This is a genomic window from Pseudomonas sp. B16120 (assembly GCF_044218845.1).
Classification (GTDB): domain Bacteria; phylum Pseudomonadota; class Gammaproteobacteria; order Pseudomonadales; family Pseudomonadaceae; genus Aquipseudomonas; species Aquipseudomonas paracarnis.
Window position 1 is genome coordinate 3,418,194 of record NZ_CP162588.1, and the last position, 57,671, is coordinate 3,475,864.

At 61.0% G+C, this 57,671-nt stretch carries 48 protein-coding genes (2 of these 48 cut by a window edge); 29 read left to right on the plus strand and 19 right to left on the minus strand.

Features of this window, described 5'->3' with window-relative positions; all coding sequences use genetic code 11:
• Positions 1-311 carry the 3' portion of a nuclear transport factor 2 family protein gene (locus AB4P90_RS15920; RefSeq protein ID WP_014718653.1) on the plus strand. Its footprint begins 121 nt before the window's first position, so 311 of the gene's 432 nt are visible here — the last part of the coding sequence; its start codon lies beyond the left edge, outside the window; it ends in the stop codon at positions 309-311.
• A gap of 7 nt (positions 312-318) precedes the next feature.
• On the opposite strand, the gene AB4P90_RS15925 is transcribed toward AB4P90_RS15920, so the two are convergent.
• Positions 319-1,644 (minus strand): PLP-dependent aminotransferase family protein, encoded by a 1,326-nt coding sequence (locus tag AB4P90_RS15925; RefSeq protein WP_395605128.1) that lies wholly within the window; start codon positions 1,642-1,644, stop codon positions 319-321.
• Positions 1,645-1,733: 89 nt separating this feature from the next.
• On the opposite strand from AB4P90_RS15925, the gene AB4P90_RS15930 reads away from it, so the two are divergent.
• The 3 genes from AB4P90_RS15930 to yghX are packed head-to-tail and all read left to right on the plus strand — an operon-like array spanning position 1,734 to position 4,101.
• Positions 1,734-2,624 carry a DMT family transporter gene (locus AB4P90_RS15930; RefSeq protein ID WP_003190848.1) on the plus strand — a complete coding sequence of 297 codons (891 nt, stop codon included), beginning with the start codon at positions 1,734-1,736 and terminating at the stop codon, positions 2,622-2,624.
• A 50-nt stretch (positions 2,625-2,674) separates the two neighbouring features.
• A complete protein-coding gene (locus AB4P90_RS15935; protein ID WP_014718655.1) occupies positions 2,675-3,169 on the plus strand; it encodes a PaaI family thioesterase in 495 nt (164 codons plus the stop codon).
• Positions 3,170-3,213: 44 nt separating this feature from the next.
• Positions 3,214-4,101: a YghX family hydrolase gene (yghX, locus tag AB4P90_RS15940; protein ID WP_032902927.1), complete on the plus strand. Its 888-nt coding sequence runs from the start codon at positions 3,214-3,216 to the stop codon at positions 4,099-4,101.
• A 153-nt stretch (positions 4,102-4,254) separates the two neighbouring features.
• On the opposite strand, the gene AB4P90_RS15945 is transcribed toward yghX, so the two are convergent.
• Positions 4,255-5,127: a LysR family transcriptional regulator gene (locus AB4P90_RS15945; RefSeq protein WP_395605129.1), complete on the minus strand. Its 873-nt coding sequence runs from the start codon at positions 5,125-5,127 to the stop codon at positions 4,255-4,257.
• Between the two features lie 129 nt (positions 5,128-5,256).
• Here AB4P90_RS15945 and ampC point away from each other — a divergent pair, with 129 nt between their 5' ends.
• The 3 genes from ampC (at position 5,257) to AB4P90_RS15960 (ending at position 7,598) form a co-directional block, all read left to right on the plus strand.
• Positions 5,257-6,399: a class C beta-lactamase gene (ampC, locus tag AB4P90_RS15950; protein ID WP_395605130.1), complete on the plus strand. Its 1,143-nt coding sequence runs from the start codon at positions 5,257-5,259 to the stop codon at positions 6,397-6,399.
• Between the two features lie 114 nt (positions 6,400-6,513).
• Complete coding sequence (gene pnuC / locus AB4P90_RS15955; protein ID WP_395605131.1) at positions 6,514-7,077, plus strand: nicotinamide riboside transporter PnuC; 564 nt, start codon at positions 6,514-6,516, stop codon at positions 7,075-7,077.
• Positions 7,074-7,598 (plus strand): AAA family ATPase, encoded by a 525-nt coding sequence (locus AB4P90_RS15960; protein WP_014718660.1) that lies wholly within the window; start codon positions 7,074-7,076, stop codon positions 7,596-7,598. Before pnuC ends, AB4P90_RS15960 begins: the two co-directional genes overlap by 4 nt.
• A gap of 121 nt (positions 7,599-7,719) precedes the next feature.
• Here the strand turns inward: AB4P90_RS15960 and ggt are convergent, their stop codons facing one another.
• Positions 7,720-9,444 carry a gamma-glutamyltransferase gene (gene ggt, locus AB4P90_RS15965; RefSeq protein ID WP_073454660.1) on the minus strand — a complete coding sequence of 575 codons (1,725 nt, stop codon included), beginning with the start codon at positions 9,442-9,444 and terminating at the stop codon, positions 7,720-7,722.
• Positions 9,445-9,705: 261 nt separating this feature from the next.
• On the opposite strand from ggt, the gene AB4P90_RS15970 reads away from it, so the two are divergent.
• Together AB4P90_RS15970 and AB4P90_RS15975 are read left to right on the plus strand one after the other, a co-directional pair.
• On the plus strand, positions 9,706-11,793 hold the full coding sequence (locus tag AB4P90_RS15970; protein ID WP_395605132.1) for a M10 family metallopeptidase C-terminal domain-containing protein: 2,088 nt from the start codon (positions 9,706-9,708) through the stop codon (positions 11,791-11,793).
• A gap of 84 nt (positions 11,794-11,877) precedes the next feature.
• Positions 11,878-13,023 (plus strand): MalY/PatB family protein, encoded by a 1,146-nt coding sequence (locus tag AB4P90_RS15975; protein ID WP_137270441.1) that lies wholly within the window; start codon positions 11,878-11,880, stop codon positions 13,021-13,023.
• A 57-nt stretch (positions 13,024-13,080) separates the two neighbouring features.
• Here the strand turns inward: AB4P90_RS15975 and AB4P90_RS15980 are convergent, their stop codons facing one another.
• Positions 13,081-13,296 carry a molybdopterin-binding protein gene (locus AB4P90_RS15980; protein WP_003173733.1) on the minus strand — a complete coding sequence of 72 codons (216 nt, stop codon included), beginning with the start codon at positions 13,294-13,296 and terminating at the stop codon, positions 13,081-13,083.
• Between the two features lie 335 nt (positions 13,297-13,631).
• Here AB4P90_RS15980 and AB4P90_RS15985 point away from each other — a divergent pair, with 335 nt between their 5' ends.
• The 5 genes from AB4P90_RS15985 (at position 13,632) to AB4P90_RS16005 (ending at position 18,241) form a co-directional block, all read left to right on the plus strand.
• Positions 13,632-14,882, plus strand: a complete 1,251-nt coding sequence (locus AB4P90_RS15985; RefSeq protein WP_032892020.1) for a ribonucleotide-diphosphate reductase subunit beta — start codon at positions 13,632-13,634, stop codon at positions 14,880-14,882.
• A 146-nt stretch (positions 14,883-15,028) separates the two neighbouring features.
• A complete protein-coding gene (locus tag AB4P90_RS15990) occupies positions 15,029-15,517 on the plus strand; it encodes a DUF1289 domain-containing protein (RefSeq protein ID WP_395605133.1) in 489 nt (162 codons plus the stop codon).
• Between the two features lie 49 nt (positions 15,518-15,566).
• Positions 15,567-16,487 (plus strand): class I SAM-dependent methyltransferase, encoded by a 921-nt coding sequence (locus tag AB4P90_RS15995; protein ID WP_395605134.1) that lies wholly within the window; start codon positions 15,567-15,569, stop codon positions 16,485-16,487.
• Between the two features lie 148 nt (positions 16,488-16,635).
• Positions 16,636-17,352: a phosphatidylcholine synthase gene (gene pcsA, locus AB4P90_RS16000; RefSeq protein WP_014718666.1), complete on the plus strand. Its 717-nt coding sequence runs from the start codon at positions 16,636-16,638 to the stop codon at positions 17,350-17,352.
• A gap of 109 nt (positions 17,353-17,461) precedes the next feature.
• The gene (locus AB4P90_RS16005) at positions 17,462-18,241 is read left to right on the plus strand and encodes a TSUP family transporter (protein ID WP_003191011.1); all 780 of its coding nucleotides are present in this window, start codon (positions 17,462-17,464) and stop codon (positions 18,239-18,241) included.
• On the opposite strand, the gene nudC is transcribed toward AB4P90_RS16005, so the two are convergent.
• Positions 18,209-19,042 (minus strand): NAD(+) diphosphatase, encoded by an 834-nt coding sequence (nudC, locus tag AB4P90_RS16010; protein WP_032901605.1) that lies wholly within the window; start codon positions 19,040-19,042, stop codon positions 18,209-18,211. The genes AB4P90_RS16005 and nudC overlap by 33 nt on opposite strands.
• Positions 19,043-19,047: 5 nt before the next feature.
• Positions 19,048-19,860 carry a crotonase/enoyl-CoA hydratase family protein gene (locus AB4P90_RS16015; RefSeq protein WP_032901606.1) on the minus strand — a complete coding sequence of 271 codons (813 nt, stop codon included), beginning with the start codon at positions 19,858-19,860 and terminating at the stop codon, positions 19,048-19,050.
• Between the two features lie 184 nt (positions 19,861-20,044).
• Between AB4P90_RS16015 and AB4P90_RS16020 the strand changes: the two genes are divergently transcribed.
• The 3 genes from AB4P90_RS16020 to AB4P90_RS16030 all read left to right on the plus strand — a co-directional run bounded on the left by AB4P90_RS16020 (position 20,045) and on the right by AB4P90_RS16030 (position 22,440).
• The gene (locus AB4P90_RS16020) at positions 20,045-20,599 is read left to right on the plus strand and encodes a UPF0149 family protein (protein ID WP_395605135.1); all 555 of its coding nucleotides are present in this window, start codon (positions 20,045-20,047) and stop codon (positions 20,597-20,599) included.
• 133 nt (positions 20,600-20,732) lie between these two features.
• A complete protein-coding gene (gene aroA / locus AB4P90_RS16025; RefSeq protein ID WP_014718670.1) occupies positions 20,733-21,989 on the plus strand; it encodes a 3-phosphoshikimate 1-carboxyvinyltransferase in 1,257 nt (418 codons plus the stop codon).
• Between the two features lie 61 nt (positions 21,990-22,050).
• Positions 22,051-22,440, plus strand: coding sequence for a hypothetical protein (locus tag AB4P90_RS16030; protein ID WP_020301139.1), 390 nt, complete (start codon positions 22,051-22,053; stop codon positions 22,438-22,440).
• A 1-nt stretch (position 22,441) separates the two neighbouring features.
• Here AB4P90_RS16030 and AB4P90_RS16035 read toward each other — a convergent pair whose 3' ends face one another.
• The gene (locus tag AB4P90_RS16035) at positions 22,442-23,041 is read right to left on the minus strand and encodes an NAD(P)H-dependent oxidoreductase (RefSeq protein WP_014718672.1); all 600 of its coding nucleotides are present in this window, start codon (positions 23,039-23,041) and stop codon (positions 22,442-22,444) included.
• 72 nt (positions 23,042-23,113) lie between these two features.
• On the opposite strand from AB4P90_RS16035, the gene AB4P90_RS16040 reads away from it, so the two are divergent.
• Positions 23,114-23,716 carry a TetR/AcrR family transcriptional regulator gene (locus AB4P90_RS16040; RefSeq protein WP_014718673.1) on the plus strand — a complete coding sequence of 201 codons (603 nt, stop codon included), beginning with the start codon at positions 23,114-23,116 and terminating at the stop codon, positions 23,714-23,716.
• Here the strand turns inward: AB4P90_RS16040 and AB4P90_RS16045 are convergent.
• Positions 23,706-24,383 carry a GNAT family N-acetyltransferase gene (locus AB4P90_RS16045; RefSeq protein WP_014718674.1) on the minus strand — a complete coding sequence of 226 codons (678 nt, stop codon included), beginning with the start codon at positions 24,381-24,383 and terminating at the stop codon, positions 23,706-23,708. The two genes, AB4P90_RS16040 and AB4P90_RS16045, sit on opposite strands and share 11 nt — an antisense overlap.
• A gap of 56 nt (positions 24,384-24,439) precedes the next feature.
• The gene (locus AB4P90_RS16050) at positions 24,440-25,324 is read right to left on the minus strand and encodes a LysR family transcriptional regulator (RefSeq protein ID WP_395605136.1); all 885 of its coding nucleotides are present in this window, start codon (positions 25,322-25,324) and stop codon (positions 24,440-24,442) included.
• Positions 25,325-25,437: 113 nt separating this feature from the next.
• Here AB4P90_RS16050 and AB4P90_RS16055 point away from each other — a divergent pair, with 113 nt between their 5' ends.
• From AB4P90_RS16055 to AB4P90_RS16080, 6 genes are all read left to right on the plus strand, one after another.
• Positions 25,438-26,670, plus strand: coding sequence for an MFS transporter (locus AB4P90_RS16055; RefSeq protein WP_395605137.1), 1,233 nt, complete (start codon positions 25,438-25,440; stop codon positions 26,668-26,670).
• A gap of 38 nt (positions 26,671-26,708) precedes the next feature.
• On the plus strand, positions 26,709-27,419 hold the full coding sequence (locus AB4P90_RS16060; protein ID WP_019816878.1) for a FadR/GntR family transcriptional regulator: 711 nt from the start codon (positions 26,709-26,711) through the stop codon (positions 27,417-27,419).
• Between the two features lie 106 nt (positions 27,420-27,525).
• Positions 27,526-28,719: an L-2-hydroxyglutarate oxidase gene (lhgO, locus tag AB4P90_RS16065; RefSeq protein ID WP_060767711.1), complete on the plus strand. Its 1,194-nt coding sequence runs from the start codon at positions 27,526-27,528 to the stop codon at positions 28,717-28,719.
• Between the two features lie 56 nt (positions 28,720-28,775).
• Positions 28,776-30,101, plus strand: a complete 1,326-nt coding sequence (locus AB4P90_RS16070) for an MFS transporter (protein WP_038450343.1) — start codon at positions 28,776-28,778, stop codon at positions 30,099-30,101.
• 82 nt (positions 30,102-30,183) lie between these two features.
• Positions 30,184-31,035 (plus strand): CAP domain-containing protein, encoded by an 852-nt coding sequence (locus AB4P90_RS16075; protein ID WP_014718680.1) that lies wholly within the window; start codon positions 30,184-30,186, stop codon positions 31,033-31,035.
• A gap of 171 nt (positions 31,036-31,206) precedes the next feature.
• Positions 31,207-33,411 carry a GAF domain-containing protein gene (locus tag AB4P90_RS16080; RefSeq protein ID WP_395605138.1) on the plus strand — a complete coding sequence of 735 codons (2,205 nt, stop codon included), beginning with the start codon at positions 31,207-31,209 and terminating at the stop codon, positions 33,409-33,411.
• Here AB4P90_RS16080 and AB4P90_RS16085 read toward each other — a convergent pair.
• From AB4P90_RS16085 to AB4P90_RS16100, 4 genes are all read right to left on the minus strand, one after another.
• Positions 33,390-34,550 (minus strand): diguanylate cyclase, encoded by a 1,161-nt coding sequence (locus tag AB4P90_RS16085; RefSeq protein WP_395605139.1) that lies wholly within the window; start codon positions 34,548-34,550, stop codon positions 33,390-33,392. The genes AB4P90_RS16080 and AB4P90_RS16085 overlap by 22 nt on opposite strands.
• Positions 34,551-34,592: 42 nt before the next feature.
• Positions 34,593-36,839 carry a 1,4-alpha-glucan branching protein GlgB gene (gene glgB, locus AB4P90_RS16090; RefSeq protein ID WP_014718682.1) on the minus strand — a complete coding sequence of 749 codons (2,247 nt, stop codon included), beginning with the start codon at positions 36,837-36,839 and terminating at the stop codon, positions 34,593-34,595.
• Entirely contained in the window at positions 36,836-40,183 is a 3,348-nt protein-coding gene (treS, locus tag AB4P90_RS16095) for a maltose alpha-D-glucosyltransferase (protein WP_014718683.1), read from the minus strand. The genes glgB and treS overlap by 4 nt, the downstream gene beginning before the upstream one ends.
• 164 nt (positions 40,184-40,347) lie before the next feature.
• Positions 40,348-42,336, minus strand: coding sequence for an alpha-1,4-glucan--maltose-1-phosphate maltosyltransferase (locus AB4P90_RS16100; RefSeq protein ID WP_395605140.1), 1,989 nt, complete (start codon positions 42,334-42,336; stop codon positions 40,348-40,350).
• Positions 42,337-42,540: 204 nt separating this feature from the next.
• On the opposite strand from AB4P90_RS16100, the gene AB4P90_RS16105 reads away from it, so the two are divergent.
• Complete coding sequence (locus AB4P90_RS16105) at positions 42,541-42,705, plus strand: hypothetical protein (protein ID WP_165835081.1); 165 nt, start codon at positions 42,541-42,543, stop codon at positions 42,703-42,705.
• Between the two features lie 195 nt (positions 42,706-42,900).
• The gene (locus AB4P90_RS16110; RefSeq protein ID WP_232246219.1) at positions 42,901-43,914 is read left to right on the plus strand and encodes a M10 family metallopeptidase C-terminal domain-containing protein; all 1,014 of its coding nucleotides are present in this window, start codon (positions 42,901-42,903) and stop codon (positions 43,912-43,914) included.
• A 19-nt stretch (positions 43,915-43,933) separates the two neighbouring features.
• On the opposite strand, the gene AB4P90_RS16115 is transcribed toward AB4P90_RS16110, so the two are convergent.
• Positions 43,934-44,425, minus strand: a complete 492-nt coding sequence (locus AB4P90_RS16115) for an MgtC/SapB family protein (protein ID WP_014718686.1) — start codon at positions 44,423-44,425, stop codon at positions 43,934-43,936.
• A gap of 122 nt (positions 44,426-44,547) precedes the next feature.
• Here AB4P90_RS16115 and AB4P90_RS16120 point away from each other — a divergent pair, with 122 nt between their 5' ends.
• The 3 genes from AB4P90_RS16120 (at position 44,548) to mapR (ending at position 47,946) form a co-directional block, all read left to right on the plus strand.
• Positions 44,548-44,787, plus strand: a complete 240-nt coding sequence (locus tag AB4P90_RS16120; protein ID WP_032901622.1) for a DUF3203 family protein — start codon at positions 44,548-44,550, stop codon at positions 44,785-44,787.
• Positions 44,788-44,971: 184 nt separating this feature from the next.
• Positions 44,972-46,381 (plus strand): cytochrome c oxidase accessory protein CcoG, encoded by a 1,410-nt coding sequence (gene ccoG, locus AB4P90_RS16125; protein WP_395605141.1) that lies wholly within the window; start codon positions 44,972-44,974, stop codon positions 46,379-46,381.
• Between the two features lie 155 nt (positions 46,382-46,536).
• Positions 46,537-47,946: a GntR family transcriptional regulator MpaR gene (gene mapR, locus AB4P90_RS16130; protein WP_019816868.1), complete on the plus strand. Its 1,410-nt coding sequence runs from the start codon at positions 46,537-46,539 to the stop codon at positions 47,944-47,946.
• Here mapR and AB4P90_RS16135 read toward each other — a convergent pair.
• The 5 genes from AB4P90_RS16135 to AB4P90_RS16155 all read right to left on the minus strand — a co-directional run.
• On the minus strand, positions 47,943-48,689 hold the full coding sequence (locus tag AB4P90_RS16135; protein WP_014718690.1) for an SDR family oxidoreductase: 747 nt from the start codon (positions 48,687-48,689) through the stop codon (positions 47,943-47,945). The genes mapR and AB4P90_RS16135 overlap by 4 nt on opposite strands.
• A gap of 54 nt (positions 48,690-48,743) precedes the next feature.
• Complete coding sequence (locus tag AB4P90_RS16140) at positions 48,744-50,840, minus strand: bifunctional diguanylate cyclase/phosphodiesterase (RefSeq protein WP_038450352.1); 2,097 nt, start codon at positions 50,838-50,840, stop codon at positions 48,744-48,746.
• 364 nt (positions 50,841-51,204) lie between these two features.
• Positions 51,205-52,746 carry an efflux transporter outer membrane subunit gene (locus tag AB4P90_RS16145; RefSeq protein ID WP_081088325.1) on the minus strand — a complete coding sequence of 514 codons (1,542 nt, stop codon included), beginning with the start codon at positions 52,744-52,746 and terminating at the stop codon, positions 51,205-51,207.
• Entirely contained in the window at positions 52,743-55,850 is a 3,108-nt protein-coding gene (locus tag AB4P90_RS16150) for an efflux RND transporter permease subunit (protein ID WP_395605142.1), read from the minus strand. The genes AB4P90_RS16145 and AB4P90_RS16150 overlap by 4 nt, the downstream gene beginning before the upstream one ends.
• A protein-coding gene (locus tag AB4P90_RS16155; RefSeq protein WP_073453633.1) for an MdtB/MuxB family multidrug efflux RND transporter permease subunit crosses the window boundary here: on the minus strand, positions 55,847-57,671 show its 3' portion. The gene runs 1,277 nt beyond the window's last position; the window shows 1,825 of its 3,102 coding nt (coding positions 1,278-3,102); its start codon lies beyond the right edge, outside the window; it ends in the stop codon at positions 55,847-55,849. The genes AB4P90_RS16150 and AB4P90_RS16155 overlap by 4 nt, the downstream gene beginning before the upstream one ends.

The following is a 57,671-nucleotide window of genomic DNA, read 5'->3' on the forward strand; positions in this document are numbered from 1 at the left end:
TGCACCTGGACCTCAAGCAGCTTCATGCACTGACGTCCGACAAGCTCACCTACGGCCACTCCAGCGGCAAGGTGCAGAACAAGGCGCAATTCATTGCCGACCTGGAAACCCATACCAGCGCATTCAAAACCCTGGAGATGCAAAACCAGACCATCACCCTCAATGGCGATACCGCCCTGGTGCGCAACCACTTCCACGCCCTGGCAGTGAACAGCGGTGTGGACACACCAACCGATATCGATAACTTCCAGGTCTGGCAAAAACAGCATGGCAAATGGCTGCTGATTGGTCGCCAGGCTTACAAGTACTGAAGATCGCTCACCACGCCACCACCTTGCGCACCTTCACCAGCGCCTCACGCAACGCCGCCATCGGCACCGAACCCAGGGCCAGGCGCAGTGCGTGGGGCACCTGGGCCGAGACCGCGAACGGTTCGGCGGTTGAAACCGAGATGCCCGCCCGCTGCAAGGTCATGGCGACCTGATCGGCGCGGGCGTCTTCCGCCAACGGTAGCCACAGAAAGTAGGATGACGGGTGGCTGATGGTCTTCACGCCCCTCAGCACCTGTGCTGCCAACGCTTGACGAGCCTGGGCATCCGCACGCTTTTGCGCCTCCAGTTGCGCCACCGTGCCGTCCTCGAGCCAGCCCACCGCAATCGCGCTCATCACCCCCGGCACGTTCCAGGTAGTGGCCATGATCGTGCGTTCCAACCCGCTTACCCACGCCATAGGCGCAGCGATAAAGCCCACGCGTAAACCGGTGGCGACACTCTTGGACAGCCCGCCGATGTACACCGTGAGCTCGGGTGCGAGGGTCGCCAAGGGCGGCGGCGCTTCTTCGGCGAGAAACGCATAGGCGCCATCCTCGATGATCATCAGGTTGTGCTGCCGGGCGACTGCCACCAAACGCTCGCGCTGCGCCAGGCTCATCACCCAGCCCAGCGGGTTATGCAGGGTCGGTATGCTGTACACCGCTCGCACCGGGCGCTGGCGACACAGGCTGTGCAGGTGGTCCAGGTCCGGGCCGCTGGCGGTGACTGGGATGGCGACCAGTTCCAGGTGCAGGGTTTCGGCCAGTACCTTGAACCCCGAATAGGTCAATGCATCCACCGCGACCACATCCCCAGGCTTGAGCAAGGTCATCATGCTCACCGCCAGGCCATGCTGGGCGCCGCTGACGACAAGCACCTGCTCGGCTTGCACCGCCAACCCTCGGTTCAACAAGTGCCGGGCCACGGCGGCGCGCTCGTGCACACGCCCGGCATGGGGCTGGTAGCGCAGCAGCGCCTCCAGATCGCCAGACAGGGCGAGCTGGCGCAACGCCGTGCGCAACAGCTCGGCCTGGCCCGGCAAGGACGGGTAGTTGAAATTCAGATCGAGCACACCCGCCGTAACCGTCATCTGCCCGCTGCCCTGCCCTGGCGGCAACGCGATTTCACGCACGAAGGTGCCGCGCCCGGTTTCGCCGCTGACCAGGCCCATGGCTTCCAACTCGCTGTACACCCGGCTGGCGGTGACCAGTGCCAGGCCATGCTCGGCGGCCAATTGCCGATGGGTAGGCAACCGCGTGCCGGGCTGCAATTGGCCGCTGCGGATGGCCTCGGCGAAGGTATCGACCAGCGTCTTGTAGCGAGCACGGGGCATAGGGATGTATCCATGACAATTTTTTGATTGTCTTAATCTTCAATCCTAGGATGCCCAGCACGCAACTGCCATTTTCGGACAGGTCCCCCATGGAACGCACTTCTCCTCTCGGCACTCTGGACAGCAGCACCCAGGGTTGGATCAACGGTTTTATCGGCGTGGTGATTTTCAGCGGCTCGCTGCCAGCCACGCGCCTGGCGGTTATGGAATTCGATCCGGTGTTCCTGACCATGATCCGCGCCACCCTCGCGGCACTATTGGGGTTGTGCCTATTGGGGGTATTCAAGGAAAAACGCCCCACACGCCAGCAATGGGCACCGCTGGTTATCGTCGCGCTTGGCGTGGTGATCGGCTTTCCACTGCTGACGGCCCTGGCCCTGCAGTACGTGACCTCGGCCCACTCCATCGTCTTTATCGGCCTGCTGCCACTGGCTACGGCGGTGTTCGGTGTGCTGCGCGGCGGTGAACGGCCGAGGCCGGTGTTCTGGTTGTTTTCGGTCCTGGGCAGCCTGTTGGTGATGGGATATGCCATTGCTCAAGGCTTGAGCGCCGCACCCGCGGGCGATGTGTTGATGCTGTTGGCCGTGCTGGCATGCGGCCTGGGGTATGCCGAAGGCGCCAAGCTGTCGCGCAACCTGGGCGGCTGGCAGGTGATCTGCTGGGCGCTGGTGGTGTCGCTGCCGGTGGTGGCGCCCTTGAGCCTGTTGTTGGCGCCGTCCACCCTCAGCGGTATCAGCTTGCCGGCATGGCTGAGCCTGGGCTATGTGGCGTTGTTCAGCATGTTGATCGGCTTTGTATTCTGGTACCGCGGCCTGGCCCAAGGCGGGATTGCCGCGGTTGGCCAGTTGCAGTTGCTGCAACCGTTCTTCGGCCTGGCGCTGGCGGCGGGTTTGCTGCATGAACAGGTCAGCCTGGGCATGGTGCTGGTGACGGTGGCGGTGATCGGCTGCGTGGCCGGGGCGAAGAAGTTTGCTCGCTGACCCCTGGCCTGCTAAATAGAAGCGTCGCCAAACAACAACAAGGACTCTGCATGCACAGCGCTTCTCTCCAGGACACCACGGCGCCGGACGGCATCTGTTACGGCTGCGGCAGCAGCAACCCCCATGGCCTGCACATCAAGAGCCGCTGGGATGACGATGGCGTGCACGTCATTGCCGAGCACCAACCCGAGGCCAAATACAGCGGCTGGCCGGATCTGGTCTACGGTGGGCTGATCGCCATGCTGGTGGACTGCCATTCCAACTGGACCGCCATGGCCTACCACTACCGCGTCGAACAGCGTGAACCCGGCAGCCTGCCGCGCATCGACTGCGTCACCGGTAATCTGGGGATCAAATTCATCAAACCCACGCCCATGGGGGTGCCCCTGGTCCTGCGGGCTCGGGTCGAAGGCGAAATCGGCCGCAAAAGCCGTGTGGTCTGCGAAGTGTATGCAGGCAGCGTGCTCACCGCCGTCGGCGACTCGGTGTTCGTGCGCGTCGACACCGGGCAACTGGCCGCCGCTGCCCATGGCCGCGAGGTTTGATCCTGGTCTACAGTGACGGCAACCGCTAATCGAGGACTGCACCGATGACTCGTCTGACCGCGAAAGACTTTGCTCCCGAACTGCTGGAACTCTACGACGGCTATGCCCACGGCAAGATCAACCGCCGCGAATTTCTCGACCGCGCCGCGCTGTTCACCCTCGGTGGCCTCACCGCTTCGGCATTGCTCGCGGCCCTGAGCCCCAATTACGCCCTGGCCGAACAGGTGAAATTCACCGACCCGGATATCGTCGCCGACTACATCACCTACCCCTCGCCCAAAGGCAACGGCACCGTGCGCGGCTATCTGGTACGCCCAGCCAAGGCCGCAGGCAAACTGCCAGCCGTGGTGGTGGTGCATGAAAACCGGGGCCTGAACCCTTATATCGAAGACGTCGCCCGACGCCTGGCCAAGGCCGGCTTTATCGCCTTGGCCCCGGACGGCCTGACCTCGGTGGGCGGCTACCCTGGCAATGATGAAAAAGGCGTGGCACTGCAACAGACCGTCGACCCGACCAAACTGATGAACGACTTTTTCGCCGCCATCGAATGGCTGATGCACCACGACAGCAGCACGGGCAAAGTCGGCATCACCGGGTTCTGTTATGGCGGTGGCGTGACCAATGCAGCGGCGGTGGCCTACCCGGAACTGGGCGCGGCAGTGTCTTTCTACGGGCGCCAACCCGACGCCAAGGACGTGCCGCGCATCAAGGCGCCGATCCTGTTGCATTTCGGTGAACTGGATACGCGCATCAATGAAGGCTGGCCGGCGTATGAACAGGCATTGAAGGCCGCGGGGACGAGGTATGAGGCGTTTATCTACAAGGGCGCCAACCACGGATTCCATAATGATTCGACACCGCGCTATGACGAAGCAGCGGCGAACCTTGCCTGGGAACGCACCCTGGGATGGTTCCGCCAATACCTCGCCTAGCCAAGCGCTGACGGTGGGAGCGGGCTTGCCCGCGAAGGCAGTGTGTCAGTCGCTGCACCTGTGACTGCACAACCGCTTTCGCAGGCAAGCCAGCTCCCACCTTGGATCTTCATTGCTTTGGGCATTGCGTTCGCTAGACTGATCGGCGTCAGCTCAGGCAACACTCGCCTGCAACCACCCTTTGAACGCCACCATCGCGGGTGTCTCAGCCCGCGACTGCAAGCGCGTCAACCAATAGCTGCCGGTGGTGATCCCCACCTCGAACGGCTGGCGGATCACATCGTTCTCCAATTGCCGCGAAAACATACGAGCTGGCGCCAGTGCCACGCCGGCACCTTGCAGCGCGGCCTCCATCATTGCCAGCGAGGAGTCGAACACCACGCTGCGCGGCACCCGGGTATCGCTGGGCAAACCGGCGGCCTGGAACCACAGGCTCCACTCATCGGCACGGTAGGAACGCAGCAAGGTATGCTTCAACACGTCAGCCGGGCTGCGCAGTTGTTCGGCAATCTGCGGCACGCACAACACCGTCAACGGTGCCTCAAGCAAAGGGCACGCATCGGTGCCGTGCCACGCGCCGGCGCCAAAGCGGATGGCATAATCCAGGCCCTCGGCGGCGACATCCACGCGGTTGTTGTGGGTGGACAAGCGTAAGTCGATCAACGGGTAGCGGCTATGAAAATCCGCCAGGCGTGGCAACAACCAGCCCACCGCAAAGGTACCGACCGCCCCCACCGTCAGGACTTCACGGTAATGGCCGCCTTCAAACTGATCCAAGGTCAGGGCGATACGGTCGAAGGCGTCACGCAGCACGGGCAGCAGGGATTCGCCTTCGCTGGTGAGCATCAAGCCCCGAGGCAGGCGCTTGAACAGCGTGACGTTGAGTTGCGCTTCGAGACTTTTGACCTGATGACTGACTGCCGCTTGGGTCACGCACAGCTCAATGGCCGCACGGGTAAAGCTCAAATGGCGCGCCGACGCTTCGAAGGCGCGCAAGGCATTGAGCGGCAGGTGGGAACGCAGCATGACATGACCCAAATTTTTCTAATGGCTGGTGCGAGATATCATCGTTTGCCCACGTCGGGAAATCCACCTACATTTGCCACGCCTGCGCAGGCCACCATCGCCACTGCCTTATTTACATGGAAGCGAACCATGAAACACACCCTGAAAAAATATGCGGTTTCAGCCCTGTTGCTGGGCGCCGGCAGCTGCATGGCCGCCACCGACATGCGCCAGGTCGTGGACAGCCACGTCACCCCTCTGATGAAACAGCAAGGCATCCCGGGCCTGACGGTCGCGGTCGTCCAGCACGGCAAAGTGCAATACTTTAACTACGGCGTCGCCGCCAAAGACACCCAGGCACCCGTCACTGAAAACACCCTGTTCGAAATCGGCTCAGTGAGCAAAACCTTCAACGCCACCCTCGGCGGGTATGCCCAGGCCATCGGCAAGCTCAAGCTGTCGGACATGACCAGCCAACATCTGCCCGTTTTGGCTGGCAGCGCGTTCGATCGCATCAGCCTGCTGCAACTGGCCACCTATACCGCCGGCGGCCTGACGCTGCAGTTTCCGGATACCGCCGACAGTGCAACCACCATGATGGATTATTTCCGGCAGTGGAAACCCACTTACGCACCGGGGGAACAACGCCTGTATTCCAACCCCAGCATTGGCCTGTTCGGTTACGTGACCGCAAAAAGCCTGGGCCAGCCGTTCACCGTCGCCATGGAAAAAACCCTGCTGCCCAAGCTGGGCTTGACCAATACCTACACTCGCGTCCCCGCCGACAAGGCCGGCCAGTACGCCCAGGGCTATGACAGCCAGCAGAAGCCGGTACGTGTCAACCCCGGCGCCCTGGACTTCGAAGCCTATGGCCTCAAGAGCAGCAGCCAGGACCTGGCCCGCTACGTGATCGCGAACATGCACCCGCAAACCCTGGAGCAACCGGTGCAGCAGGCCCTTGCCACCACTCACGCCGGCTACTACACCGTCAACGGCATGACCCAGGGCCTGGGCTGGGAACGCTACCCCTACCCCATCGCCCTGCAAGCGTTGCTTGACGGCAACTCCACACCGATGGCGATGGAGCCGCACAAGGTTAACTGGCTCAAACCCGCCCAGCCGCAGCCCGCCAACGTGCTCTACAACAAAACCGGCTCCACCGGCGGCTTTGGCGCCTATGTGGCGTATGTACCCAGCAAGGACATGGGTGTGGTAATCCTCGCCAACAAGAACTACCCGAATGCCGAACGGGTGAAAGTGGCTTATGCGATCTTGAGTGCAATGGATAACTGAAGCCGGTATACCCCGATGGGCGGGGGCTTGCCTTAGTGTCGGTGGTGCACGTTTGAAGATCGCTGGGCTCTAGGTACAATCACCGCCCCTCTCCCACTCCCCCAAGGATCCGCCATGTCCGGGCTTGAACTGTTTGCCGCCGCCCTGGGGGTGATCGCCGTTTGGCTAACGGTCAAACAAAACCCCTGGTGCTGGCCCATCGGCCTGATGATGGTGCTGCTCTACACCTGGGTTTTCTTTGAGGTCAAGCTCTACTCCGACATGCTCCTGCAATTGGTCTATGCGGCCTTGCAGGTCTACGGCTGGTGGCAGTGGACCCGCGCCGGCGAGGTCAAGCAGGGCCGCCAGGTCACTAGCCTGGGCGTGCCGGCGATCATGGCCAGCCTGGCTGTTGGCGCCGTCGGCAGCCTGTTGCTGGGTGCCGCCATGGCCCACTGGACCGACGCCGCCCAGCCCTGGCTGGACGCCGCGCTCACCGGTTTCAGCCTGGTGGCGCAGATGTGGATGGCGCAAAAACGCGTGCAGTGCTGGGCATTATGGATCGTGGTCGATGTGATCTTCGTCGGCCTGTTCCTTTACAAAGGCCTCTACCTCACCGCCGCGCTCTACGCGCTGTTTACCGTGATTGCCGTGCAAGGTTGGCGCGAGTGGCGCGCCGACCCGGCGTTGCGCACATGAAAGTGGTGGTATTGGCGGGCCCCGAATCCAGCGGCAAGAGCTGGCTGGCGGCGCAGTTGCACGCGCACTTCGGCGGGTTGATGGTGGGGGAATATGTGCGGTACTTCATCGATCAGCATCAGCGCGACACCACCCTGGCGGATATCCCGGCCATCGCCGAAGGCCAGTTGGCCTGGGAGGATGCCGCCCGCGCCAAATGCCCCGCGTTGCTGATCCTCGACACCCACCTGCTGACCAACAAACTCTGGAGCCAGACCCTGTTCGGCGATTACCCCGGCTGGCTTGATGACGAACTCCTGGCGCGGCATTACGACCTGCACCTGCTGCTCTCCCCCGAAGACGTGGAATGGAGTGCCGACGGCCAGCGCTGCCAGCCGGAACTGGCGGATCGCCGGGCGTTTTTTCAGGCCAGCCTGGAGTGGATGCAGGAGCATCGACAGCCACGGGTGGTGATTGGTGGAGACTGGGAACAACGGCGCCAGGCGGCATTTGCCGCAGTAACCCAGCTGCTCAAGCCCTGACACACTGCCCCCTGTGGGAGCGGGCTTGCTCGCGAATGCTCTGTATCAGCTAGCACATGCATAGACTGACCCACCGCTTTCGCGGGCAAGCCCGCTCCCACATTTTTTACCGTACCAGGCTTCAGTAGCCCAACGACAACCCCGTATTGCGTCGCGGGTCATTGGCCCCATAGAAGCGGTTGTTACCCACCGGCTTGCCATCCAGAGAAGGCGCACCGACCAGGATCGCGGCCAAATGGTTGGCATCTTGGGGACCTGCAAACTTATGGCCCCAGCTCTCGAGAATCTTCTGGGTATCCGGGCTCACGGCAAACGTCTCAAGGTTGGTGGTCTCAGGCATCCACTGCTGGTGGAAACGCGGCGCGTCCACGGCTTCCTGGATATTCATCTTGTAGTCGATGACATTCAGGATGGTCAGCAAAGTCGCAGTGATGATGCGACTGCCCCCCGGTGTACCGACCACCATCACCGCCTTGCCGTCCTTGGTGACGATGGTCGGGCTCATCGATGACAGCGGCGCCTTGCCCGGTGCGATGGCGTTGGCTTCGCCCTGCACCAGCCCATACATATTCGGTACGCCGACCTTGACGGTGAAGTCGTCCATTTCATCGTTGAGGATCACCCCGGTCTTGCTCGCCATCACCCCGGCGCCAAACCAGTCGTTGAGGGTATAGGTCACCGAGACCGCGTTGCCCCATTGGTCGACGATGGAATAGTGGGTGGTGTTATTGCCTTCATGGGGCGATACACCTGGCTTGATCGCCTGGGAGTCACCGGCCTTCTGCGGTTCGATCGCCGCGCGCAGCTTGGCCGCGTAGTTTTTGTCCAGCAGGTGCTCAATGGGGTTCTTCACGAAGTCCGGGTCGCCGAGATAGCTGTTGCGGTCCACGTAGGCGTGGCGCATCGCTTCGATCTGGTAGTGCAGGCCCTGGGCCGAGTGATAGCCCAGATCGGCCATCGGGTAGCCTTCGAGGATATTCATGATCTGGCAGATCACCACACCGCCCGAGCTGGGTGGCGGCGCCGAGACCACATGGTAGCCACGGTAGTCGCACTCGATGGGGGCCAGTTCGCGGGTTTTGTAGGCGTCGAGGTCAGCCTGGGTGATGATGCCTTTGCCGGCCTGGCTGGAATCCACCACCGCCTTGGCGACCCAGCCTTTATAGAAACCGTCGGTGCCCTTGGCCGAGATTTCCTTGAGGGTCTTGGCCAGGTCCTTCTGCACCAGCTTCTGGCCTACCTGCATCGGCTCGCCGTTATGCAGGAAGATGCCACGCATATCCTGGTCTTTTTCGAACTCACCGGTGGCGGTGTGCAACAGGTCGATATCGCCCTGCTCCAGGTCAAAGCCGTTTTCCGCCAGCTTGATCGCCGGGGCAATCACTTGGGCGCGCTTGAGTGTGCCGTATTTGCTCAGGGCCAGTTCCATGCCGGACACCGTGCCCGGTACGCCGACCGCCAAATGGCCTTTGGCGCTGAGGCCTTCGACCACATTGCCGGCCTTGTCGAGGTACATGTCAGCCGTCGCCGCCAACGGGGCTTTTTCGCGGAAGTCGAGGAAGGTCTTGCGCCCGTCCGCCAGTTGCACGGTCATGAAGCCACCGCCGCCCAGATTGCCCGCCGCCGGGTACACCACCGCCAGCGCATAACCTACCGCCACCGCCGCATCGACCGCGTTGCCGCCGGCCTTGAGCACATCGACACCCACATGGGTTGCCAGGTGCTGGGCCGTCACCACCATGCCATTTTCACCCGCAACCGGGGCCTGGGAAGCTGCATGCACCCCGTTGATCGTTAATACCAGCGCGGTAGCAATCAAGGTGTGACTCAAGGGTTGGTATTTCATCCATGGCTACTCTGATTATTGAGATGCACCAAAATAGCCCTCGCCTGACTAAATCCCCAGCGCGATGGCGCTTTTGACACAGAACTTGTCGGTCATGGGACACACTCGCCCTATTGGCCGCTATTTCACAGGCATGCAGCTTGAACACGCCAACATACTGCAATACAGAGTCAGTTTTCATCTAGCCATTGAATTAGGTACTTTGCGTCTGCCACCCCTATGTAAACACTCCCACTATTAACATTACATTGAGAAACAATCATGTCAGCGATCCCGCGCGTTCGGCCTAACTTTCTTCGCGACCACTCTGAATATTCAGCGCCACCCGCGCAACTTCAGTCGACTGCAAACAACTCAGTTGCCTCTTCACTTTCAGATAAAGTCGCAAAAAACCTGACGCGAAATAATTACAAAATCAAAGACAAAAATAACGACGGCAAAATTGACGTTTCCTACAAATTCTTCAACTCGAATGACCCCGACACGAATTGGCGCAAGAATGGGGGGGCCCTCGAGCTCAGCGAGGCCAGAAAAAAAGCCTTCAGAAGTTCAATGCAGGCCTGGGAGGATGTGGTAAAAGTCAAGTTTACCGAGCATGCCAAGAATACGGATGCTTCCTTTGTGCTTCACGCCAACAGCGGTGTAGGGGGCTATGCGGTCTACCCAAATGATCAAGGGAGTCTTCAGAACATAGGCATTGGTACAGGAGATAGCAGATTCCCCTTGAACGCTTCAATGATTCACGAACTGGGCCATGGTTTGGGGCTTCAACATCCGGAAGGTAACTATCCGGAGAATAGCAAAACCCATACTGCCATGAGCTATAACACACCTTGGTACCGTCCGGCGACCAATGGCGTCAGCGTCTCTGACGCCACCTCAACGCCAATGATGCATGATATCGAAGCGATTCAGCGTCTCTACGAACCCAACTATGAAACTCGTAAAGGCGATACAACTTACGGATTCAACTCAAACTCAGAACGCGACTACTACAGTTTAAAGTCTTCCGATGACATGGTAGCTTTTTGTATCTGGGATGGCGGTGGCAATGACACACTGGATTTCTCCGGATATAAACAGAACCAGAGAATTAACCTTAATGCCCAGGCACTCTCGGACGTGGGCGGCCGGCGCGGTAATGTGTCCATTGCCAAAGGCGTCGTTATGGAAAATGCCATTGGCGGCTCAGGAAATGACGTACTGATCGGCAATCAGGCCAACAATCATATAACCGGGGGAGCCGGGGCCGACAACCTCACAGGAGGTGGTGGTGCAGATACATTTGTATACAGCAAAGCCAGCGACACCTCTGCCAGCAAACCGGACACCATCACTGACTTCACCAGCGGCGTCGATAAAATTGACCTAGTTAACGTCCTTAAAGAGGCCGGCATCCGCCAGCCAGACATAGTCAGCAAATTGACCGGCCGTAAAGGTGAACTGGTATTGGCGTACGATGACACTATCAAGATGTACACGTTAACGCTGGACGTGAGCGGAGGTACCACGTCTGCGTTTAAGATTTTGAGTAAACATCCCATAAAGTCCGAAGACCTTATTACGTCTGCCGATACAGCGCCAACGCCACAGCCCAAGCCTGACCCTACCCCAGCACCCGAGCCGCAGCCAACCCCGCGCCCGACACCTGAGCCAAAGCCCCAACCATGTCCCAAGCCTGCGCCTCAGCCTGAAAGCAGCCCTACCGATACCGTCTATGGATTCAACTCCAACAGCGGCAAAGCAGGTACGTCTCTTACGTCACCTTGCGATAAGCCGCACTTTACTGTCGCAGACAAAGCAGGCAACGACACGTTTGACTTCTCTGCCTTCTGCCAAAACCAGCGAATTGATCTCACGCCCGGCGCAAGCTCGGATATCGGGGGCCTGAAGGGCAATATCAGTATCGCAACTGACACCGTCATCGAGAATGCAATTGGCGGTAATGGCGCTGACCGTATTACCGGCAATAGCGCTGACAACGTACTGGTGGGTGCCGCCGGGGCCGACAAATTGATGGGCAACGGCGGTTTCAACACGTTCAAGTACCGCGCCGCCGCCGACTCGCTCCGTGATAGCGCCGACCTGCTAGTGGATTTCACTACAGGCAAAGACACAATCGACCTGAGCGAAATGAGCGCAAAAGAAGGTGTCACCCTTAACTATGTCAGCCAGTACAGCGGCCGGGCTGGCGACACTATCCTCGTGCGAAACCCTGCCACTAACAGGTACTTTCTGGGTATTGATCTGACCGGGGATCGCAAGACCGACTTCTTGATCAAAAGCACCCGGCCAATCAGCAGTGAGGATGTGATCGGCCTTAATTTGCCGGTAGGCACCTATCTCTGAAGGCGTGAGCAACATCGTGCATTAAAGCAAATGACGCTAGAATCGGCGCCATTCTTTTACCGCCGCCCTGATACGAGCCTGTCCATGAGCTTTGATTTCGAAACCATCCACTCACGCTTCGATACCGGCAGTACCAAGTGGAGCCGTTACCCGAAAGATGTTCTGCCGATGTGGATCGCCGATATGGACATCGCCGCGCCGCCCGCCATCTTGCAAGCCCTGCACGCGCGGCTCGACCAGCAGATTCTCGGCTACAGCGTGGCCGGCCCGGACGTGCGCGACGCCATCGTCGCTGACCTGTGGGCCAAGTACGCCTGGCGCGTACAGCCCGAAGAACTGCTGTTCCTGCCTGGCGTCGAGCCTGGCTTCAATATGGCCCTGCACGCCTTCGTCCAGCCTGGCCAGGCGGTGGTGCTGCAAACCCCCAACTATCGGCCGATTCGCCTGGCGCCCGGCAACTGGAACCTGCCACGCATCGAGGTGCCGTTCAAGCAAGTCAACGGCGAGTTCCTCACGCCCCTGCCCGCGATGCGCCAAGCCCTAAACGGGGCCGGAGCCCTGTTGCTGAGCAACCCGCACAACCCCATCGGCAAAGTGTTTCCCCGTGGAGAGCTGATGGCAGTGGCCAATGCCTGCCTGGAAACCGGCGCATTGATCATCAGCGACGAAATCCACGCCGAGCTGTGCTTTGACGGCCGTCGCCACATCCCCACCGCCAGCCTCAGCCCAGAGATTGCCCAGCGCACCATCACGCTGATGTCGGCGAGCAAGGCGTATAACGTGGCCGGCCTGAAGACCTGCTTCGCCGTGATCCAGAACGCCGAGGTGCGCGAGCGTTTCAATCAGGCGCGCTGTGGCATGGTCGACAGCGTCAGCCCTCTGGGCCTGGAAGCCACCCGCGCCGCCTACAGCGAATGCACCGACTGGCTCAGCGCGCTGGTGCAGTACCTGCAAGCCAACCGCGACTACCTGCTTGACGCGGTAAAAACCCGCCTGCCCGGCGTGGTGATGCATGCACCACAGGGCACCTTCCTGGCGTGGCTCGATTGCAGCGCTCTTGGCCTGGATGACCCACAGCAGTTTTTCCTTGAGCAAGCCAAGGTCGGCCTGAGCGCGGGGATCGAATTTGGTGATGACAGCCAACAGTTCGTGCGCCTGAACTTCGGGTGCCCACGATTGATGCTGGAGGAAGGCGTCGAACGCATGGAGATCTGCTTGCAAAACCGCTGACTTCGGTCGCAGTTGCACGGGAAGAGAACGCGCCTCTTCCCGGGCTGTTTTGTCCACTCACAACTTGGCGATGGACACTTCCGTCGATTTCACAAAGGCAATCACTTCGCTGCCCACCTTCAATTCCAGGTCACGCACCGAGCGCGTGGTGATCACCGACGTCACAATGCCCGATGCGGTCTGCACGTCGATTTCCGACACCACTTCCCCCAGCAGAATCTCCTTGATCACGCCTTTGAACTGGTTGCGCACGTTGATCGCTTTGATGGTCATGTCGGCTTTCCTTTTGGCTGTTGGGGTCAATCCGCACGAATGCGCAGGCCCTCAAAATGCGCTGCCGGATAAAATATTAAAAGGAATAAATACCTATTTATTTATTCGATAAGGGTATATCAAAAAATTATGTGTCGTGCCCAGCAGCGACCTATGACCGCACATCTTGTGCGTTGACCAACTTTGTTACACCCCATATAGTGTGCCTACAAACAGATCAGACCACTACATAGTGTGCAGCGCTGGTATTTTACCGATCACACTACGCGCAGTATTTCAATGCCTTGTAGCCTGCAAAAACATTTATTTTTCGAGTACCAGGAAGGAGTATTTCCATGCTGAGTTGGGATGAAGTCGACAACGAAGACACCGGTGCAGCGGTGATCAAAGGCGCCAACGCCGGCCACGCCACCGAAGCCAACATGGACCGCCTCGACGGTGCCGGCGCCGCTGCCGCCGTGGAAGCCCGCGCCGTCACCGCCAACGACTCCGCCGCCATCGTGCGCGCCAAGGCCGCCCTGGACAAACTCGACGTCGCCGAAGGCCTCGCCGAGCTGGAAGGTGCCTCCGCCCGCGTCGCCGTTGATGAAAAGCGCATGATCAACTGCCGCGCCGACCTCAACCAACTCGTGCCATTCAAGTACGACTGGGCCTGGCAGAAGTACCTCGACGGCTGCGCCAACCACTGGATGCCGCAAGAGGTCAACATGACCGCCGACATCGCCCTGTGGAAAAACCCCGAAGGCCTGACCGACGACGAGCGCCGCATCGTCATGCGCAACCTGGGCTTCTTCTCCACCGCCGACTCCCTGGTAGCCAACAACCTGGTGCTGGCCGTGTACCGCCTGATCACCAACCCGGAGTGCCGCCAGTACATCCTGCGCCAAGCCTTCGAAGAAGCGATCCACACCCACGCCTACCAGTACTGCATCGAATCGCTGGCCATGGATGAAGGCGAGATCTTCAACATGTACCACGAGATTCCATCGGTGGCCAAAAAGGCCGCCTGGGGCCTGAAGTACACCCGCTCGATCTCCGATCCGAAGTTCGAAACCGGCACCGTCGACACCGACAAGGAACTGCTGCGCAACCTGGTCGCCTACTACTGCGTACTGGAAGGCATCTTCTTCTACTGCGGCTTCACCCAGATCCTGTCCATGGGCCGCCGCAACAAGATGACCGGCGTGGCCGAGCAGTTCCAGTACATCCTGCGCGATGAGTCGATGCACCTGAACTTCGGTATCGACGTGATCAACCAGATCAAAATCGAAAACCCACACCTGTGGGATGCCGAGATGAAGGAAGAAGCGACCCAGATGATTCTGCAGGGTACGCAGCTGGAGATCGAATACGCGCGTGACACCATGCCGCGTGGGGTGCTGGGCATGAACGCGGCGATGATGGAGGATTACCTCAAGTTCATCGCGAACCGTCGCCTGTCGCAGATCGGCTTGAAGGAAGAGTACCCAGGCACCACCAACCCGTTCCCGTGGATGAGCGAGATCATGGACTTGAAGAAAGAGAAAAACTTCTTCGAGACCCGTGTGATCGAGTATCAGACTGGCGGCGCGTTGAGCTGGGACTAATCAACACGAACCAAAAAATGTGGGAGCGGGCTTGCCCGCGATAGCGGTGTATCAGTCACGGATGTACCCACTGACACACAGCTATCGCGGGCAAGCCAGCTCCCACATTGGCTATTGTGATCCATAGACTTTGCAAGTAAGCCTTTATGCCCAACCACACCATCAAAACCCCCTGCGTCGGGCTGTGTTCCACCGTCTACGGTGACCTGGTCTGTCGGGGCTGCAAGCGTTATCACCACGAGGTGATCCAGTGGAATGGCTATAACGCCGAGGAAAAACAGGCGGTGTGGCTGCGCCTGGAACAACTGCTGGTGCAGGTGATGGCCAGCAAGCTGGAAGTGTTCGACCCGCACTGCCTGCGACAGCAGCTGGAAGCGCGCAAGATTCGTTTTATGCCGCACCAGTCGCCGTATTGCTGGGCATACCAGTTGATTGCGCGCGGAGCGCGGGTGATTTCCAAGCTGCATGCCTATGGGTTGACGCTGTTACCGGAGTTTCGCGAACGCCACCTGGCGGATTTGCGCGATGCGATAGATCGAGAGTTTTTTCTGCTGTCCGAGGCACATTACGAGCGCTATATCGCCCCGGTTTTCTTGAAAGAGTCATTCGGCCCGGCGCTGATTGCCACGCGCTGACCCACAGTTGTGTTTAAAATGCCGCCCGCCCGATGACTGACCCTTAACGATGAACCCAGACGCACTCGCTACCCTGCATGCCCACTTGCTCACTGTCCTGGCTGACGCGCCCGCGGAAACCCGGCGCCTGTTCCATGGCCGTGGCCGCTGCTGGCCGGGCCTGGAACAACTGACGGTGGACTGGCTGCAAGGGGTGGTGCTGGTGGCGTTGTTCAAGGAAACCGAGCACCTGCAGGCCCTGAAGCAGACGCTACTGCACATCGACTGGGCCGCTTTCGGCGCGCACACCGTGGCCCTGCAACACCGCTACCTGCCGCAAAGCACCACCGAATGGCTGGTGGGCGACGCCATCGACGAGTTGACCATCACCGAGGGCGGCCTGCGCTACCTGATCGACCTGGGTAAAAAACAGAACAGCGGGCTGTTTCTCGACATGCGTTACGGGCGCAACTGGGTACGTGAGCAAGCACAGGGCCAGCGCGTGCTGAATTTGTTTGCCTATACCTGCGGTTTTTCCGTGGCCGCCATCGAAGGCGGCGCCGACCATGTGGTGAACCTGGATATGGCCCGTGGTGCCCTCAGCCGTGGCCGCGACAACCATCGTTTGAATGGGCACGACCTGAGCCGGGTGAGTTTCCTGGGCCACGACCTGTTCAAGTCCTGGGCCAAGGTGACGAACAACGGTCCTTATGACCTGGTGATCATCGACCCGCCCTCCTTCCAGAAAGGCAGTTTCCTGCTGACCAAGGATTACCAGCGCGTGCTGCGCCGCCTGCCGGACTTGCTCAGTGCCCACGGCACCGTACTGGCATGCATGAACGATCCGGCCTTCGGCGAAGATTTCCTGATCGACGGCGTGACCCGCGAAGCACCGGGCCTGCGGTTTGTACAGCGGCTGAAAAACCCACCGGAATTTCCTGACATTGATCCGCAGAGTGGACTAAAGGCACTGGTGTTCCGTCAGGGCTGATGCCGAAACATCCTACGCTTGCTACGCTAACGGATACGCCGGGCGGTGAACCTTATCCTCCCCTTCCCGGTCGATACCTGCATTCCCTGGCCAGACTCGACGGCGCTACGTCGTCGGCTGCCCCGTTTGACCTTTTGGAGAACCGCCCGTGATATCGACCCTGCATGTAGCCAGACTCAAAGCCTGGGGCGCCCACGGCTTTACCGCCACCGGTGTGGTACTGGCCTTTTTGGCCACCCTGGCGCTGCTGGAAAACTCCCCCAAGGCGTGCCTGCTGTGGCTGGGCCTGGCACTGGTGGTGGATGGCGTCGACGGCTCGCTGGCGCGACGGGTGAATGTCAGCACGGTGCTGCCCAGCTTTGACGGCTCGGTGCTGGACCTGGTGATCGACTACCTCACCTACGTGTTCATTCCTGCCCTGTTTATCTACCGCTACATCGACCTGCCCGAGTTCACCCACCTGTTTGCGGTGTCGGTGATCCTGGTGTCGTCGCTGTTCTGCTTTTGCAATGTGAACATGAAGAGCAAGGACAACTACTTCGTCGGCTTCCCTGCCGCCTGGAACGTCGTTGCCCTGTGCGTCTATATCATCCAGCCGGATGCCTGGGTCACCTTGCTGACCGTGATCGGCCTGGCGCTGTTGACCGTGACGCCGATGAAGTTCCTGCACCCGTTCCGGGTCAAGCGTTTCATGCCGATCAACATCGCGGTGACCACTATCTGGCTGCTGTGCAGCTTCCTGATGGTGGTGGATTACCCGAATACCAACCCTTGGACATTTGGCTTGTGGTCGCTGATGTCGGCGTACTTCCTGGGTATCTGCATCTGGCGCACGGCCGTGGAATGGCTGGGCGCGCACAAATAACCAGGCGGGCCCGGTAAAAGATGTGGGAGAGGCTTGCCACCTCCCACATTTGAGTCACATCGCAGTAAGATGCTGGCCTTCTGCGGCCCTCCAACAATAAGCCCTGCCCATGCCCTTCGAACTCAGCGTAGACCTCACCACCCTGGCCATCCTGGCCGTTGTCGCTTTTATCGCCGGTTTTATCGACGCCATCGCCGGCGGTGGCGGTTTGTTGACCACCCCGGCCCTGCTCACCGCCGGTATGCCGCCGCATCTGGTGCTGGGCACCAACAAGCTCAGCTCCACCTTCGGCTCGGCCACCGCCAGTTTTACCTTCTACCGCCGCAAGCTGTTCCACCCACGCCAATGGGTGCACGCCATTGTCGGTACCTTGATCGGTGCACTGACCGGCGCGGTCGTCGCTCATTACTTGCCTGCCGAAACCCTGAACAAGATGCTCCCGGTGATCGTCTTCGCCTGCGGTGTGTACCTGCTGTTCGGGGGCACGCCCAAGGCGCCACTGGATGCCGAGGCACCGATCAAAAAGAAATGGCAAGCCACCCAGGGCTTTGGCCTGGGCTTTTACGATGGCGTGGCCGGGCCCGGCACGGGGGCGTTCTGGACGGTCAGCACGATGCTGCTGCACCCCATCGATCTGGTGAAGGCCAGCGGCGTGGCGCGCAGCATGAACTTCGTCAGCAACGCCGCGGCGCTGACGGTGTTCATCATCAATGGGTCGGTGGACTGGATCGTCGGCCTGGCGATGGGTGTGTCGGTGATGTGTGGCGCGTTCTTTGGCGCACGCAGCGCGATCAGCGGCGGCGCCAAATTCATCCGCCCAGTGTTTATCACCGTGGTGCTGGGCCTGACCGTGCGCCTAGCCTGGCAGCACTGGTTCAGCGTGGCCTAGGCGGCGGGCCACGTAGAGGTCGATCAGGTAACGCGCAATCGAGCGTGACGCCGGCAACGGCGGCAGCTCGTGGATATTGAACCACTGCGCGTCCTCGATCTCGTCGGCCTGGGGAACGATATCGCCACCGGCGTATTCGGCGTGAAAGCCCAGCATCATCGAGTGAGGGAACGGCCAACATTGGCTGCCCATGTACTGGATGTTCTTGACCTCCAACTGCACCTCTTCGCGCACTTCACGGATCAGGCAGTCTTCGGCGGACTCACCCGGCTCGGCAAAACCGGCCAGGGTGCTGTAGACCCCCGTGACGAAACGCGGCGAGCGCGCCAGCAGGATGTCATCGCCACGGGTCACCAGCACGATCATGCTTGGCGAGATGCGTGGATAGCTGCGCAGGTCGCAGGCCTGGCAATACATCGCCCGCTCCCGCGGCACCTGTACCATCGCCTGGCCGCAACTGCCACAAAAACGGTGCTCCCGCGCCCAGGTGCCGATCTGCGCGGCGTAGCCCAGCACCTTGTACAGGGTGTGATCACCTTGCAGCATAAAGCCGCGCAAGCCTTGCCAACTGCACCCTGGCACCTCTGCCGACGCGTTGAGTTCCAACAGGTACACCGGCTCGCCATCGAGATGGCCGATGCCGTGTTCGGCAAACACCGACAGGTCCTGGCGCTTGAGCCATTCGCGCGGGAACAGCGGGCCGTTGGTATCGTGTAAAAAGCCTTCGCGGCTGCGGGCGACGGCCCAGCCGCCGGGGGCGTCGTTGTCCAGCAGCGTTGTGGTAATCCAGCCTGGGGTCATGTCAGTCAATCCACGAATTCGGGTTTCTGCTTACTCATATGGGCCGCGATGGCCACGCGCAGGTCGTTGGATTGCAACATAGCCGAGTTCCAGGTGGCAACGTATTCCAGGCCGTCATTGACTGTGTGGTCACGCATGTAGCTGATCATGGCCTTGGTGCCAGTCACGGCAATCGGCGACTTGGCGGCGATTTGCTGGGCCAGGTCCATGACACCCGCCAGCAGGCTTTGCTGATCGGCAAACACGCGATTGACCAGGCCGATGCTGCGCGCTTCTTCAGCGCCGAATTGACGACCGGTATAGGCCAGTTCACGCAGCATGCCATCGCCGATAATGCGCGGCAGGCGTTGCAAGGTGCCGACGTCGGCGGCCATGCCGATGTCGATTTCCTTGATCGAGAATTGCGCGTCTTCGGCCGCGTAGCGCATGTCGCACGCGCTGATCAGGTCGATGGCACCGCCAATGCAGTAGCCCTGGATCGCCGCCAGCACGGGCTTGCGGCAAGTGTCCACGGCGTTGAACGAAGCTTGCAGCTCGAGAATCTTGCGGCGCAGCAGGCGCGCATTGCGACCCACGTCCTTGCCAAAGTCATTGGCGATCGAGGCCAGCATCATCAGGTCGATGCCCGAGGAAAAGTGCTTGCCCGCCCCGCTGAGCACCACGGCACGCACGGCGTCGGTCTCGTCGACCCATTGGAAGATGTCGATGATTTCGGTCCAGAACGCCGCGTTCATGGCGTTGATCTTTTCCGGGCGATTGATCTGCACATGGGCAACGTTGCCACTGAGTTCGACAACGAAGGCTTGGTATTCGGACATGGCAGTGATCCCTGACTGGCGATTGAGAAAGGCCAGACTATATCAAGGGTGCGCCACGGCGCATCGGCCAAAAACGGGACTGGTCACGGTGAGGGAAAAGACGCTGGATAAAACCCGATGCACAGGCCATCCTTTGCGCTTTAAGCCGCGCTGTGCGCGGCGCTCGACGTTTTAAGGATATGCCATGCACGCCCAACCTCTCGCTCCCGCCGATTTCGAATTCATTGACGCCACCTTGCTCAAATACGGCGAAGACCACTCGGTGCTGAACATGGCCGAACTCGACGGTTATTTCACCGCCCTGGTTTCCAGCCCGGCCAAGGTGGATGTGTCCGAGTGGTTCCCGGCGATCTGGGGTGGGCAAAACCCTGAATGGGACAACATGGACGAGGCCCAGGCTTTTCTCGAGCTGTGTGTACGCCATATGAATACCCTGGCCGCGCAATTGGCCACTGACTCCCAGGCATTCAAAGCCCGTTTCGATGAAACCGAACATCAAGGCCAGGCGGTGACCCTTGCCGAGGAATGGTGCTTTGGTTATGTGCGCGGCGTGACAATCGCCAACTGGCCGCCATTGCCCGCTGTACAAGCCGGGCAACTGGAGCGGATTTCCTGGTGCGCCGAACAGGACAATTTCGAATTGCCGGCGGATCTGGATATAAACGCCCATCAACTGCAGGTCAGCGCAATCGAACCGGCTGCGCGGGCGCTGCATGACTACTGGTTGAGCCAGCGTTAAGGCAGTAGGAGCGCATGCCAATAAATCACGCAGATCACCCACTCACTCGACAAGCATGGCGTGTTTGCCTGATGATTCGGGTCCGCACGTCGGCCACTCCACGCCACCTTGCCTTGACCAGGAGCCTTGTACCTTGAGTTCGCAGAAAACCGTGACCGTTACACCGCCCAACTTCCCCCTCACTGGCAAGGTCGCGCCCCCCGGCTCCAAATCCATTACCAACCGTGCGCTGTTGCTGGCGGCACTGGCCAAGGGCACCAGCCGTTTGAGCGGTGCGCTCAAAAGTGATGACACGCGCCACATGTCGGTCGCCCTGCGGCAGATGGGCGTCACCATCGACGAGCCGGACGACACCACCTTTGTCGTCACCAGCCAAGGCTCGCTGCAATTGCCGGCCCAGCCGTTGTTCCTCGGCAACGCCGGCACCGCCATGCGCTTTCTCACGGCTGCCGTCGCCACCGTGCAAGGCACCGTGGTACTGGACGGTGACGAGTACATGCAAAAACGCCCCATCGGCCCGCTGCTGGCCACCCTGGGCCAGAACGGCATCCAGGTCGACAGCCCCACCGGTTGCCCACCGGTAACCGTGCACGGCGCGGGCAAGGTCCAGGCCAGGCGTTTTGAGATTGACGCAGGTTTGTCCAGCCAGTACGTATCGGCCCTGCTGATGCTGGCGGCGTGCGGCGAAGCGCCGATTGAAGTGGCGCTGACCGGCAAGGACATTGGCGCCCGTGGCTACGTGGACCTGACCCTCGATTGCATGCGTGCGTTCGGGGCCCAGGTCGACGCCGTGGACGACACCACCTGGCGCGTGGCCCCCACCGGCTATACCGCCCATGACTACCTGATCGAACCCGACGCTTCCGCCGCCACTTACCTGTGGGCCGCAGAAGTACTGACCGGTGGCCGTATCGATATTGGTGTAGCCCCACAGGATTTCACCCAGCCCGACGCCAAGGCCCAGGCCGTGATCGCGCAATTCCCGAACATGCAGGCCACGGTGGTGGGTTCACAAATGCAGGATGCGATCCCGACCCTGGCAGTGCTCGCCGCGTTCAACAACACCCCGGTGCGCTTCACTGAACTGGCGAACCTGCGCGTCAAGGAATGTGACCGCGTGCAGGCGCTGCACGATGGCCTCAACGAAATTCGCCCGAGCCTGGCGACCATCGAGGGTGATGACTTGCTGGTTGCCAGCGACCCCGCTTTGGCTGGCACCGCCTGCACCGCACTGATCGACACCCACGCCGACCATCGCATCGCCATGTGCTTTGCCCTGGCCGGGCTGAAAGTCTCGGGCATTCGCATCCAAGACCCGGACTGCGTAGCCAAGACCTACCCTGACTACTGGAAAGCCCTCGGCAGCCTGGGCGTTCACTTGAGCTACTGACACACAAACCTGTAGGGGCGAGCAAGCTCGCTCCTACAACTGAACCTTGCCGGGAGCGTCAATGACCCTTCGCCAACCCTGCCCACCCGGCGCCTGTGTCTGCAACCGTGAACAACTGCTGGAAGCTCCCGGCGCTGATCTGCGCATTCTTCAACTGACGCGCCAGCAGGAAAAAATCCTGCTGGCGCGCCTGGAGAACCTCAAGAGCCTGCAAGACCTCGAACACCTGCAACAGCGGATGTACGACCAACTGGGCATCCGCGTCCACATCGCGCCCGGGCATACCGAGGTCAAAAGCATGCGCGGGATCCAGATCGTCATCGACGAACTGCCGGGCATGTGCCGCAAGACTCGCCAGTCGATCCCCGCCTCCATTCGCCGCGGCCTGGAGAAAAAACCAGAGATTGCCTACCGCTTGCTGGACGCCCACGACCTGTTTCGCGACGCTTGAATTATCCCGCGACGGCCTCACGCTCAAACAACCCCTGCCCCACCGCCCGGGCCTTGTGCAAATGCGCCTGGGCCGTGCCACTTTCCGAGTCCAACAACAACTCGGAAGTGAGTACCCGCGCCCCGCAATAATCAAAGATGCCGTAGTCGATCTGGGTATTCATGGCCTTGGCATAACCGTGTCGCTCAAAGGCACTGTCATCAGCCCCACCCAGGGCCAGCAGATGCACCTGCAAATGCCTTAGTTTCTTCTGCACCGGTGTATCGGGGCCGTAATCAATCGCCCAGCCATTGACGAATACGCGGTCGACCCAACCCTTGAGCAATGCCGGCATTGACCACCAGTAGATGGGGAATGCCAGCACCAGCGCGTCGGCGCGATCGATGCGGGCCTGCTCGGCCACCACGTCGGCTGGCGGCGTCGCCCGAGTACGGTGCACCCGATGGTCGGCCGCGCTGTAGCGTGGGTCGAACCCTTCAGCGGCAAGGTCGGCTATTTCAAAGGTGTGGCCAGAGGCGCTCAAGCCCGCGCCCACCTCGGCGGCCACGCTATGGGTGAGGGATTGCGGGTCGTGATGGGCAACAACGATCAGTGCGTGCATGACTTTGACTCCGTTTCGGCTTAATCTACTTTTAGTAAGTTACGTCGAATAAGTTACTTTTGGTATATAAGCATGTCAAGCAATGAATCCCCTGCCCCCCGTCGTCGTTTGTCCCGTGAAGATCGCCTGCGCCAGTTACTCGACGTCGCCTGGCAATTGGTGCGTGACGAAGGCACCGACGCCCTGACCCTGGGCCGCCTGGCCGAGCTGGCGGGCGTCACCAAACCAGTGGTGTACGACCACTTCGCTACACGCGCGGGGTTGCTGGCCGCGCTGTATGCAGACTTCGACGAGCGCCAGGACCAGGTGTTTGCCGATGCCATCGCCACCAGCAAGGCGACGCTTGAGGACCGCGCGTGGGTTATCGCGTCGTCGTATGTCGATTGTGTGTTGTTGCAAGGTCGGGAAATCCCCGGGGTGATTGCCGCCTTGAGCGGTTCACCGGAGTTGGAAGCGTCCAAGCGCGAATACGAGGCGATCTTCCTCGATAAGTGCAGAGACGCGCTGTCGCCCTTCACCCACGGCGGCAGTATTTCCCAGGCCGGGTTGCGCGCCATGCTCGGCGCGGCGGAAGCCCTGTCCCATGCGGCGGCCAATGGCGAGATCAGCCGCGAGGAAGCTCAGCAGGAACTGCTGGAGACTATCCTCGGGATGGTCATGCGCGTCAGGCCGTAGGCAGACGGCCCTGGACGAACAGTTGCGCCTTGCGCGTCAACTGGTCCAGGTGCCGATCACGCTGTTTCTCCGCATCGACCATGGCGCGCTTGCCGTGTTTTTGCAGCAGGTAGGTGTGGATCTGCCGCACTTCCAGCGAGCTGTAGATTGAAGCCACATCCAACACGCCCATCAGCCCATCGGTGCCGTAGTTGCGGGTGTTCATCACGACCTGGGTGCCACGCGCACCGCGTACCTGGAAACCCATGGCTTCGAACACCGCAACCTTCTCTACCGCACAGGCCAGTTCGGCGTGGGGATAACGCGCCAACACCTCGTCCAGCATGCTGCGTGCCACACCCTGGCGACGAAAGCCGGCCTGCACCGCCATAAACGCGATGCCACACGCGTTCGGGTCATCCTTCACCGGCAGGTACAGGCAAAAGCCCACCACCGTCTCGTCTTCCATCGCCACGACCAACTCGACGGCGATGCCCTTTTCGCCATTCAACGCCTCAAGGTACAGGTGTACCTCAAACCCGATGGCGTACTGGTAGATGTTGTAGAGCAGGTTGCTCGGTGCCAGCGCTACGCTGCTGATATCGGTGAGGTTGTCCACCACCATCTGCAGGATCTGGCTGTTGACCGGTTCGGGGCACGGCGTGGTGTAGCGGGTAAGGCTGAACATGCAAATTCCTGGGGTTTCGCGTCAAGGCAGCGGCGATTGTACCTGTTGCGCGCCGCTCATGGCCCGCACACCTCGCGCAAACACGCGCGCAGCCAGCGATGGGCCAGGTCGGCATCCTGTCGTGGATGCCACAGCATCGCCACGGTAAACGGCGGCAACGTCACCGGCAGCTCAAAACAGTGCAACCCTCGAGGCGGCACAGTGATGTAGCGCTCAGGCACGCTGGCGATCAGGTCGGTGTCACGCGCCAGGGCGATGGCCGTGTTGAAACCGGCGACCACGATGCTGACCTGCCGAACCAGACCTTGCGCCTCAAGGGCCTCATCGATCTGGCCACGGTCCTGGCCGCGCCGCGACACGTAGACATGTTGTCCCTGGGCGAAACGCGCTGCGCTCAAGGGGCCGCGGCTCAGAGCATGGCCCTCGCGCACCACGCCCACCAGGCGATCACGGAACAGCGCCTGGGTCAGCACCTCCGGGCTGGCGCCGACATCGACCACACCGGTTTCCAGGTCGACGCCACCGTCGCGCAGCAGCGCACTGTGCTTGTCGCTCTTGTGCACGAAACGCAAGCGCACCCCTGGAGCCTCCTGGGCGATACGCGCGAGCAATGCAGGGCCGAAGCGTTCGACGAACTCCTCACTGGTGCGCAGGGTGAAGGTGCGCACCACCTCATCCAAGTCCAGGCTGTGCGCCGGGCGCAATACCGCATGGGCGTCCTGCACCAGTTGGCTAACCTGTTCGCGCAATTGCAACGCCCGGGGCGTCGGCACCAGGCCGCGCCCGGCACGTACCAGCAGCGGATCGCCAGTGGCCGCACGCAAACGCGCCAGGGCCCGGCTCATGGCCGAAGGGCTCAGGCGCAGGCGCTGGGCGGCGCGAGCGACGCTGCCTTCGGCAAGCAACACGTCGAGGGTGATGAGTAAATTGAGGTCGGGCATGCGGGCTCCTGATCAGGCGTTGGGTGCAGCTATAACCTGCAAGCCATGCGTCTTCCGCCATGTTAGGCGACGCCGTAGATTTGTGACAGGTGCATTCACTCAAGGAAACGCGCATGCAAACCTCCACACGCGGCGGCCTGGTCGCCTTGTCGCTGTCCATGTTGCTGGCCGCCCTGGGCACCAGCATCGCCAATGTCGGCCTGCCCAGCCTGGCGCACGCCTTCGGTGCCTCGTTTCAGGCCGTGCAGTGGGTGGTGCTCGCCTACCTGCTGGCCATCACCGCCGTGATTGTCAGCGCCGGGCGCCTGGGCGACCGTCTGGGGCGCCGGCGCTTGCTGCTGGCCGGGTTGCTGGTGTTTGCCCTGGCCTGCGCCGGGTGTGCCGCCGCGCCAACCCTGCCCTGGCTGATCGGCGCACGGGCATTCCAGGGCCTGGGCGCGGCGATCATGATGGCGATGACCCTGGGCATGGTGGGTGACACTGTCACGAAAGAGAATACCGGCCGAGTCATGGGCCTGCTGGGCACCCTGTCGGCACTCGGCACGGCCATGGGTCCGAGTGTCGGCGGGGTATTGCTCAGCCTGTGGAGCTGGCGCGCGCTGTTTTTGATCGGCCTGCCCTTGGCGGGTGTGGCTGCCGCCTTCGCCTACCGTTATTTGCCGGTAGATGCTCACCGCCGCGACGCTTGGCCAGGCGATACAGTCTGGGCGCCCCTGCGCGATGCGCCGTTGCGCGCCGGCCTGGCCATGAGTGCCCTGGTGTCGGCGGTGATCATGGCCACGTTCGTGGTGGGGCCGTTCTACCTGTCACGTGGCCTGGGCCTCGATCCCGCCTGGATGGGCTTGGCCATGGCCGTCGGGCCAACGGTCGCGGCGGTGACCGGTGTACCGGCGGGTTACCTGACCGATCACCTTGGCAGCCAACGCCTGACCCTCGTGGGGCTAAGCGTGATGCTGTGCGGGGCCCTGTTGCTGTCGCAGGCGTCCGGGCTTGGCGTCTATCTCGCGGCGCTGATCGTGTTGACGGCCGGCTACAGCCTGTTCCAGGCGGCCAACAACACGGCGGTGATGAGCGATATACAGGCGACACGCCGAGGCACAGTGTCCGGCCTGCTGAATCTGTCACGGAACCTGGGCCTGATTTTCGGCGCCTCGGCCCTCGGCGCGGTGTTCGCCCGCGCCACCCCGGATGTCAGCCTCGCCGCGCCCCAGGCGGTGGCAGCCGGCCTGCACGCCACCTTCGCCATGGCGGTAGGTTTGCTGTTATTGGCGGTGCTGATTGCCTGGAGACGTGGGTATTCCCTGGCCAGCGCGAAGCAGACAAATATTGACAAGCTAAAATCGTAACGACTATTGTCTGACAACCTGATCACCAAGGTTTTCCCATGCTTGAGCTCCAGCGCCCCGATTCGCTTGTCGTACGGGTTGTCAGCGCCATTCGCGCAGAAATCGAATCCGGCCAACTGGCCCCGGAGTCGCGCCTGCCGACCGAACAGCAACTGGCCGAACAACTCAACGTCAGCCGTTCCGTGGTGCGTGAAGCCATTGCCCAGCTCAAGGCCGACGGTGTGCTCACCGCCCGCCGTGGCCTGGGCTCGTTTATTTCGCAGACCCCTGCGGGCACGGTGTTTCGGTTTCCGCAGCCCAACGGGCGACGACCTGACCTGGCGCAGATGTTCGAAGTGCGCCTGTGGATCGAAACCCAGGCCGCTTCGATTGCCGCCCAGCGCCGCGACAGCGCCGACCTGCAGCGCATGAAAAGCGCGTTGCAGGCCATGCAGGACAACCGCGACGACTTTGAAGCCGCAGCCCTGGCCGATGTGGAATTCCACCGTGCCATTGCCGACGCCAGCAAGAATGACTACTTCGTGGCCTTCCATGACTTCCTCAGGAGCCAGTTGGCCAGTGCGCGTAAAACCGCGTGGGAGAACTCGGCGTCGCGCTTTGCCACCGGTTCGGCCGATGCCACCCAGGAACATCAACAGCTCTACCAGGCCATTGCCGACGGCGACGCCCAACGCGCCGCCGCCAGTGCCGAGGCGCACCTGCGTGCCGCGGCGCGACGCCTGCAACTGGAATTACCGACCACGAACTGATCCACCTTGTTTGCAGCGTGTCCGCGGACACGCCATTTTTTTAACAAAAACATTAGTCTGACAACCTGATAAGCAGACTGAAATGTACAGCCTAGGTACTTCTGCAATGATTCATGACTTTTGCATTATCGGCGGCGGCATCGTCGGCCTGGCCACCGCCATGGAGCTGCTCAAGCGCCAACCGGGCGCGTCGCTGGTGATCCTGGAAAAAGAGACGGTGCTGGCCAAGCACCAGACCGGCCACAACAGCGGCGTGATCCATGCCGGCATCTACTATGCACCCGGCAGCCTCAAGGCCGACTTGTGCAAGCGCGGCGCCGAAGCCACCAAGCAGTTCTGCCGCGAACACGGGATCAAATTCGAGGTGTGCGGCAAGCTGCTGGTGGCCTCAAGCCCGCTTGAAATGCAACGCATGGAAGCGCTGTACGCCCGTGCCCAGCTCAATGGCATGCAGGTCGAGCGCTTGAATGCCGAACAACTGCGCCAGCGTGAACCGAACATCGTCGGCCTCGGCGGCTTGTTTCTCGATGCCACCGGGATTGTCGATTACCGCCAGGTGTGCGAGACCATGGCCCAGGTGATTCGTCGCAGCGGTGGGCAGATCTGCCTGGAGCGCACCGTCACCGCCATCCAAGAAAATACCGACACGGTCACCGTCAACACCGAGGGCGAGACCTGGCAGGCCCGCCACCTGGTGGTGTGCGCCGGCTTGCAGTCAGACCGCCTGGCCCGCCTGGCCGGCATCCGTATCGACCATCAGATCATCCCGTTTCGGGGCGAATACTTCCGCCTGCCCGCCGCCAAGAACAACATCGTCAACCATCTGATCTACCCGATCCCCGACCCGGAGCTGCCCTTCCTCGGCGTGCACCTGACCCGCATGATCGACGGCAGCGTCACCGTCGGCCCGAATGCCGTGCTGGGCCTGGGCCGCGAGAACTACCGCAAGTTTTCGGTGAACTGGCGCGACGTGGCGCAGTACGCCAGCTTCCCGGGTTTCTGGAAAACCCTGTGGCAAAACCTCGGTTCCGGCACCACCGAGATGAAGAACTCGTTGTTCAAGTCCGGCTACCTGGAGCAGTGCCGCAAGTACTGCCCGTCCCTGACGCTCGATGACCTGCTGCCCTACGAGGCCGGCATCCGTGCCCAGGCGGTAATGCGCGACGGCAGCCTGGTGCACGACTTTCTGTTCGCCCAAACCTCACGAATGCTGCATGTGTGCAATGCGCCCTCACCGGCCGCCACCTCAGCCATGCCCATCGGCGCGATGATCGCCGACCGCCTGTTCCACCCCCAGTAAGACCGCACCGCCCGCTCACCCAACAATAACTACAAAGACCCAGAAGGAAGTCCAGCATGTCGGCATCCGCCTCCATTCCCGGTACCGAAACGCCCGAACAAACCCGCAAGCGCCTACGCAAAGTAGCCGCCGCCACCATCTTCGGCTCGATGCTGGAGTGGTATGACTTTTACCTGTACGCCACCATGGCGGCGATTGTGTTTTCGAAGATCTTCTTCGATAACAGCGACCCGAAGACCGCCACGCTGATGGCCTTTTCGACCTTTGCCATCGGCTTTATCGCCCGCCCCTTCGGCGGCATCCTGTTTGGCTACCTGGGCGACAAGTTCGGGCGCAAGCAAGTGCTGGTGCTGACCTTCTGCCTGATGGGCGTGTGCACCACCTTGATCGGCTTGATCCCCAGCTACGCCTCCATCGGCATCTGGGCCCCGATCCTGCTGGTGTTTATCCGCATCATCCAGGGCCTGGGCGCAGGTGCCGAGTTGTCGGGCGCGGCAGTCACCTCCTACGAGCATGCCTCCCAAGGCAAGCGTGGCAGCCAGGGCGCCTGGCCGGCACTGGGCCTGAACCTGGGCCTGTTGCTGTCCTCACTGACTATTTACCTGCTGACCATCAACGGCAACGAGTTCCTGCTGGCCGGCGGCTGGCGCATTCCGTTTATCTGCAGCATCGTGCTGGTGGGTGTCGGCCTGTGGGTGCGCAACAGCATTCCGGAGACCCCACAGTTCGAAGCGCTGAGCACAGAAAAAGCCAAGGCCAAGCCATCGCCTCTCAAAGCCTTGTTCAAGAATGACCTCAAGGGCCTCGCCGTGGTGTTTTTTGTCGCGATTGGCTACAACGCCCTGAGCTACATCTTCAAGACCTTCTCCCTGGCGTACCTGACCCAATTCAAAGGCGTGGACGTGCATGTCACCTCGCTGTCGGTGACCATCGCCAGCATGGTGGCCATCGTCGCCGTGCCCTGCTTCGGCTGGCTGTGTGACAAGTGGAGCAGCAAGACCGTGTTGATGCTCGGCGGGCTGTGCTCGCTGTTGTTCGCCTACCCGTTCCTGGCCCTGCTCAACAGTGGTGAAAGCCTGATGATTTACCTCGCCATCGGGGTGGGCACCGGAATCCTCGCGCCGATGATGTTCGCCCCCCAGGGTTCGTTCCTGAGCCGGCAGTTCCCGACGCAAACGCGCTCATCGGGCTTTGGCACCGGGCGGGAGATCGGCACCGCCATTGCCGGTGGCCTGGCACCGCTGGGCGCGCTGTCGATGGTAGCGGCCTCGGCCACCCACTCCACCGATGGCGTGGTGGTGATCCTCGCGATTTCTGCCTTGTTGGTGGTGGTGTTTGCCCTCTGCGATCAGGGCGCGAAACACTCGACATTCAAGAACTGAGCAAAAAAAGTTCGGACCAACGGGTGCATGGATGCACCTGGATCGCGCATCATGGGCACTTTCAAGCTCAAGGGTAACGTCCATGCGCGTTCTGTCATTGATGATGGGTCTTACGACGCTGGCCGCCACTACGGTGTTCTGCGCCAGCGCGATGGCGAATGAAGAAAGTCAGTTAGTCCAACAGATCAACCAATACCGCAGCCAGGTGCAACGCTGCGGTGACCAGGGTTCCCAGGAGCTTCCGCCGCTGACCAGCGACACGCGGCTGGTGTTGCCGGCCTCCAATGTCGGCGATTTGCAGCAGTCGCTGGCGCGCGCTGCCTACCCGATGGTGAATGTGCAGGCCATCAGCCTGTCCGGGCCCAAGGATGCCGAGGCCGCGATGAAAGCGGTGCGCGAAAGCTTTTGCCGCGTAGTGCTCGACCCGCAATTTGTCGACATCGGCGTCAGCAACAGCGGCCAGGACTGGCGCATCGTGCTGGCTCGCCCGTTGGTGACCAGCGGCCTGGGCGATTGGCAGACCGAAGGCAGAAAACTGCTCGACCTGATCAACACCGCCCGTGCCGAGCCGCGCCAGTGTGGCACCCAGGCGTTCACCGCCACGGCGCCCCTGTCGTGGAACGACACCCTGGCCGGCGCAGCCAACAGCCATACCCGCAACATGGCCAACGGCAATTTCTTCGACCACCTGGACCCCGACGGCCGCACGCCGGGTGACCGCGCCGAGTTGGCGGGGTATATCGCGAAGAATATCGGCGAAAACATCGCCGCCGGCCTCGACACGCCGCGCAAGGTCGTCGACGGTTGGCTCGCCAGCCCCGGCCACTGCGCCAACCTGATGAACCCGCAGTTTCGCGAATTGGGTGCTGCCTACGCCATGGACCCCAAGAGTGACGCGGGCATCTATTGGACGGGCTTATTCGGCACGCAATAAGGTTGGGCGCCGGCCCAACCGGCCAATAATGAAGGCGTGCAAATAGACAGTGAAATCAAAGTGCTATCAGGGAGATAATCGCGCTGAACTGAATGCGGTCATTCCGGTCTGTTGCTAGTCGGTATGACTCTTCAAAGCTAAACAGTACGTAGCAAGCAAGGTGTGAACCCCATGATGAATTGGCTGCAAGGCAGCAGCGAAATGGCAGAGCGGGTTCGTCAGCACGATTGGGCCAGTACGCCCCTGGGGCCACTTGAACACTGGCCCGATGTGTTGAAGACAACCGTTGCGCTGTGCTTCGCGTCGAGTTTCCCCCAGGCCATCGTCTGGGGGCCTCAGTTGATTACCCTCTACAACGACGCGTTCACGCCGATCCTGGGTAGCAAACCCGACGCCTTGGGCCGCCCGTTCAACGAGATCTGGCACGAGGTGTGGGACGATATCAGCCCTATCGCCGACGCCGCGTTCGATGGGCACGCCACCTATATCGAAAACTTCCCGCTGTTGATCCAACGCAACGAAGCGCCGGAACAAGCCTATTTCACCTTCTGCTACAGCCCGATTCGCAATGCCCAAGGTGTAGTGGTCGGTTTGCTCGACACGGTGACCGAAACCACTGCCACGGTGTTCCTCGCCCGTCGTCTTGAAGTGCTGGACGCCATTAGCAATAGCGTGACCAACGCTACCGACGCCGAAACCATCCTGACGTCTACGACTCGCCTGCTGGCCGAACATCTGCAGGTGTCCATCTGTGCCTACGCCGACATGGACGAGGATGAAGATGGCTTTACCATTCGAGGCGACTGGTCGGCGCAAGGCTCGCCGAGCATCATCGGCCATTACAGCCTGGCGGCGTTTGGCGAATGCGCGGTCAACTGCCTGCGTGCCGGCGAGCCACTGGTGATACGCAATAATCTGATCGAGCTGCCGCCCCATGACGCCGCGAGCTTCCAGGCACTCGGTGTGACGGCCACCATTTGCATGCCCTTGATCAAAGACGGGCGGCTCACCGCACTGATGGCCGTACACGACAAAGTGCCGCGTTTTTGGTCGTCCTACGACATCGCGCTGTTGGGCGAAGTCACCGAACGTTCATGGGCGCATATCGAGCGCGTGCGTGCCGACGCCGCCGTGCGTAAGGGCCTGGCCGCCTATGCGGAACTCAATGCCAGCCTGGAGCAGCGCGTGAATGAGCGTACCCGTGCGCTGGCCGAAGCCGAAGCTGCACTGCGCCAGTCACAAAAACTTGAGGCCATCGGCCAACTGACCGGTGGCGTCGCCCATGACTTCAATAACCTGCTGACCATTATCCGCTCATCCGTTGATTTCCTGCGCCAACCGGGCCTGTCCGAAGAGCGTCGGCAACGTTATATGTGCGCGGTGTCCGACACGGTGGAGCGGGCCAGCAAGCTCACCAGCCAACTGCTCGCTTTTGCCCGTCGCCAACCATTGAACCCGCAGGTGTTCGATGTCGGCCAGCGCGTGCAGAACATCGGCGAGATGCTCGAAAGCGTCACCGGCGCACGCATTCATGTGCAGGTGCAATTGCCCGATCGGCCCTGCTATGCACGCATCGACCCAAGCCAGTTCGAAATCGCGCTGATCAACATCGCCCTCAACGCCCGCGATGCGATGGACGGCCAGGGTACCCTGACCCTCAAAGTCGCCAGCGAGCAAACGCTGCCACGTATTCGCGGGGATGCCGAGTCGTGCATGCCCTACATCGCCATTTCCCTGGCCGATACCGGCACCGGGATTCCCAGCGATACCTTCGAACGCATCTTCGAGCCGTTCTTCACCACCAAGGCCGTGGGCAAAGGCACGGGCCTTGGCCTGTCGCAGGTATTCGGCTTTGCCAAGCAGTCAGGCGGCAATATCGATGTGGCCAGCACCCTTGGCCAGGGTACGGTGTTTACCTTGTACCTGCCGCAGGTCGAAGGCGAAGCGGCGCCGGATCAAGACCCGCATACAGACTTGCCAGCGCCGCAAGAGGCTGCTCATCAGCACGTGCTGATCGTCGAGGACAACCTTGAGGTAGGACGCTTCGCCAGCCAGATCCTCAAGGACCTGGGTTACCAGACCACGTGGGCGACCAATGCCGAACAGGCGCTGAACCTCGCCGGCACAGACGTCCAGGGGTTCGATGCGATTTTCTCCGACGTGGTGATGCCCGGCATGACCGGCGTGGCCATGGCCAAGCTACTGCGCCAGCGCCGCCCGGACCTGCCCGTGGTACTCGTCTCCGGCTACAGCGAGGAACTGGCGGACAGCGGCTATGAAGGCTTTGAGTTCCTCGCCAAGCCCTACTCCGCCGACCAGGTTGCGCGAGTGCTGGCAAAGGCGATGAGCAAGGATCAGTCGACAACCGCCACCTGATTGCGGCCCGATGCCTTGGCCTGGTACAGGGCCTTGTCGGCGCTGTTCATCAAGCCGTTCAAATCCAGAGGCTGAGCGTGGGTCGATGCCACGCCCAAGCTTGCGCTCACCCCTTGTACAGGGTCGGCGGGCAAGTGATAAATCGTCTGGAGCAACTGCTCGGCAATGCTGCGTGCGGTCTCCAATGAGGTATTGGGCAGCAGCACTGCAAACTCCTCGCCCCCCAGGCGACCGTAGATATCGGTCTGGCGAAAGGACGCGCTGATCACCGCGCCAATCTGACGCAACACCTGGTCGCCGGCCTGGTGGCCGTAGGTGTCATTGATGGCTTTGAAGTGGTCCATGTCCATCATCAATGCACACAACGGCTGCTGCTCGCGAAGGCACTGGGCATACAGCAACTGAGCCCGTTCGTAGAACGCCCGACGGTTCATCAGCCCGGTTAGTTCATCGGTCTGAGCGGCGCGGGTGGAAATATGATGAGCGCGTTCCATTTGCCTCGTCAGGCGAAAGGCTTTTTCCAGGGCATCGGAGAGTTTGCGCGTGGCACCGGCCACAAACGAAGCAAACACCAGCACCGCCAACGCCACGCCGACCTGCATCGGCGAAGGCTGAAACAGCATCCATACCGTACAGGGAAGCAACACCAGCGCCATCGAGCCCAGCGTCATGTAGCGATAGGCTGAATAACAGGACACCGCGCTGACCGACATGCCCACGGTAAACAGCATCACCAGCACCTGGGATAAGCGGTCATCGACCGGCATCACCGCCAGCGCCCCGCCGCCCCAGATACCCGCCGACAGCATCAGCGTGACCCAGTAGCGGCGTTCCCAACGGGCGGGCGTGCGCGCCGCGTCAGGGCAGCGAAACCATTGCACGAACAGATGCAGGCGCACCAATGACGAGCCCGCCAACAGTACCAACCACACCAGGATGACCTGATGATCGAACCGATCCCAGCACAGCCAGCAGAGCATGACGGCGCCCAGGTAGCTGCCGAAGATCGCCGAGAATGATTGACGAAACAGCTGGTGCAAACGGTCGGTTCGCACCTGCTCTTCGATGGAGTGACCCTGGTCCTGCCCGAGGCTATTCATGGGGTTGGCCTGTTTGACCGGCGACGGCAAAGGCGCCATTGTGGCATCTTGCCAGCAAGCCGAACAGCGGCATACGCCGCGCTAGAGCGTTTCAGGCTCTTGAGGTCGCAAAATCAGCACGCCCAGGGGCGGCAGGTTCAAAGACAACGACACCGGTTGCCCATGGCGCGGCTCATCCTGGGTAAACACGGCTCCGCCATTCCCGTAATTGGAGCCGGCGTAGGTATCGGCATCACTGTTGATCACCTCACTCCAACGCCCACCAAACGGCACACCGACTGCGTAGCCTTCACGGGGCACCGGGGTGAAGTTGGCAACCACCAACACCGGCTTGCCACCCTTGCTCCAGCGCAGCCAGGCGTAGACGCTGTTGATCGCGTCATCACCGATCAGCCATTGGAAGCCCTGGGGCGCATCGTCCTGTTCGTGCAACGCCGGTTCTTCGCGGTACAGGCGGTTCAGGTCGCCAACCAGCTTCTGCACCCCACGGTGCTCGGGGTATTGCAGCAAATACCAATCCAGTTGCTGGTCGTGGTTCCACTCGCGCCATTGGCCAAATTCGCAGCCCATGAACAGCAGCTTCTTGCCGGGGTGCATCCACATGAAACTGAGGTAGGCGCGCAGGTTGGCAAATTTCTGCCAGCGGTCGCCGGGCATCTTGTCGATCAGCGAGTGCTTGCCGTGCACCACCTCATCATGGGAAATCGGCAGGATAAAGCGCTCCGACCAGGCGTACACCAGCCCGAAACTCAGCTCGTTGTGATGATGGGCGCGGTACACCGGGTCTTGCTGGATGTAATGCAGGGAGTCGTGCATCCAGCCCATGTTCCATTTGTAGTTGAAGCCCAGGCCTCCCTGTTGGGTCGGCTGGCTGACGCCGGGCCAGGCCGTGGACTCCTCGGCAATTACCAACGCGCCCGGCGCTTCAAGGGCAACCACGTCGTTCAGGTGCCGCAAGAAATCGATGGCTTCCAGGTTCTCGCGGCCGCCATGACGGTTGGGCACCCATTCACCGGCCTTGCGCGAATAATCGCGATACAGCATGGAGGCCACTGCGTCCACACGCAGGCCGTCCACGTGGAAATGCTTGAGCCAGTGCAAGGCCGACGCGAGCATGAAACCGTGGACCTCGGTGCGGCCCAGGTTGTAGATCAGCGTGTCCCAGTCCTGGTGAAAACCTTCCAGCGGGTTGGCGTATTCGTACAGCGCGGTACCGTCAAATTGCGCCAGGCCGTGGGTATCGGTGGGGAAATGCGCTGGCACCCAATCAAGGATCACGCCGATATCGGCCTGATGGCAGGCATTGACGAACCAGGCGAAGTCTTCCGGCGAGCCAAAGCGCGCGCTGGGGGCAAACTGGGATAACGCTTGATAACCCCACGAGCCACCAAAGGGGTGCTCCATGATCGGCATCAGTTCGATATGGGTGAAGCCCAATTGTTGAACGTAAGGAATCAGCCGCTCGGCCAATTCGCGCCAGCCATATTGCCGAGCCACTTCACCGGCCTCGTCCAGCTCGCACTGCCAGGACCCCACATGCAGCTCGTAGATCGACAACGGCGCGGTGGCTTTCTGCTTGTCTCCCCGCGATTGCATCCACTCATGGTCCTGCCAATCCACCTGCAAAGGTGCGGCGACCTTCGAGGCGGTGTCCGGCGGTAGTTGGGTGGCCAGCGCCACAGGGTCGGCCTTGAGCGGCAGAATGCCGTGGGCACCGAGAATTTCATACTTGTAGGCCGCGCCCGGTTGCAGGCGCGGGATAAAGATTTCCCACACCCCCGATGGATGACGCAGGCGCATCGGGTGGCGGCGCCCGTCCCAGATATTGAAGTCGCCCACCACCGAAACCCGCCGGGCGTTCGGCGCCCACACGGCAAAGCGCACGCCTTGCACGCCATCGACGCTGACCACCTGAGCCCCCAGGCAGTTGCCCAGGTCACGGTGATTGCCTTCGGCAAACAGGTACAGGTCCATTTCCCCCAGCAGCAATTGGCTGAAGCTGTAGGGGTCTTCGGTGATCTGCTCACCGCCGGCCCACTGGATTTTCAGCAGGTAGGGCTGGCGAGTGCTGAAGTGCCCAATAAACAGGCCTGGCACCTGGGTGGCATCGAGGCTGCCAAACGGCTCACCTGTGTCACGCGCCAGTACCTGGACACTCAGGGCCTCGGGCAGGAACGCACGGATAAACTGGCCGCCCTGCTCGTCATCATGGGGCCCCAGGATCGAAAAGGGGTCGGGGTGCTCGGCGCGCACCAGCGCATCGACGTCCTTGGACGCCGGCAATGCAGTCAACTTGGGCTGCAGCGGTTCTCTCTGTGTAAAACTCATGACGTCTCCCCACCGCGTACAGGTTTAGATATAGGTGTCAGCCCGCTCAACAAGCCGTGCAGCCCTTGCAGGGGCACCGGCAGCCAGGTCGGGCGGTTTTCTGCTTCGTAGGCCACTTCGTACGCGGCCTTTTCCAAGCTGAACAAGGTCAGCGCTGCGTCTTGGCCGTTGGCATCCTGCCAGTCATGCGCCAGTGTAGACGCAGCGGCCTGGTAAGCCTGGGTAAATGCTACGCGGGCTTCATTCAGGTAGCGGTCGGTCACGCGTTTGCGCGCAGCGTTCGCTTCTGGCGTGTGATCCACCCCTTGTACATTCAGCGCCATGGCCGCGGCATAATCAAAGGAACGCAGCACACCGCTCACATCTTTATAAGGGCTGTGTTTGCCGCGCCGCTCATGCAGCGGTCGCGCCGGTTCGCCCTCGAAGTCGATCAAGTAGGCATCGCCCTTGACCACCAATACCTGGCCCAGGTGCAAGTCACCGTGGACGCGAATGCGCAATCCGCCCGCCGTGGCTTTGGCCAACGCCTGGACATGCGCCGCGATGGCTTTTTTCTGCGCCAGTAATTCACTGACCAACGCCTGGTCGGCGGGGTTCAACTGGCTTTGATTAAGCTTGAGCAACTGCAAGGCACGGTCGATCTGGGCGCCGACATCCTTGGCCCAGGCTTGGGTGTCTTTGATTGTGGTGGGTTCGGGTTTGAAGGCCTTGTCGGCCGTTGGCGCACCCAGCACCAGGTGCATTTCACCCAGGCGCTGACCGAGCAAACCGGCAAAATCTGCCAGTTCCCCGAGGGCGTTGTAATGCTGTTCCTGTTCAGAGATCGCGTCGGCCAGCTCATCGCGGATCGCCCGCTCCAGGTTGTTCTGGGTCCAGCTCCAGGCATCGCCCTGATTGCTCAAGTAACCCTGGGCAATCATCAGCAAGTTGTCCTGTCCCTGCCCGTCCTGGCGGCTCATAAAGCCCAGCAGCGGCGAGATGTTCGGGTAGCCAGCGGCGGTCAGGTACGCACTCATTTCCAGCTCCGGGTGCACGCCGGCGCTGACTTTGCGAATCAGCTTGAGCACCAGACTCTCACCGACCACCACCGAGCTGTTGGACTGCTCGGCGGACAAGTAACGCACCGGCGATTCACGGGTCAGTTGCAATGCGGCCAAGTGATGAGTGGCCTCGAATCGCAGATCGCCGTCAGGGGTATTGAGCACGGTGCCGGCCTGCATGGCCTGGATCACCTCAAGGATAAAATGCTCAAGGCTGAAGGCATCGGTCACCAAACCTACCTGGCGGGTGCGTCGCACTCGGGCCAACGCCAATTGCTGGGGCAAGGCGCTGGTGAACTGGTCTTCGCCAAGGAAGCCCAAGGGCAGTTGGTAGCGGCTGACCTGGCCGGCACTGGTCACTTCGATCTCACTGAGCAACACCGGATGCTGCGGGTCGCCAAAACGCACGCCATATGCGATGTGCACCGTGTCGATTGCCGTATCTTTGCCGGCAAACCAGCGCCGCTTGGGCAGCCAGGCGGGCAGTGACGTATGTTCCAGGCTGGTGCGGCAAGGTTCTTCGAGTAGCTCTTCCATGCGTTTTTTCAGTACCAAAGTGGTGAAGTCGGGCATGCTTTGCGCCGGTTCCACATGCCAGCTGGGCATCTGGTTTTCCGCTGCCAGCACGAACCAATAGAAACCATAGGGCGCCAGGGTCAGCAGGAAATTCAGCTGGCCGATTGGCGGGAAGGCATTACCGCCAAGCATCTCCACCGGCACCATGCCGGCAAAGGCCGACAGGTCCAGCTCCGCCGCCTGGGCGCTGCGCGACACGTTGGCCACGCACAGGATGATCTCGGTGTGGCCGTCTTCACCGGTGTATTCACGGGTGTAAGCCAGGATGCGCCGGTTAGTCGGCGAGAGCATTTTCAAGCTGCCACGACCAAACGCCTTGGACTGCTTGCGCACTGCGAGCATGCGCCGGGTCCAGTTGAGCAATGAATGCGGGTCCTGGGCCTGGGTCTCGACGTTGACCGACTGGTAGCCGTATTGCGGGTCCATGATCGGCGGCAACACCAGACTGGCCGGGTCGGCACGGGAAAACCCGCCATTGCGGTCGATGGACCATTGCATGGGCGTGCGCACGCCGTCACGGTCGCCCAGGTAGATGTTGTCGCCCATGCCGATTTCATCGCCGTAGTACAGGGTCGGCGTGCCCGGCATCGACAGCAACAGGCTGTTGAGCAATTCCACCCGCCGACGATCGCGCTCCACCAGCGGCGCCAGGCGTCGCCGAATGCCCAGGTTGATGCGGGCGCGGCGGTCTGCGGCGTAGTAGTTCCACAGGTAGTCGCGCTCTTTGTCGGTGACCATTTCCAGGGTCAGCTCATCATGGTTGCGCAGGAAAATTGCCCACTGGCAGTTGGCGGGAATCTCCGGGGTCTGGCGCAGAATGTCGGTAATGGGGAAGCGATCTTCCTGGGCCAACGCCATGTACATGCGCGGCATCAGTGGAAAGTGAAAGGCCATGTGGCATTCATCGCCGTCATCACCCTTTCTATCCCCAAAGTACAGCTGCGTGTCTTCCGGCCACTGGTTGGCTTCGGCCAGCAGCATGCGGTCGGGATAATGGGCATCGATCTCAGCGCGGATCTGCTTGAGGACGTTGTGGGTTTCCGCCAGGTTTTCGTTGTTGGTGCCGTCCCGTTCGATCAGATAGGGAATGGCGTCCAGGCGCAGGCCGTCGATGCCCAGGTCGAGCCAATAGCGCATCACCGACAGCACCGCTTTCATGACCTGCGGGTTATCGAAGTTGAGGTCCGGTTGGTGCGAGTAAAAGCGGTGCCAGAAGTACTGGCCGGCCACCGGGTCCCAGGTCCAGTTGGACTTTTCGGTGTCGAGGAAAATAATGCGCGTGCCGTCGTATTTCTGGTCATCGTCCGACCACACATAAAAGTCCCGCGCCGCCGAGCCTGGCTTGGCCTTGCGCGCGCGCTGGAACCAGGGGTGCTGGTCGGAGGTGTGGTTGATCACAAGCTCGGTGATCACGCGCAGCCCGCGTTGGTGGGCTTGGGCAATAAAGCGCTTGGCGTCGGCCATCGTCCCGTAGTCGCTGTGCACGCCGCGGTATTCGGCAATGTCGTAGCCGTCATCACGGCGGGGAGACGGGTAGAACGGCAGCAGCCAGATGGTGTTCACGCCCAGGTCGGCAATGTAGTCGAGTTTGGCGATCAGCCCGGCAAAGTCACCAATGCCGTCGTTGTTGGAGTCGAAATAGGATTTGACGTGTACCTGGTAGATCACCGCGTCTTTGTACCAGAGCGGGTCTTTGATGAAGGTGGCTGCCTTGGGTTTCTTGGCCATTGCAAACTCCTGAAAATACAAAGTTCTCGAGGATCGTTCCCAGGCTCCGCGTGGGAATGCAGCCCCGGACGCTCCGCGTCCCAAGCGCGACGCAGAGCGTCCAGTGAGGCATTCCCACGCAGAGCGAAGTGAGGCGTTCCCACGCAGAGCGTGGGAACGAGCACTCAGGGGGTGCTGATGCGCCAGATCCCGAACGGCATCTGCGGCTCCAGCCGGGTCCATTGGGTCTTGCCGTACCAGGTCCAGCGATGGCCGTTCATCAAGTCTTCGCCCTGGGTCTGGGCATCGTCGGGCAACCCCATCTCCCACAGCGGCAATTCAAAGTGGGCTTCCTGGGCGTTGTGCGGGTCGAGGTTGACGGCGACCAGAATGAAATTGCTGCCGTCCTCGCTGCGCTTGCCGAAGTACAGGACGTTGTCGTTCCAGGCGTTGTAGAGCTTGAGCCCCAGGTGCGTGTGCAACGCCGGGTTCTGGCGGCGGATGCGGTTGAGCTGGGCGATCTCGGCGATGATGTTGCCGGGGGCGGTAAAGTCGCGGGGGCGGATCTCGTACTTCTCGGAGTCGAGGTATTCTTCTTTGCCTGGCACGGGCGCCGACTCACACAACTCAAAGCCTGAATACATCCCCCACAGGCCCGAGCCCATCGTGGCCAGCGCAGCGCGGATCAGGAAGCCTGCGCGGCCGGAGTCATGCAGGAAACCCGGGTTGATGTCCGGCGTATTGACGAAGAAGTTCGGGCGGTAGCACTCACGCCAGGGCGATTGGTTCAGTTGAGTGAGGTACTCGCTCAGTTCAGCCTTGGTGTTGCGCCACGTAAAGTAGGTATAGCTCTGGGAATAGCCGACCTTGCCCAGGCGCGCCATCATTGCCGGGGTGGTGAAAGCTTCGGCGAGGAAGATCACCTCCGGGTACTTGGCACGCACGTCGCTGATCAGCCATTGCCAGAACGGCAGCGGCTTGGTGTGCGGGTTGTCGACGCGAAAGGTCTTCACGCCCTCTTCCACCCAGCCCACCACAATGTCGCGCAGTTCTGTCCATAAGCCCGGAATCGCATCCGCCGCATAGAAATCGACGTTGACGATGTCCTGATACTTTTTCGGCGGGTTCTCGGCGTACTTAATCGTGCCGTCGGGGCGCCAGTTGAACCAGCCAGGGTGCTGTTCAAGCCATGGGTGGTCCTGGGAGCACTGGATGGCGAAGTCCAGGGCAATTTCCAGGCCGTGGTCGGCAGCGGCCTTGACCAGGCGACGGAAATCCTCACGGCTGCCCAGTTGCGGGTGAATCGCCTCATGCCCGCCCTCCGCGCTGCCGATGGCATACGGACTGCCCGGATCATCGGGGCCTGCGGTGAGTGAGTTGTTCTTGCCCTTGCGGTGGCTGCGGCCGATAGGATGGATCGGCGGGAAGTACAGCACGTCAAAACCCATGTCGTGGATCATCGACAAGCGCGAGTGCACGTCGTTGAATGTACCGTGGCGGGCCGGATCATCGGTGATCGAGCGGGGAAACAGCTCATACCAACTGGCGAACTGCGCCGCCTCACGCTCTACGTCAATTGGGTAGGCGGGGCTGACGCTCAGATACGCGCGATGATCGGCCTGGGTCATCAGGTGTGCACTGTCTTCGTGCAGGAACAACGCCACCTGCTCGGTTTCCAGCAGGCCCGACAGTTCGTGGTGCAACACCATCAAACGGTCGCGCAATTCGTTGTCACTGCGCTCGGCAGCCTGCAACACCAGGCTGCGGCCTTCCTGCAATTCAAGGCTGACCGGCACCCCGGCCTCATGTTTCTTGCGCAATTCATAGCAGAAGCTGGCGAAGGTATCGATCCATGCCTCGATGCAGTATTCATGCGGCCCGAGTTGGGCGACGGTGAACGCGCCTTCCCAGCCATCGTTGCCGACATCGGTCATGACCACGCTGTGCCAGCTTTCTTCCTCCAGCACGCGCCAGCGGATCAGCACCGCCAGCTTGTCGTGACCATCAGCGAACACTTTGCTGGTGACATTGACACGCTGGCCGACCACAGCCTTGACGGCGAACTCACCATTGTCGATCACCGGCATGGTGCTTTCGATAGCGATCCTGGGTAACAACAGCGCTTGCGACAGCGGCAGTATCGAGCCTTCTGGAGCCAGTGTTTCAGCAATCATCGAGCATCTTCCCCTTACGCCCTGTGGACGCTCTTGGCTTGATCCGAATTCAAAGGCGGCGACGCTTTCCCTGAGCGTGGCCGTATAAGGTCCGAGCCTGGGCGCGCCGCAAAAGTTCAGGTGGATATGCCGCCGCTGGGCAGGGAATCAATTGCCCCAGGCAGCGGTCCACCGCTAGAGCAAAGCACAAAGGAGGCCACACCGATGAATATCCCGATACCACCTGAACCTGAAGATCCGAATATCGACACTCCGCCACTACCGACGCCGCCCAGTGAACCGGCGCCCATTCCAGAGAGAGAGCCGCCGGAAAACGACCCACCGCCCGTGCAAGAGCCGCCGACGACCCTGCCTCCGGTGATCGTCTAAATCATCAGAGCAAGAACACGGCCTGCTCGAACACCTAGACGTCCTGGTGTTCGAGCACACAAAAAAACGAGGAGTCCTACGAAGTTCCACGTCAAGGCTGAATGTTCGTTTTACTGTTCCTTTTTATATTGATCTCGCGTGAATGCTCAGCCTTTTTTTCACCTGGCCTTTAGCCCATTTATCACGAGTAGCCCCATGTCGACTATCACCTCCCCATCAACGCCCACTGCTCCAGTCACAACACCCACATCCTCCAATCCCGTCTCCAATCAACAGGCGCTGACACCCGAGCGAATAAATACGTTGCTAAAGGCCGGCCCGAACTGGTCCTCCTCCCCTAAGGCGCCTGACCGCTCACCCCATCCCCCTCTATCGCCAACGACGAAGTCCAACACCTCACCTTCTATGTCGGAGGTAGAGGCGAAGAATAAGTTGGACGACCTGAATACGGCATTGACCCCAGACACCATCAAGGAGATACAACGCAATCCAAGCTCGCCGAAATCTCGCGCAATCACTGAGCAGTTCAACACCACATTGACCCCAGAGAATGTCAAATTAATGTCGAGGGGCGCCAACGCGAAAAAAAACCGCGAAACACTTCGAGAGATCCGGGACAAGCTCGACAAAAAAAATATTGATTCAAACCTGGAGTCTGCCAAGCACCAGGTGATCAATGAGGCGGCCGATAAAATGAGGCTCAAACTTCTGGAAATCATTACCGCCGCGTTCGACGGCGACATCTGGAACACCGTTGACCATCACAAAAATTGGCTCGAAGAACTGGGTGCTTTGAGCAAAAATTTTTCTGCAATGGAGACCAAGTCCAAAGCCCTCACGGATGCAGCTTCGTCCCTGAGCGACGAAAAGCTCGACCAATCGGCGGCGCCTGAAACGCAGGACTCATCGCCTGCCGACACTCGCGCTGCAACCTACAGTTTCAACGCCACCAGTGAATCTACCCTGGAGGCCCCCAGCGAGATCCGCAATTTCAAATCGGGAGATAAACTGGACCTGTCCGGCATCCAGCGGCAGCTGAACACGTCGCTGCGGCCGGTCGATCGGTTTCCAGAAGTAATCGGTGAAATGCAGATCCATCACTCGCCCAGCGCCAACACCAGCGTAATTGTCATCGCCGATGCGCCGGGCAAAGACCCCTTTTTGCTCAAGGTGTTTGGTGAGGTACGCCAAAGCAACATCGTGACCTGATCCGCGGTATGACTCAGGGTCACTTTTCCAACAATCTGACGATTCTCGGCATGATGCTGAACACCGCCAGGGCCAGCAGTGTACTGAGTACTGCCGTCGATTCACGCCCCATCCCCGCCGCCACACCAATGGCGGCGGTCATCCACAACCCGGCAGCCGTGGTCAGGCCCTTCACATGCTGGCCCTCTTCATCTTCCTTGCCCTTGAGGATGGTGCCAGCGCCAAGGAAGCCGATGCCCGCAATCACCCCCTGAACCACCCGGCTCATGGCGTCCGCCTGGTTGCCGGACATCTGCGGCACCAGCACGAACAGCGCCGCACCAAGCGCAACCAGCATATGGGTGCGCACGCCAGCCGCCTTGCCCTTGTGCTCACGCTCAAAACCCAGGATGCCGCCCAGGATCGCGGCGATCAGCAGGCGCACCGTCACTTGGGTGAGCTGCCGGGCATCGCCGATGTCCGCGAATTCGGCTTGCAGTGTTTGCCACACTTGATGCCACCAGGCGTCCATGGATGCGCTCCTTTTATTATGGATAGATAAAGGATGGACAGCGCAGACCGCCAGTCAGTTGCCTGGAACCCCTTGCCATAGGGGTCGCCTAACGTGATAGAGCCCATAGAAAGGAGATCGCCATGCCCCTGCGCATCGAAAACCATTTGTGCTACTTCACGCTCGACGTGGACGGCCAGGAACAAAGCCTGCCAGCCACCCGCGTGAAGATCCTTACCGACCATGACAAAGCCATGTCCTATGTGGAGTTGGCGGGCGAGCGGATCTATATCACTGAAGCCGAAGCCGACGCGCTGACGGTTGAAGGGGCCACGGATGGCCGTAACCATGTAAAGGCGCAAGAGCCTGGTTCGGTGATTTGATTGATCTGTATCATCGAACCCTTTGAATCCCTGCACCCCTATAGATTCGGGGTGCAGCACATTGACGCACAAGAACGCATCAAGCCTATCTGATCCGCTTTTTATCCTTCCACCTGAGTCTGTTATGCGAACAGTCTGTCGCCCATAGTTCATCCGCCTGATGGAGGCTGATGAGCGAATGACCATGAGCGAACGAATCCCAACCGTGGAAACCTTTGAGCCCATTCACCCAAAGAAGGTGAAGGCCAAATCCAGCGACAACCTGATCCATACCCGCAGTTTTACCGGTGTGTTCCGCACCTTGCGCGTGGGCGGTGCCGGCCTGCTGTTTCTGGCTTTTTTTGGCACTGTGTGGCTGAACTGGGGTGGACGCCAAGCCGTACTGTGGGACTTGGCCGAGAGCAAGTTCCATATCTTTGGTGCGACATTCTGGCCCCAGGATTTCATCCTGCTCTCGGCGCTGTTGATCATCTGTGCCTTCGGCCTCTTCGCGATCACGGTGTTTGCCGGCCGCGTCTGGTGCGGCTACACCTGCCCGCAAAGCTCGTTTACCTGGCTGTTCATGTGGTGCGAGAAGGTGACCGAGGGTGAACGCAACCAACGTATCAAACTGCAGGCGGCACCCTGGAGCCTGAATAAGCTGGCACGGCGCTCGGCCAAACATACGTTGTGGCTGGGTATCAGTGTGTTGACCGGGCTGACGTTTGTGGGCTACTTCACCCCCATCCGCCCCTTGGCCGCCGAACTGCTGACGTGGCAGATGGGCGGTGTGAGCCTGTTTTGGGTATTGTTTTTCACGGGGGCCACTTACATCAATGCCGGCTGGCTACGCGAAGCCGTATGCATGCACATGTGCCCCTATGCACGCTTCCAGAGCGTGATGTTTGATAAAGATACCCTGACTATTTCCTACGACGCCGCCCGCGGCGAGCACCGTGGCCCGCGTAAACGTGACGTTCCGCCTGCGCAGGTCGGCCTCGGTGACTGCATCGATTGCAAGCTATGCGTGCAGGTATGCCCCACGGGCATCGATATCCGCGACGGCCTGCAGATGGAATGCATCGGCTGCGCAGCCTGCATCGACGCCTGCAATTCGATCATGGACAAAATGGGCTATGCCCGTGGCTTGGTCAGTTATACCAGTGAGCACCAATTGCAGGGCGGTAAGACTCATCTGCTGCGGCCACGCCTGATCGGCTACAGTGCCGTGCTGGTGGTGATGCTCGCGGCACTGGTGGTGGCCCTGATTGAACGGCCGATGGTGTCGCTGGATGTGACCAAAGACCGTGGCATGTTCCGCGAAAACAGCCTGGGTTTGATCGAAAACATCTACAGCCTCAAGGTGATCAACAAAACCCAGCAGCGCCAGGAATACCGCCTGGAACTGGTGGATGCCGAGGGGTTCCAGTTGCAAGGCAAGACCCAGGTCAGCCTGGCTGCCGGGGAAATTGTCGATATACCGGTGTCGGTAGCATTGCTGGCGGACACACCGGCCAGCAGCTCTCAAACCTTACGTTTTAAAGTCACTGATGTGGATGAACCTTGGATCTATACCGCTGCTGACAGCCGCTTCGTAGCGCCCTTGAATCGCTGATACTTCATCAACAACAGAGATCAAATGTGGGAGCTGGCTTGCCTGCGAAAGCGGTAGAGCAGTAACAGATGCAGTGACTGACACACCGCCTTCGCAGGCAAGCCAGCGCCTACAATTTGCCCTGCGTACACATTCAAAAAGCTAATTAGGCCGCCATGAAACGCTACGAAAAATTTGCCGACGACATCGCAGAACTGATCCGCTCCGGCGTCCTCGGCCCCGGCCAGCGCGTGCCATCGGTGCGCTATGCCAGCCAGGCCTACGGCGTCAGCCCGTCCACCGTGTTCCAGGCCTACTACCTGCTGGAGCGTCGTGGCCTGATTCGCGCACGCCCCCGCTCTGGCTACTTCGTCAACGCCCATGCGCCCAGCCCGTTTTCCGAACCGGTGGTGAGTGAGCAGGTGCATGAGTCCACCGAGGTGGGCGTGAGTGAGCTGGTGTTCTCGGTACTGGACTCCATCAAAGACCCCAACACCGTGCCCTTCGGCTCGGCCTTCCCCAGCCCCATGCTGTTCCCGCTGCCGCGCCTGGCCCGCTCCCTGGCCAGCGCCAGCCGCGAAATGGACCCACGCTTGGTGGTCACCGACATGTCGCCGGGCAACCCGCAACTGCGCCGGCAGATTGCCCTGCGCTATATGGTCGGTGGCCTGATGCTGCCGATGGAGGAGCTGTTGATCACCAACGGTGCTCTCGAAGCGTTGAACCTGTGCCTGCAGGCCGTGACCGAACCGGGCGACCTGGTGGCCATCGAGGCGCCGGCGTTCTACGCGTGTTTGCAAGTGCTTGAACGCCTGAAGCTCAAGGCCGTGGAGATCCCGGTGCACCCGCGCGACGGTATTGACCTGAACGCCCTGGCCCAAAGCCTTGAGCGCTATCCGATCAAGGCCTGCTGGACCATGACCAGCTTCCAGAACCCCATGGGCGCTACGCTGCCTGAAGAGAAAAAACAGGCGCTGGTGGAACTGCTGCGCAGCCATCAAGTGCCGCTGATCGAAGATGACGTCTACGCCGAGCTGTACTACGGGCAACAAGCGCCTAAGCCGGCCAAGGCCTTCGATACCGAAGGGCTGGTGATGCATTGCGGCTCCTTTGCCAAGAGCCTGGCGCCGGGTTACCGAGTGGGCTGGGTCGCCGCCGGGCGCTTTGCACAGAAGGTCGAGCGGCTCAAGTTGATGACCTCGTTATGCCCGTCGATGCCGGCCCAGGCGGCAATTGCCGACTACCTGCAACACGGCGGCTATGACCGCCACCTGCGCAAACTGCGCTACGCCCTGGAAGAACAGCAAAGCGCCATGCTCGCGGCTATCGCTCGCTACTTCCCGGCCCAGACACGGGTCAGCCAGCCGGCGGGGGGCTATTTCCTGTGGTTGGAATTGCCGGAGCAGACCGACTCGCTGAAGTTGTTCCAGATGGCCTTGGCCCAGGGCATCAGCATTGCGCCGGGGCCGATCTTTTCCGCAACTCAGCGGTTCAGAAACTGCATACGCTTGAACTATGGCAGCCCGTGGAACGAGGCATCGGAAAAGGCCATGGAGACATTAGGGCGGATTGTGCGATCGTTTTAACGGCCGCCCCCCAAGTCGATAAACGTTCCGGTGGAATACGATGCCTTGTCCGACAGTAACCAGATAATCGCCTCCGCCACTTCATCCGGACGCCCGCCGCGCGCCATCGGGATGCCGGACTCCAGCTTGCTGACTCGGTCCGGGTCGCCGCTCAGGGCATGGAAATCGGTAAAGATATAGCCTGGGCGCACGGCGTTGACGCGAATGCCCTCGCCCGCCACCTCCTTCGACAACCCCAGGGTAAAGGTATCCAGCGCGCCCTTGGAGGCGGCGTAGTCGACATACTCACCCGGCGAGCCCAGCCGCGCCGCCACCGAGGACACGTTGACGATACTGCCGCCCTGCCCGCCATGCCGGGGCGACATGCGTAACACCGCGTGCTTGGCACACAGAATCGGGCCCAGCACATTGGTCTTGAGGATTTTGAGGATACGAAACTCGGACATCTCGTCGACCCGCGATTTTTGCCCCACGGTACCGGCATTATTGACCAGCGCAGTGACACGCCCCAATTCGGCATCCACACGATTGAACAGCGCAATCACCTCATCTTCGATGCTGACATCGGCGCGCACCGCGATGGCCTGTGCTCCGAGGCCGCGCACTTGTTCAAGCACAGCATGGGCAGCCTTCTCGTCCGACTGATAATTAATGCAGATGCGATAACCTTCGCGAGCGGCCAGCAAGGCCGTCTCGGCGCCAATCCCTCGGCTGCCCCCGGTGATGATGACGACTTTGTCCATGGCTGCGGTCTCCTGAATCAACCTGATGTTTAGGGTTGGATCCAAGAATACCCGTCACTCAGGGCGTTTGTCAGGCACTGCTGCCTGTTCGGCACTGCGGATATTGGTCATGAAGCTGTCGGCCGGCAATGGATGCCCCAACAGATAGCCTTGCAAGGAATCACACCCCAGGCGGGTAAGGAAATTTTGCTGCGCATCGGTTTCCACGCCTTCGGCGACAATCCGTAAGTCCAGAGCCTGGCCGAGGGCCACGATGGCCGAGACGATGGCGGCGTCGTCGCTGTCGTGTTCCAGGTCACGTACAAAGCCGCGGTCGATCTTCAACTCATTGGCCGGCAGGCGCTTGAGGTACATGAGGCTGGAGTACCCGGTGCCAAAGTCATCGATGGACAGGTCCACGCCCATGTCCGACAGTTGCTGCAATACCTTCATGCTCGCGTCGGCATCGCTCATGGCGGTGGTCTCGGTGATCTCCAGCGTGAGGCTGTTGGCCGGTAATTGGTGACGCTCCAGCGCGGCCGCTACGCTGTTGACCAACCCGGCGTGGCAGAACTGCAACGCCGAGAGGTTAACGGCAATGCGCCAGTGCTCATAACCCTGGGCGTACCACAGGCTCATCTGGCGACAAGCTTCATCGAGTACCCATTCGCCGATGGGGATGATCAGCCCGGTTTTCTCCGCCAGTGCAATAAACGTAGCGGGCATCAACAAGCCTTGTTGCGGATGCTCCCAGCGCAACAGCGCCTCGGCCCCCACGGCAAGACCGCTGACGGCGTCGAACTTGGGTTGGTAGTGCAAACGAAATTGCCCCTGCTCCAGGGCATTGCGCAGGTCCTGCAGCAATTGCAGTTGTTTGCGCGCATTGGTGTTCATCGACACATCGAAGAAGCTGTAGCCGTTCTTGCCCATGCCCTTGGCGTGATACATCGCCGCGTCGGCGTTCATCAGCAGTTCCTGAGGACTATTACCGTTACCGGGGAACATGGCGATACCGACGCTGGCCGAGATCTGCAACTCATGCTCGGCCACCGTGAAGGTGCGGTTGATCAGGCTCACCTGGCGCTCGGCCAAGCCCATGGCATCGTCGGGCTGGGTGAGTTGCACCAGCAATACGAACTCATCGCCGCCGATACGGGCCAGGGTGTCCTGGCTGCGCAAGTCCTCACGCAAGCGCAAGCCGACCTCGCGCAGTAACTGGTCGCCCAGGTGATGACCAAAGGCATCGTTGACCGGCTTGAAGCCATCCAGGTCGATAAACATCAAGGCAAAGCAACCGCCCCGCTCGTTCACCGCCTGGATGCCTTGTTGAATGCGATCAGCCAACAACGTGCGATTGGGCAGGCCGGTGAGCATGTCATGCAGGGCCAGGTGAGTAAGTTCCTGATTGGCCAGGGTCAGGGAATCGGCGAGTACGGCGGTGCGCGCTTCCAGGCGCGCATCCAGCACCGAGGTCAAGAGCGCAATGACCAGCACCGCCAGCGAAGTGACCAAGACCAGGTTATCCAGGCCCTTGCCGCTCAGGCCGGTCAATGCGGCGCCGCAGAAGCTGCCATCGGCAAAGCGCGCCGCAGCCATCCCGGTGTAGTGCATCCCCACGATGGCCACGCCCATCACGACGGCGGCGCCACCCCGTGCCAGCCGCACATAAGGTGTGTTGCGCCGCAGGTTGAAGGCGATCCACAGGGCGGCGCCGGAAGCCACCACCGCGATCACCAACGAAGCGCCAAATAAGGTCGGGTCGTAATCAATGCCGGGTGTCATGCGCATCGCGGCCATGCCGGTGTAATGCATGCTGGCAATTCCAGCGCCCATTACCAACGCCCCGAATGCCAGTTGCCAGACCGGCAAGCGTGGCTGGCTGACCAGCCATAACGCGAAACCACTGGATAGCACGGCGATCAACAGCGAAAACAGGGTAATGCCTACCTCAAACCCGAGGGCAAACGGCAGGCGCAGGGCCAACATCCCGATAAAGTGCATGGACCAGATGCCCACGCCCATCGCCACTGCGCCGCCAGTGATCCATAGGTATACAGCCCGCCCCTTGGCGGTCGCGATACGCCCGGCCAGGTCCAAGGCCGTGTAGGACGCCAGGATGGCCACGCACAGGGAAATCACGACAAGGGAGGTTGAATAGCTACCGATCAACATAGGTTTTCTCGCTGGCGACGGGGCGAAAAAGCCCGTGCCGGGTGGCAAAGCGGGCGATTGTAGCGAGTATGAATCCGAGGCAGGTGATTAATTAATCAGTTGGCCATTAGTGAGTTTTTGGCGTCAATCGGATGGCTTCGCCAGGCTGTTTTCAACGACGTCATGGACATCAAAATGTGGCCTGCGCAGATCCCCTGTGGGAGCGGGCTTGCCCGCGAAGGCGGTGTGTCAGTCACCGCAACTACTACTGCACTAACGCTATCGCAGGCAAGCCAGCTCCCACAGGGTACTGTGCTTAACTGACTGGCATTGGGGTAAGCCCACACAGTTGATCTTGCTCCCCCAGGATGCGCGGCGCATCCGGTTACTCCTTTTCGGCCAGGGAGGTCTGGCCGTCCCAGCCTCCGCCCAACGCTGCAATCAATTGCACACTCGCCACCAGGCGCGATTGCAGCAAGGTCAACACGGTGCGCTCGTTGCTCAAGGCCGTTGCCTGCACCGTGACCACATCCAGATAGGCAATCAACCCGGCCTTGTATTGGTTTTCGGTCAAGCGCAAGGATTCACGCGCCGATTCCAGCGCTTCATTGCTGACCACCGCCTCATCGGCGAGCACCTTGAGCTGGACCATGTAGTTTTCCACCTCACGGAAACCGTCCAACACGGTCTGGCGGTACTTGGCCACGGTCTCGTCATAGCTGGCCACGCTGCGGTCGACTTCCGCCGAGCGCTGGCCGCCATCGAACAGGGTCATGGCCAGTTTCGGCCCCACCGACCAGAAGCGGTTCGGCAGGCTGATCCAATCTTCATAAGTGCTGCTGGAATAGCCGCCCTGCAGGCTCAGGCTGAGGTCCGGGTAATAGGCCGCCTTGGCCACGCCGATATTGGCGTTGGCGGCGATCACCGAGCGTTCGGCCGAGGCAATATCGGGGCGACGCTCCAGCAGTTGGGACGGCAGGCTCACCGGTATTTGCGGTAGCGCCGGAATATCTTTGCTCACCGCCAGATTGAAGTTGGCCGGGGCTTCGCCAATCAGCACGGCTATGGCGTTTTCCAGCTGGGCGCGTTGCCAGATCAAGTCGATCAGGCTGGCCTGGGTGGTCTTGAGCTGGGTTTGCGCCTGGGCAATGGCGTCCTTGCCGGCCACACCGGCGCGGTATTGGTTTTCGGTCATTTTCAATGAACGCTGGTAGGTGTCCAGCGTGGCTTGCAGCAGCCGCGTCTGTTCGTCCATGACCCGCAGTTGCAGGTAGCTTTGCACCAGTTCGGACTGCTGGCTCAGACGCATTGCGGCCAAGTCGGCCGAGCTTGCCTCGGCGCTGGCTTCGTTGGCCTCCAGACCACGGCGCAACTTGCCCCAGATATCGGCTTCCCAGCTCACACCCAACTGGGCATTGAGGGTGTCGCGGATACCACTGCTGGAGCTGCTGAGGCTGGCGCTGCTGCTGCCGGTGCCCTGGCTGGCGCGGGTTTTACCCACGCTCAGGTCAACGCTGGGGTAAAACGCCCCGCGTGAGCTGCGCACCAGCGCCTTTGCCTGACGAAAACGCGCTTCGGCCTGGGCGACGGTCTGGTTGGACGCGTTGAGGCGCACCACCAGGTCATTGAGTTGTCGGTCACCGTACAGCTCCCACCAGGCGCCGCGGGCCAGGGAGTCGCTCGGATTGGCCTGGCGCCAGCCCTGGGCCTCCTTGAACTGCACCGGCTCGATGACGTCCGGGCGTTTGTAGTCAGGGCCGATGGCGCAGGCGCTGAGCAACATGGCCAAGCCCACTGTAGGAGCAAGCTTGCTCGCGAAGACTGCCAACGTTAACGCGTTCATTCTGGATGAGCGCGGCGTCTGGGCCTTTTTCGCGAGCAAGCTCGCTCCTACAGAGGTCGCAGGGGCGTTGGTTGAGTCGGTCATAGCGCAGTGTCCAGGGCAGCATCGGTACGCACGCCGCGCCAGGCGTTGAAGCGATGGCGCGCGCGGTCCAGGTAAAGGTAAACCACCGGGGTGGTGTAAAGGGTCAGGATCTGGCTGAACACCAGGCCGCCAATAATGGTCAGGCCCAACGGGTGACGCATTTCCGCGCCGTCGCCGCTGCCGAGCAGCAACGGCAAGGCACCGAGGATCGCGGCCAGGGTGGTCATCAGGATCGGCCGCAGGCGCAACAGGCAGGCGCTGCGGATCGACTCCAGCGGGCTCATGCCATCGTTGCGCTCCAATTGCAGCGCCAGGTCGATCATCAGGATCGCGTTTTTCTTCACCACGCCGATCAACAGGAACAAGCCCAGCAAAGAGATCAGGCTGAACTCGCCGCCCAGCAGGTAAATCGCAAGCAACGCGCCGACACCGGCCGACGGCAGCGTCGACAGGATGGTCAGCGGGTGAATGTAGCTTTCATACAGAATACCCAGCACCAGGTACACCGCCACCAGCGCACCGAGAATCATGAACGGCTGGCCTTTCTGGGTCGCGGCGAACGCATCGGCAGTACCGGCCATCTTGGCGATCACGTCCTCGGGCAACCCGACTTTGGCAATCGCACGCTCGATAGCCGCCGTGCCCTGCTCCACCGTGACCCCGGGCGCCATGTCGAAGGCGATATTCTCCGAAGCGAACTGGCCTTCATGGCTGACGCGATCGTCGGCCAGGCTGTTCTCATAGTGGGCAATGGTCGACAACGGCACCCGTGCGCCGTCGGCAGTGATCACCTGCATCTGGTTAAGGGTGATCGGGTCCTGGGCGTATTTGGGGTTGACCTCCATCACCACCTGGTACTGGTTGAGGCTGTCATAAATGGTAGAAATCTGCCGCTGGCTGTAGGCGTTGTTGAGCACCGCCGTGACCATGTCCATATCGATACCCAGGCGCTTGGCCTGGTCGCGGTCGACAATCAGCGTGACCTGGGCCGCGCCCCGGCCTTCACGGGCGTCGATGGCGGTCAGCTCTGGCAATTCACGCATGGCCGCCACCACTTTCGGGTACCACAAGCGCAGCGCGGCCAAGTCACCGCTTTGCAGGATGTAGGAGTATTGCGCGCTGGTCTGGTCGCGGCCGCCCCCGAACTGCAGGTCCTGGTCGGCCATCAGGAACAAGCGCCCGCCCGGCACCAGCGGCACCTCCTTGCGCAGGCGCTCGATCACCGCCTGGGCGGAAATTTTGCGTTCGCCGATCGGCTTGAGGCGTACCAGCATCACCGCATTGTTAGTGCCTTGGTTGCCACCGATAAAGCCGGCCACGCTGAGCACCGCCGGGTCCTTGAGCACCGCCTGGCGAAAGATCTCCATCTTCGGCTGCATCACGCTGAACGACAGGCCATCGTCGCCGCGCACAAAACCGATCAACTGGCCGGTGTCCTGCTGGGGCATGAAGGTTTTGGGCACCACCACGTACAGCGCGATATTCACGCCCACGGTGATCAACAGGCTGAGCAAGGTCAGGCGCCGATGGCGCAGCACCCAGTCCAGGCTGGTGGCGTAGCCGGCGACCATGCGGTCGTTGACCTTCTGGCTCCAGCGCTGCAAACCGGTCTGCCGATCCTTCATATGCGGCTTCAACCAGCGGGCGCACAGCATGGGCGTCAAGGTCAGCGAGACAATCAGCGAAACGATGATCGCCGCCGACAAGGTGATCGAAAACTCACGGAACAGGTTAGTGACGATCCCGCCCATGAACAGGATGGACAGGAACACCGCCACCAGCGACACGTTCATCGAGAGCAAGGTAAAACCGACTTCCTGAGCGCCCAGGTACGCGGCTTTCATCGGTGGCACGCCGTCGTCGATGTGCCGGGAAATGTTCTCCAGCACCACGATGGCATCGTCCACCACCAGCCCGGTGGCGAGGATCAGCGCCATCAGCGAGAAGTTGTTCAGAGAAAACCCGTACAGGTACATCACCGCGAAGGTGCCCACCAGCGATACCGGCACCGCCAGGGTCGGGATCAACGAAGCGCGGAAGTTGCCCAGGAACAGGTACACCACCAGGATCACCAGCCCTACAGCGATCAGCAAGGTCATTTCCGCCTCATGCAGGGTGGCGGTAATCACGGGCGAGCGGTCCATGGCCAGGCTGAGCTTGACGCTGGACGGCAGCACCGCCTGCAACGCCGGCAACTGCGCCTTGATCTGCCGCACGGTTTCGATGATGTTGGCGCCGGACTGGCGGTTGATCACCAGCAACACCGCCGAATCATTGTTGAAGAAGCCGCTGTTGTAGCGGTCTTCCACACCATCAGTGATCTTCGCCACGTCCTTGAGGCGCAGAGCGGCGCCGTCCTGGTAGCGAATCAGCAGGGGCTCATAGTCCTTGGCTTTTTCCAGCTGGTCGTTGGCCTGGATCTGCCAGTTGCGCTCGCTGTCTTCCAAGGAGCCCTTGGGCCGGCGCTGGTTGGCATTGGCGATGGTGTTGCGCACATCGTCCAGGGCCACGCCGTACTGATCGAGGGCCTTGGGCTCCAGCTCGATACGCACCGCCGGCAGCGAACTGCCGCCGATCTGCACTTCGCCCACGCCCGGCACCTGGGACAGGCTCTGGGACAGGATGGTCGAGGCCAGGTCGTACAACTGGCCCTTCTGCAGCACGTCAGAGGTCAGCGACAGCACCATGATCGGCGCCTGGGACGGGTTGATCTTCTTGTAGGTGGGCATGCTGCGCATGCCACTGGGCAGCAGGTTGCGCGACGCGTTGATGGCCGCCTGCACTTCCCGCGCCGCCCCGTTGATGTCGCGGTCGGAATCGAACGCCAGAATCACCCGGGTTGAGCCCTGGCTCGACGAACTGCTCATGGTGGTGATACCGGCAATCGCGCCGAACGAGCGCTCCAGCGGCGTGGCCACCGTGGACGCCATCACCTCGGGGCTGGCACCGGGCAAGCTGGCCGACACCACGATCACCGGGAAGTCGATCTGCGGCAGCGGCGACACCGGCAGCAAGTTGAAGCTGACGCCACCGAGCAACATGATCGCCAGGCTCAGCAGCATGGTCGCTACCGGCCGGCGAATGAAAGGTCCGGACAGGTTCATGGCTCAACCGGCTCCAGGCGTTGCGGCTCTTTGCGCCAGCGACGGCCAAGACGATCGAAGTACAGGTAGATCACCGGCGTGGTGAACAGCGTCAACACCTGGCTCACCAGCAAGCCACCGACCATCACCAGGCCCAGGGGCTGGCGCAGTTCGGCGCCGGAACCGCTGGCGAGCATCAACGGCACCGCACCGAACAACGCGGCCAGGGTGGTCATCAAAATTGGCCGGAAGCGCAACAACGCCGCCTGGTAGATCGCCGTCTGCGGGTCCAGGCCCTGGTTGCGTTCGGCGTCGAGGGCGAAGTCGATCATCATGATCGCGTTCTTTTTCACGATACCGATCAGCAGGATGATGCCGATGATCGCAATCATGCCCAGGTCATTGCCACTGAGCAGCAACGCCAGCAAGGCCCCCACCGCCGCCGATGGCAGGGTCGAGAGGATGGTGATCGGGTGGATATAGCTCTCATAGAGCACACCGAGCACGATGTACATGGTGACCACCGCCGCCAGGATCAACAGCAAGGTGCTCGACAACGAGGCTTCGAACGCCTGGGCCGCACCCTGGAACTGGGTTTGCACGCCCACCGGCATGCCAATGTCCTTCTGGGTCTGGTTGATCAGCTCCACGCCTTTGCCCAGCGCCACGCCGGGCGCCAGGTTGAACGACATCATCACCGCCGGGAACTGGCCGATATGGGCAATCGCCAACTGCGCCTGGCGCTGCTCCACATGGGCCAGGCTCGACAGCCGCACCTGGCCACCGTCGGTGGTTTTCACATGGATCTGGTTGAGGGCCGCTGGGCCGAGGGTTTCGCCGGACTGGGCCTGCAACACCACCCGGTACTGGCTGGCCTGGGTGTAGATGGTGGAAATCTGGCGCTGGCCGAAGGCGTCATACAACGCGTCGGTAATGGTCGAGACACTCACGCCCAGGCGCGAGGCCGCGTCGCGGTCTATCACCAGGTACACCTGCAAGCCTTTGTCCTGAAGGTCGCTGGCGACGTCGGTGAGTTCCGGCAACTGGCTGAGGGCGTGTACCAGCTTGCCGCTCCACAACGCCAGCAACTCGGCGTCCGGGGAGGACATGCTGAACTGGTACTGGGTACGGCTGACGCGGTCTTCGATGGTGAGGTCCTGCACCGGCTGCATGAACAGGCGGATGCCCACCAGCTTGTCGATTTGCGGTTGCAGGCGGGTGATCACCTCGGCTGCGCTCAAATCGCGCTGGCCGTGGGCCTTGAGATTGATCAACAAGCGGCCGCTGTTGAGGGTGGCGTTATCGCCGTCCACGCCAATGTAGGACGACAGGCTCTCGACCGCCGGGTCGGCAAGGATGATCTTCGCCAACTCCTGCTGGCGTTGGCTCATCGCCGCAAAGGAAATCGACTGCGGCGCTTCGGAAATACCCTGGATCACGCCGGTGTCCTGCACCGGGAAAAAGCCCTTGGGCACCACCAGGTACAGCACTACCGTAAGCCCCAGGGTGGCGATCGCCACCAGCAACGTCAGCGGCTGGTGCTTGAGCACCCATTGCAGCTTGCGGCCGTAGGCTTCGATCAACCAGTCAATCCAGGCGCCGCTGGCTTTGTAGAAGCGGCCCTGCTCTTCCTCCTTGGGTTCGCGCTTGAGCAGGCGCGCGCACATCATGGGCGTGAGGGTCAGGGACACTACCAGGGAAATCAGGATCGCCACTGCCAGGGTGATGGCGAACTCACGGAACAGCCGCCCGACCACGTCGGCCATGAACAGCAACGGGATCAATACCGCGATCAACGACAGCGTCAGGGACACCAGGGTGAAACCGATCTGCTTGGCGCCC

Coding starts and splice junctions, on each gene's coding strand:
- AB4P90_RS15995 (WP_395605134.1), top strand. CDS start 15,567: ATGAACCCAGACGCACTCGCTACCCTGCATGCCCACTTGCTCACTGTC.
- pnuC (WP_395605131.1), top strand. CDS start 6,514: ATGTCCGGGCTTGAACTGTTTGCCGCCGCCCTGGGGGTGATCGCCGTT.
- AB4P90_RS16085 (WP_395605139.1), bottom strand. CDS start 34,550: ATGGCGCCTTTGCCGTCGCCGGTCAAACAGGCCAACCCCATGAATAGC.
- AB4P90_RS15930 (WP_003190848.1), top strand. CDS start 1,734: ATGGAACGCACTTCTCCTCTCGGCACTCTGGACAGCAGCACCCAGGGT.
- AB4P90_RS16080 (WP_395605138.1), top strand. CDS start 31,207: ATGATGAATTGGCTGCAAGGCAGCAGCGAAATGGCAGAGCGGGTTCGT.
- AB4P90_RS15975 (WP_137270441.1), top strand. CDS start 11,878: ATGAGCTTTGATTTCGAAACCATCCACTCACGCTTCGATACCGGCAGT.
- ccoG (WP_395605141.1), top strand. CDS start 44,972: ATGAGCGAACGAATCCCAACCGTGGAAACCTTTGAGCCCATTCACCCA.
- AB4P90_RS16055 (WP_395605137.1), top strand. CDS start 25,438: ATGCAAACCTCCACACGCGGCGGCCTGGTCGCCTTGTCGCTGTCCATG.
- treS (WP_014718683.1), bottom strand. CDS start 40,183: ATGGCCAAGAAACCCAAGGCAGCCACCTTCATCAAAGACCCGCTCTGG.
- AB4P90_RS16145 (WP_081088325.1), bottom strand. CDS start 52,746: ATGACCGACTCAACCAACGCCCCTGCGACCTCTGTAGGAGCGAGCTTG.
- AB4P90_RS16115 (WP_014718686.1), bottom strand. CDS start 44,425: ATGGACGCCTGGTGGCATCAAGTGTGGCAAACACTGCAAGCCGAATTC.
- AB4P90_RS16140 (WP_038450352.1), bottom strand. CDS start 50,840: ATGTTGATCGGTAGCTATTCAACCTCCCTTGTCGTGATTTCCCTGTGC.
- AB4P90_RS16015 (WP_032901606.1), bottom strand. CDS start 19,860: ATGTCCGAATACCAAGCCTTCGTTGTCGAACTCAGTGGCAACGTTGCC.
- AB4P90_RS16035 (WP_014718672.1), bottom strand. CDS start 23,041: ATGCACGCACTGATCGTTGTTGCCCATCACGACCCGCAATCCCTCACC.
- AB4P90_RS15935 (WP_014718655.1), top strand. CDS start 2,675: ATGCACAGCGCTTCTCTCCAGGACACCACGGCGCCGGACGGCATCTGT.
- AB4P90_RS16040 (WP_014718673.1), top strand. CDS start 23,114: ATGTCAAGCAATGAATCCCCTGCCCCCCGTCGTCGTTTGTCCCGTGAA.
- AB4P90_RS16020 (WP_395605135.1), top strand. CDS start 20,045: ATGCACGCCCAACCTCTCGCTCCCGCCGATTTCGAATTCATTGACGCC.
- AB4P90_RS16050 (WP_395605136.1), bottom strand. CDS start 25,324: ATGCCCGACCTCAATTTACTCATCACCCTCGACGTGTTGCTTGCCGAA.
- lhgO (WP_060767711.1), top strand. CDS start 27,526: ATGATTCATGACTTTTGCATTATCGGCGGCGGCATCGTCGGCCTGGCC.
- AB4P90_RS16105 (WP_165835081.1), top strand. CDS start 42,541: ATGAATATCCCGATACCACCTGAACCTGAAGATCCGAATATCGACACT.
- AB4P90_RS16030 (WP_020301139.1), top strand. CDS start 22,051: ATGACCCTTCGCCAACCCTGCCCACCCGGCGCCTGTGTCTGCAACCGT.
- AB4P90_RS16005 (WP_003191011.1), top strand. CDS start 17,462: ATGCCCTTCGAACTCAGCGTAGACCTCACCACCCTGGCCATCCTGGCC.
- glgB (WP_014718682.1), bottom strand. CDS start 36,839: ATGAGTTTTACACAGAGAGAACCGCTGCAGCCCAAGTTGACTGCATTG.
- mapR (WP_019816868.1), top strand. CDS start 46,537: ATGAAACGCTACGAAAAATTTGCCGACGACATCGCAGAACTGATCCGC.
- AB4P90_RS16075 (WP_014718680.1), top strand. CDS start 30,184: ATGCGCGTTCTGTCATTGATGATGGGTCTTACGACGCTGGCCGCCACT.
- AB4P90_RS15960 (WP_014718660.1), top strand. CDS start 7,074: ATGAAAGTGGTGGTATTGGCGGGCCCCGAATCCAGCGGCAAGAGCTGG.
- AB4P90_RS15970 (WP_395605132.1), top strand. CDS start 9,706: ATGTCAGCGATCCCGCGCGTTCGGCCTAACTTTCTTCGCGACCACTCT.
- AB4P90_RS15980 (WP_003173733.1), bottom strand. CDS start 13,296: ATGACCATCAAAGCGATCAACGTGCGCAACCAGTTCAAAGGCGTGATC.
- AB4P90_RS15945 (WP_395605129.1), bottom strand. CDS start 5,127: ATGCTGCGTTCCCACCTGCCGCTCAATGCCTTGCGCGCCTTCGAAGCG.
- AB4P90_RS16135 (WP_014718690.1), bottom strand. CDS start 48,689: ATGGACAAAGTCGTCATCATCACCGGGGGCAGCCGAGGGATTGGCGCC.
- yghX (WP_032902927.1), top strand. CDS start 3,214: ATGACTCGTCTGACCGCGAAAGACTTTGCTCCCGAACTGCTGGAACTC.
- AB4P90_RS16045 (WP_014718674.1), bottom strand. CDS start 24,383: ATGTTCAGCCTTACCCGCTACACCACGCCGTGCCCCGAACCGGTCAAC.
- AB4P90_RS16150 (WP_395605142.1), bottom strand. CDS start 55,850: ATGAACCTGTCCGGACCTTTCATTCGCCGGCCGGTAGCGACCATGCTG.
- AB4P90_RS16100 (WP_395605140.1), bottom strand. CDS start 42,336: ATGATTGCTGAAACACTGGCTCCAGAAGGCTCGATACTGCCGCTGTCG.
- AB4P90_RS16120 (WP_032901622.1), top strand. CDS start 44,548: ATGCCCCTGCGCATCGAAAACCATTTGTGCTACTTCACGCTCGACGTG.
- AB4P90_RS16070 (WP_038450343.1), top strand. CDS start 28,776: ATGTCGGCATCCGCCTCCATTCCCGGTACCGAAACGCCCGAACAAACC.
- nudC (WP_032901605.1), bottom strand. CDS start 19,042: ATGACCCCAGGCTGGATTACCACAACGCTGCTGGACAACGACGCCCCC.
- AB4P90_RS15925 (WP_395605128.1), bottom strand. CDS start 1,644: ATGCCCCGTGCTCGCTACAAGACGCTGGTCGATACCTTCGCCGAGGCC.
- ampC (WP_395605130.1), top strand. CDS start 5,257: ATGAAACACACCCTGAAAAAATATGCGGTTTCAGCCCTGTTGCTGGGC.
- AB4P90_RS16060 (WP_019816878.1), top strand. CDS start 26,709: ATGCTTGAGCTCCAGCGCCCCGATTCGCTTGTCGTACGGGTTGTCAGC.
- AB4P90_RS16110 (WP_232246219.1), top strand. CDS start 42,901: ATGTCGACTATCACCTCCCCATCAACGCCCACTGCTCCAGTCACAACA.
- ggt (WP_073454660.1), bottom strand. CDS start 9,444: ATGAAATACCAACCCTTGAGTCACACCTTGATTGCTACCGCGCTGGTA.
- AB4P90_RS15990 (WP_395605133.1), top strand. CDS start 15,029: ATGCCCAACCACACCATCAAAACCCCCTGCGTCGGGCTGTGTTCCACC.
- AB4P90_RS15985 (WP_032892020.1), top strand. CDS start 13,632: ATGCTGAGTTGGGATGAAGTCGACAACGAAGACACCGGTGCAGCGGTG.